42 protein-coding genes and 3 pseudogenes (1 of these 45 running past the window's edge) are annotated in these 57,671 nt (G+C 72.4%); 21 read left to right on the forward strand and 24 right to left on the reverse strand.

The features are described from left to right. The first annotated feature begins 422 nt into the window (after positions 1–422). A complete protein-coding gene (locus ACFV6X_RS21410; protein ID WP_385385733.1) occupies positions 423–872 on the forward strand; it encodes a PTS glucose transporter subunit IIA in 450 nt (149 codons plus the stop codon). A gap of 78 nt (positions 873–950) precedes the next feature. Beyond that, positions 951–2,621 (forward strand): phosphoenolpyruvate--protein phosphotransferase, encoded by a 1,671-nt coding sequence (gene ptsP, locus ACFV6X_RS21415; RefSeq protein WP_385385735.1) that lies wholly within the window; start codon positions 951–953, stop codon positions 2,619–2,621. A gap of 79 nt (positions 2,622–2,700) precedes the next feature. On the opposite strand, the gene ACFV6X_RS21420 is transcribed toward ptsP, so the two are convergent. Further along, positions 2,701–3,639: a hypothetical protein gene (locus ACFV6X_RS21420; RefSeq protein ID WP_385385737.1), complete on the reverse strand. Its 939-nt coding sequence runs from the start codon at positions 3,637–3,639 to the stop codon at positions 2,701–2,703. Positions 3,640–3,771: 132 nt separating this feature from the next. Further along, on the reverse strand, positions 3,772–5,739 hold the full coding sequence (locus tag ACFV6X_RS21425; RefSeq protein WP_385385739.1) for an acetoacetate--CoA ligase: 1,968 nt from the start codon (positions 5,737–5,739) through the stop codon (positions 3,772–3,774). Between the two features lie 212 nt (positions 5,740–5,951). On the opposite strand from ACFV6X_RS21425, the gene ACFV6X_RS21430 reads away from it, so the two are divergent. Further along, on the forward strand, positions 5,952–8,315 hold the full coding sequence (locus tag ACFV6X_RS21430; protein WP_385385741.1) for a TIM-barrel domain-containing protein: 2,364 nt from the start codon (positions 5,952–5,954) through the stop codon (positions 8,313–8,315). Position 8,316: 1 nt separating this feature from the next. On the opposite strand, the gene ACFV6X_RS21435 is transcribed toward ACFV6X_RS21430, so the two are convergent. Further along, positions 8,317–8,853: an NUDIX domain-containing protein gene (locus ACFV6X_RS21435; RefSeq protein ID WP_385385743.1), complete on the reverse strand. Its 537-nt coding sequence runs from the start codon at positions 8,851–8,853 to the stop codon at positions 8,317–8,319. A 180-nt stretch (positions 8,854–9,033) separates the two neighbouring features. On the opposite strand from ACFV6X_RS21435, the gene ACFV6X_RS21440 reads away from it, so the two are divergent. The 5 genes from ACFV6X_RS21440 (at position 9,034) to glpK (ending at position 14,708) form a co-directional block, all read left to right on the forward strand. Beyond that, positions 9,034–9,459 carry a Zn-ribbon domain-containing OB-fold protein gene (locus tag ACFV6X_RS21440; RefSeq protein ID WP_385385884.1) on the forward strand — a complete coding sequence of 142 codons (426 nt, stop codon included), beginning with the start codon at positions 9,034–9,036 and terminating at the stop codon, positions 9,457–9,459. Next, on the forward strand, positions 9,456–10,646 hold the full coding sequence (locus tag ACFV6X_RS21445; RefSeq protein ID WP_385385745.1) for a lipid-transfer protein: 1,191 nt from the start codon (positions 9,456–9,458) through the stop codon (positions 10,644–10,646). Before ACFV6X_RS21440 ends, ACFV6X_RS21445 begins: the two co-directional genes overlap by 4 nt. A gap of 230 nt (positions 10,647–10,876) precedes the next feature. Then, a complete protein-coding gene (locus tag ACFV6X_RS21450) occupies positions 10,877–12,529 on the forward strand; it encodes an EAL domain-containing protein (RefSeq protein ID WP_385385747.1) in 1,653 nt (550 codons plus the stop codon). Positions 12,530–12,932: 403 nt separating this feature from the next. After that, on the forward strand, positions 12,933–13,166 hold the full coding sequence (locus ACFV6X_RS21455) for a hypothetical protein (RefSeq protein ID WP_385385748.1): 234 nt from the start codon (positions 12,933–12,935) through the stop codon (positions 13,164–13,166). Positions 13,167–13,187: 21 nt separating this feature from the next. After that, positions 13,188–14,708, forward strand: a complete 1,521-nt coding sequence (gene glpK, locus ACFV6X_RS21460; protein ID WP_385385750.1) for a glycerol kinase GlpK — start codon at positions 13,188–13,190, stop codon at positions 14,706–14,708. 81 nt (positions 14,709–14,789) lie between these two features. Here the strand turns inward: glpK and ACFV6X_RS21465 are convergent, their stop codons facing one another. Genes ACFV6X_RS21465 through ACFV6X_RS21485 form a run of 5 tightly spaced genes read right to left on the reverse strand, consistent with a single transcriptional unit; the run spans position 14,790 to position 22,862 of the window. Beyond that, a complete protein-coding gene (locus tag ACFV6X_RS21465; protein WP_385385752.1) occupies positions 14,790–15,395 on the reverse strand; it encodes an ATP/GTP-binding protein in 606 nt (201 codons plus the stop codon). Further along, positions 15,376–19,020 (reverse strand): hydantoinase B/oxoprolinase family protein, encoded by a 3,645-nt coding sequence (locus tag ACFV6X_RS21470; RefSeq protein WP_385385754.1) that lies wholly within the window; start codon positions 19,018–19,020, stop codon positions 15,376–15,378. The genes ACFV6X_RS21465 and ACFV6X_RS21470 overlap by 20 nt, the downstream gene beginning before the upstream one ends. Positions 19,021–19,044: 24 nt before the next feature. Continuing rightward, positions 19,045–19,440 carry a DUF742 domain-containing protein gene (locus ACFV6X_RS21475; protein ID WP_385385756.1) on the reverse strand — a complete coding sequence of 132 codons (396 nt, stop codon included), beginning with the start codon at positions 19,438–19,440 and terminating at the stop codon, positions 19,045–19,047. Positions 19,441–19,449: 9 nt separating this feature from the next. Next, on the reverse strand, positions 19,450–19,887 hold the full coding sequence (locus ACFV6X_RS21480; protein WP_385385758.1) for a roadblock/LC7 domain-containing protein: 438 nt from the start codon (positions 19,885–19,887) through the stop codon (positions 19,450–19,452). Continuing rightward, the gene (locus tag ACFV6X_RS21485; RefSeq protein ID WP_385385760.1) at positions 19,884–22,862 is read right to left on the reverse strand and encodes a nitrate- and nitrite sensing domain-containing protein; all 2,979 of its coding nucleotides are present in this window, start codon (positions 22,860–22,862) and stop codon (positions 19,884–19,886) included. Before ACFV6X_RS21485 ends, ACFV6X_RS21480 begins: the two co-directional genes overlap by 4 nt. 418 nt (positions 22,863–23,280) lie before the next feature. Here ACFV6X_RS21485 and ACFV6X_RS21490 point away from each other — a divergent pair, with 418 nt between their 5' ends. Next, complete coding sequence (locus tag ACFV6X_RS21490; protein ID WP_385385886.1) at positions 23,281–23,901, forward strand: hypothetical protein; 621 nt, start codon at positions 23,281–23,283, stop codon at positions 23,899–23,901. 268 nt (positions 23,902–24,169) lie between these two features. Here ACFV6X_RS21490 and ACFV6X_RS21495 read toward each other — a convergent pair. Beyond that, positions 24,170–24,587 (reverse strand): annotated as a pseudogene (locus ACFV6X_RS21495) (FAD-dependent oxidoreductase); the annotation flags it as partial. 106 nt (positions 24,588–24,693) lie between these two features. Between ACFV6X_RS21495 and ACFV6X_RS21500 the strand changes: the two are divergent. Continuing rightward, a pseudogene (locus ACFV6X_RS21500) lies at positions 24,694–24,921 on the forward strand (transposase); the annotation flags it as partial. Between the two features lie 123 nt (positions 24,922–25,044). Here the strand turns inward: ACFV6X_RS21500 and ACFV6X_RS21505 are convergent. Next, positions 25,045–26,334 (reverse strand): MFS transporter, encoded by a 1,290-nt coding sequence (locus ACFV6X_RS21505; RefSeq protein WP_385385762.1) that lies wholly within the window; start codon positions 26,332–26,334, stop codon positions 25,045–25,047. A 210-nt stretch (positions 26,335–26,544) separates the two neighbouring features. Between ACFV6X_RS21505 and solA the strand changes: the two genes are divergently transcribed. Further along, entirely contained in the window at positions 26,545–27,699 is a 1,155-nt protein-coding gene (gene solA / locus ACFV6X_RS21510; protein WP_385385763.1) for an N-methyl-L-tryptophan oxidase, read from the forward strand. Positions 27,700–28,016: 317 nt separating this feature from the next. Here solA and ACFV6X_RS21515 read toward each other — a convergent pair whose 3' ends face one another. The 4 genes from ACFV6X_RS21515 to ACFV6X_RS21530 all read right to left on the reverse strand — a co-directional run bounded on the left by ACFV6X_RS21515 (position 28,017) and on the right by ACFV6X_RS21530 (position 36,199). Next, on the reverse strand, positions 28,017–32,888 hold the full coding sequence (locus ACFV6X_RS21515; protein WP_385385765.1) for a hypothetical protein: 4,872 nt from the start codon (positions 32,886–32,888) through the stop codon (positions 28,017–28,019). A 103-nt stretch (positions 32,889–32,991) separates the two neighbouring features. Further along, a complete protein-coding gene (locus ACFV6X_RS21520; RefSeq protein WP_385385767.1) occupies positions 32,992–33,864 on the reverse strand; it encodes a hypothetical protein in 873 nt (290 codons plus the stop codon). A 22-nt stretch (positions 33,865–33,886) separates the two neighbouring features. Further along, positions 33,887–35,413, reverse strand: a complete 1,527-nt coding sequence (locus tag ACFV6X_RS21525) for a hypothetical protein (RefSeq protein WP_385385769.1) — start codon at positions 35,411–35,413, stop codon at positions 33,887–33,889. Between the two features lie 90 nt (positions 35,414–35,503). Beyond that, positions 35,504–36,199, reverse strand: a complete 696-nt coding sequence (locus ACFV6X_RS21530) for a GntR family transcriptional regulator (RefSeq protein WP_385385771.1) — start codon at positions 36,197–36,199, stop codon at positions 35,504–35,506. Positions 36,200–36,377: 178 nt separating this feature from the next. Between ACFV6X_RS21530 and ACFV6X_RS21535 the strand changes: the two genes are divergently transcribed. Genes ACFV6X_RS21535 through ACFV6X_RS21555 form a run of 5 tightly spaced genes read left to right on the forward strand, consistent with a single transcriptional unit; the run spans position 36,378 to position 40,794 of the window. Next, entirely contained in the window at positions 36,378–37,697 is a 1,320-nt protein-coding gene (locus tag ACFV6X_RS21535; protein ID WP_385385773.1) for an MFS transporter, read from the forward strand. Continuing rightward, positions 37,694–38,515, forward strand: a complete 822-nt coding sequence (locus tag ACFV6X_RS21540; RefSeq protein WP_385385775.1) for a putative hydro-lyase — start codon at positions 37,694–37,696, stop codon at positions 38,513–38,515. The genes ACFV6X_RS21535 and ACFV6X_RS21540 overlap by 4 nt, the downstream gene beginning before the upstream one ends. A 16-nt stretch (positions 38,516–38,531) precedes the next feature. Then, positions 38,532–39,290, forward strand: a complete 759-nt coding sequence (locus ACFV6X_RS21545) for a LamB/YcsF family protein (protein WP_385385777.1) — start codon at positions 38,532–38,534, stop codon at positions 39,288–39,290. Next, on the forward strand, positions 39,287–39,928 hold the full coding sequence (locus ACFV6X_RS21550) for an allophanate hydrolase subunit 1 (protein ID WP_385385779.1): 642 nt from the start codon (positions 39,287–39,289) through the stop codon (positions 39,926–39,928). The genes ACFV6X_RS21545 and ACFV6X_RS21550 overlap by 4 nt, the downstream gene beginning before the upstream one ends. Then, positions 39,925–40,794, forward strand: coding sequence for a biotin-dependent carboxyltransferase family protein (locus ACFV6X_RS21555; protein ID WP_385385781.1), 870 nt, complete (start codon positions 39,925–39,927; stop codon positions 40,792–40,794). The genes ACFV6X_RS21550 and ACFV6X_RS21555 overlap by 4 nt, the downstream gene beginning before the upstream one ends. Positions 40,795–41,141: 347 nt before the next feature. Here ACFV6X_RS21555 and ACFV6X_RS21560 read toward each other — a convergent pair. The 5 genes and pseudogenes from ACFV6X_RS21560 to ACFV6X_RS21580 all read right to left on the reverse strand — a co-directional run. After that, positions 41,142–41,990: pseudogene (locus ACFV6X_RS21560) on the reverse strand (SGNH/GDSL hydrolase family protein); the annotation flags it as partial. Further along, on the reverse strand, positions 41,987–43,150 hold the full coding sequence (locus tag ACFV6X_RS21565) for a glycosyltransferase (protein ID WP_385385783.1): 1,164 nt from the start codon (positions 43,148–43,150) through the stop codon (positions 41,987–41,989). The pseudogene ACFV6X_RS21560 and the gene ACFV6X_RS21565, both read right to left, overlap by 4 nt. Beyond that, positions 43,147–44,274 (reverse strand): glycosyltransferase family 4 protein, encoded by a 1,128-nt coding sequence (locus ACFV6X_RS21570; protein WP_385385785.1) that lies wholly within the window; start codon positions 44,272–44,274, stop codon positions 43,147–43,149. Before ACFV6X_RS21570 ends, ACFV6X_RS21565 begins: the two co-directional genes overlap by 4 nt. Before the next feature lie 193 nt (positions 44,275–44,467). Continuing rightward, positions 44,468–45,880: a HEAT repeat domain-containing protein gene (locus ACFV6X_RS21575; protein WP_385385787.1), complete on the reverse strand. Its 1,413-nt coding sequence runs from the start codon at positions 45,878–45,880 to the stop codon at positions 44,468–44,470. 323 nt (positions 45,881–46,203) lie between these two features. After that, positions 46,204–46,596 (reverse strand): ankyrin repeat domain-containing protein, encoded by a 393-nt coding sequence (locus ACFV6X_RS21580; RefSeq protein WP_365458269.1) that lies wholly within the window; start codon positions 46,594–46,596, stop codon positions 46,204–46,206. 295 nt (positions 46,597–46,891) lie between these two features. Between ACFV6X_RS21580 and ACFV6X_RS21585 the strand changes: the two genes are divergently transcribed. Together ACFV6X_RS21585 and ACFV6X_RS21590 are read left to right on the forward strand one after the other, a co-directional pair. Beyond that, on the forward strand, positions 46,892–47,086 hold the full coding sequence (locus ACFV6X_RS21585) for a hypothetical protein (RefSeq protein WP_365458266.1): 195 nt from the start codon (positions 46,892–46,894) through the stop codon (positions 47,084–47,086). A 55-nt stretch (positions 47,087–47,141) separates the two neighbouring features. Then, positions 47,142–48,737, forward strand: coding sequence for a hypothetical protein (locus ACFV6X_RS21590; RefSeq protein ID WP_385385789.1), 1,596 nt, complete (start codon positions 47,142–47,144; stop codon positions 48,735–48,737). Between the two features lie 79 nt (positions 48,738–48,816). On the opposite strand, the gene ACFV6X_RS21595 is transcribed toward ACFV6X_RS21590, so the two are convergent. After that, positions 48,817–50,316, reverse strand: coding sequence for a PLP-dependent aminotransferase family protein (locus ACFV6X_RS21595; protein ID WP_385385791.1), 1,500 nt, complete (start codon positions 50,314–50,316; stop codon positions 48,817–48,819). Positions 50,317–50,531: 215 nt separating this feature from the next. Between ACFV6X_RS21595 and ACFV6X_RS21600 the strand changes: the two genes are divergently transcribed. The 3 genes from ACFV6X_RS21600 to ACFV6X_RS21610 all read left to right on the forward strand — a co-directional run bounded on the left by ACFV6X_RS21600 (position 50,532) and on the right by ACFV6X_RS21610 (position 53,339). Continuing rightward, on the forward strand, positions 50,532–51,299 hold the full coding sequence (locus ACFV6X_RS21600) for a glycerophosphodiester phosphodiesterase (RefSeq protein ID WP_385385793.1): 768 nt from the start codon (positions 50,532–50,534) through the stop codon (positions 51,297–51,299). A 52-nt stretch (positions 51,300–51,351) separates the two neighbouring features. Continuing rightward, complete coding sequence (locus ACFV6X_RS21605; RefSeq protein WP_385385795.1) at positions 51,352–52,698, forward strand: MFS transporter; 1,347 nt, start codon at positions 51,352–51,354, stop codon at positions 52,696–52,698. A gap of 266 nt (positions 52,699–52,964) precedes the next feature. Next, on the forward strand, positions 52,965–53,339 hold the full coding sequence (locus tag ACFV6X_RS21610) for an RNA polymerase-binding protein RbpA (protein ID WP_003977404.1): 375 nt from the start codon (positions 52,965–52,967) through the stop codon (positions 53,337–53,339). A gap of 609 nt (positions 53,340–53,948) precedes the next feature. Here ACFV6X_RS21610 and fxsA read toward each other — a convergent pair. From fxsA to ACFV6X_RS21630, 4 genes are all read right to left on the reverse strand, one after another. After that, positions 53,949–54,503, reverse strand: a complete 555-nt coding sequence (gene fxsA / locus ACFV6X_RS21615) for an FxsA family membrane protein (RefSeq protein WP_385385797.1) — start codon at positions 54,501–54,503, stop codon at positions 53,949–53,951. Between the two features lie 58 nt (positions 54,504–54,561). Next, a complete protein-coding gene (locus ACFV6X_RS21620; protein ID WP_385385799.1) occupies positions 54,562–55,368 on the reverse strand; it encodes a polyprenol monophosphomannose synthase in 807 nt (268 codons plus the stop codon). 545 nt (positions 55,369–55,913) lie between these two features. Continuing rightward, on the reverse strand, positions 55,914–57,518 hold the full coding sequence (locus tag ACFV6X_RS21625) for an amidohydrolase (protein WP_385385801.1): 1,605 nt from the start codon (positions 57,516–57,518) through the stop codon (positions 55,914–55,916). Between the two features lie 149 nt (positions 57,519–57,667). Further along, positions 57,668–57,671, reverse strand: the final stretch of a protein-coding gene (locus ACFV6X_RS21630) for an Lrp/AsnC family transcriptional regulator (protein WP_086703418.1). The gene runs 437 nt beyond the window's last position; only the last 4 of its 441 coding nucleotides appear in the window; its start codon lies beyond the right edge, outside the window; its stop codon occupies positions 57,668–57,670.

The following is a 57,671-nucleotide window of genomic DNA, read 5'->3' on the forward strand; positions in this document are numbered from 1 at the left end:
GCGTTGACTTTTGGCACGCTGTTGAGTTCTCAAGGAACGGACGCTTCCTTTGTACTCACCCGAGAATCTCTCTCGCGGCTTTCCTCCGGGCGCTTCCCTTCGGTGTTTCCAAACTCTATCAGGGTTTTTCCGTCTCTCTGACCACCGTTCTGCGGGCATGCAGAAGGAGACCCGAGTTAGGATCTGACAAGTTGGGTACCGCCGGGCGACGACGCTAGTTCGCATCGCTCAGCCTCAAGCAGGAGTACGACTGTACATGGGGCCGCGGAGCGCGTGCAAATCCATTACGCTGGTGGTCTAGACCTCTATTGGGAGGTCTCCGGCGAACCGGGACTTCCCATGACATACCCTGCTCAGCAGTGGGCCGTCCGGGACAGGCTGTGACGGCTCATATATGAATCTCCGCCCCCTGGGAGGCTCCCATGACCACCGTTACGTCCCCGCTCGCCGGACGCGTCGTCGGACTTGCCGCAGTACCGGATCCGGTCTTCTCCGGGGCCATGGTCGGCCCGGGTACGGCCATCGACCCCGTACGTGAGCCCTCCGAGGCCGTCTCGCCGGTGGACGGAGTCATCGTCTCCCTCCACCCGCACGCCTTCGTCGTCGTGGACGCTGAGGGACACGGCGTGCTCACCCACCTCGGCATCGACACCGTGCAGCTCAACGGTGAGGGCTTCGAGCTGCTCGTGAACAAGGGCGACACCGTGGCCCGTGGTCAGGGCGTCGTGCGCTGGGACCCGAGCGCGGTCGAGGCCGCCGGCAAGTCGCCGGTGTGCCCGATCGTGGCGCTGGAGGCCACGGCCGAGGCTCTCTCCGAACTCCGCGAGGACGGCGACGTCAAGTCGGGCGACGCTCTCTTCGTCTGGAAGTGACGTCAGCACCGTCGTATGACGGCATGTAGGACAACCACCGCGGCGGCGGGGTCCGCCGCACTATCGGAGACGGGTGAGATGGAGACAACGCTGCGAGGCGTCGGCGTGAGCCACGGGGTGGCGATCGGCGAGGTTCGGCACATGGGAACGGCGGTGCTCGAACCGCCCGCCAAGCAGATCCCGGCCGGGGAGGCGGAGCGCGAACAGGGGCGCGCCCGGCAGGCCGTGGAGGCGGTGGCGGCCGACCTGATGGCACGCGGCAATCTGGCAGGCGGCGAGGCACAGGCCGTACTCGAGGCGCAGGCCATGATGGCCCAGGACCCGGAGTTGATCGCGGACGTGGACCGGCGGATCGCCGTCGGCAGCACCGCGGAGCGCGCGGTGTATGACGCCTTCGCGGCGTACCGGGATCTGCTCGCCGGTGCCGGTGAGTACCTCGCCGGGCGTGTGGCGGACCTGGATGACGTGCGGAACCGCATCGTCGCCCGTCTGCTCGGGGTGCCGATGCCGGGTGTGCCGGACAGCGACGAACCGTATGTACTGGTCGCGCGTGACCTCGCGCCTGCGGACACGGCACTGCTGGACCCCACGCTCGTTCTCGGTTTCGTCACCGAGGAAGGCGGGCCGACCAGCCACAGCGCGATCCTGGCTCGGGCGCTCGGCGTGCCTGCCGTGGTGGCGCTGCCGGGCGCGGGTGAGCTGGCCGAGGGCACGATGATCGCCGTGGACGGCAGCACCGGCGAGATCTTCGTGACCCCGAGCGACGAGAAGAAGGACCGGCTGAGGGCTTCGGCCGCTGAGCGCAAGGCCGCGCTGGCGGCGTCGACCGGGCCCGGTGCCACCTCCGACGGTCACAAGGTGCCGCTACTCGCCAACATCGGCGGTCCCGCGGACATCGCGGCCGCGGTGGAGGCCGGCGCCGAGGGCGTCGGTCTGTTCCGCACCGAGTTCCTCTTCCTGGACGACAGCAAGCAGGCGCCGTCCGAGGAGAAGCAGATCGAGGCCTATCGACAGGTTCTCGAGGCGTTCCCCGAGGGCAGGGTCGTCGTGCGCGTGCTGGACGCCGGTGCCGACAAGCCGCTGGACTTCCTGACGCCGTCCGACGAGCCGAACCCGGCCCTGGGCGTGCGGGGCCTGCGGACGCTGCTCGATCACCCCGAGGTGCTGCGCACCCAGCTGACCGCGCTGGCGAAGGCGGCCGAGGGGCTGCCCGTCTACCTCGAGGTGATGGCCCCGATGGTGGCGGACCGCACGGACGCCAAGGCGTTCGCGGACGCGTGCCGGGAGGCCGGGCTGCGGGCCAAGTTCGGCGCGATGGTGGAGATTCCGTCGGCGGCGCTCCGGGCGCGCTCGATCCTGCAGGAGGTCGAGTTCCTGTCCCTGGGCACGAACGACCTGGCGCAGTACACGTTCGCCGCCGACCGTCAGGTGGGCGCGGTGTCCCGGCTTCAGGACCCGTGGCAGCCCGCGCTGCTGGACCTGGTGGCGCTGTCTGCCGAGTCGGCGAAGGCCGAGGGCAAGAGCTGTGGTGTCTGCGGTGAGGCCGCGTCCGATCCGCTGCTCGCGTGTGTGCTGACGGGTCTGGGTGTCACCTCCCTCTCCATGGGTGCGGCGTCGCTCCCCTATGTCCGGGCGACCCTGGCGAAGTACACGCTGGCGCAGTGCGAGCGGGCAGCGGCTGCCGCGCGTGCGGCCGACACCGCCGAGGAGGCGCGTAACGCGGCTCAGGCGGTGCTGTCCGGCGAGTAGGCGAACCGGGCGGACGACGGTGCTCCTGTGCGGGGCGCTCCACCTGCTGGTGGGGCGCCCCGTCCATGTCCGGGCTTCTTCAGTGGCGGTGCTCCCCGGCCTGCCCCTCCTCTCCTTCCTCGCCCTTCTCTCCGGTTTCTTCGCCCCTCGCGTCCTCGCCCAGGTCCGGCGGGACGCCGTAGTCGACCCCTGATTCCGGGGAGATCAGGTCGCCCGATTCCACGTCGGTGCAGTAGGCGTCGAAGACCTCGCCGGCGGTCAGGGGTTCGAGGCCGCCTGCGCGCAGGCGCCAGCCGTAGATGCGGTCCGCGGTGGCGGGAGCGGTGGTCCGCATGACCAGTCCCCCAGGGCTGCGGGTGGCGATGCCCAGAGCCAGGACCGTGGTGAATTCGAGGGCTTCGGCCTCGTCGAGTCGGGGGGTGCCGTCGCTGGCCCGGTCCGCGTGGAGGGCGGCGACCAGGGTTTCCGGGGTGCCGGAGACACTGCAGACGAGGTGCCGGTTGCCGGGCGGTGCCGTGTCGAGGATGCGGACGAGGAGTTTCGAGGCCCGGGCGAAGGCGGTGCGGCCGATGTCCTCGCCGCAGGTCGCGCAGGCGCCGACGCGGGCCAGGAGTGTCGAGGCGTACTCCCAGGTCGCCTGCCGTACCGCTTCGTCCACGAGGACCGGGACGAGGTCGGCGAGCTTCTGGCCCTCGTACGGAACGGTGGTGCCGCTGGCCGCCAGTTCCGCGGTGAAGCGTGTGCGGCTCGACGGCAGGTCGGGGTCGAGTCCTCCGCCTTCGCAGAAGTCCGCGTACTCCTGGGGGTCGAAGAGGGCGACGGTGGTGTGGCTGCCCTGGGCGGCGCGTGTTTTGAGCAGGGCTTCCACCTGCTGCAAGTAGGTTTCGTGGTCGTCGAACGTGAAGCTGCGATAGCGCCGCATGGCCCGGAAGTCGTACTCGTCGGTGAGCAGGCCGATCGTGCCGGCGACTTCGCGGTGCAGGACGCGTCGCATGGTCGTGTGGTCGGTGTGCGCCATTGTTTCCCCCTGTGCGCAGTCGATCAATGCTCACTCACAGTAACCGGCCGCACTGACAACGCGGGTCGGCCAGGTATGCGGCAGGGGGAAACCGCAGGTCACGCTGGTACTGCCGAGCAGCGGCCCTGGACGTCAGCCTCGCTTACGGGCGAGGTCCTCGTAGAAGTGGAGCAGGTCGAGGTTGTCGATGGAGCCGGGGTTGACCGCCTTTTCCAGCGGGGTGCCCTGCAGGAGGCGCTTGACCGGGACCTCGATGCGCTTTCCGGTGAGGGTGTGCGGGACTCCGGGCACCTCGATGACCTCGTCGGGAATGTGGCGCGGTGAGAGCTGCTCACGGATGGCCTGTTTGATGCGGTTCAGGAGGGCCTCGTCGAGGACGGCTCCGGGCGCCAGATGCACGAAGAGAGGCATCCAGTAGCCGCCGTCGGGCTGTTCGATACCGATGACGAGGGATTCCCTGATCTCGGGCAGGCGCTCCACTGCCTCGTAGATGTCGGCGGAGCCCATCCGCACGCCCTGCCGGTTGAGCGTGGAGTCGGAGCGGCCGTGGATGATCACGGAGTTCCGGGAGGTCACGGTGATCCAGTCGCCGTGGCGCCAGACGCCGGGGTAGGTGTCGAAGTAGCTGTCGTGGTAGCGGGTGCCGTCGGGGTCGTTCCAGAAGCGGATCGGCATGGACGGCATCGGGTTGGTGACCACGAGCTCGCCGACCTCGTCGGTCATGGGTTTGCCGCTCGGGTCCCAGGACTGCAGGTCGGTGCCGAGTCCGGGGGCCTGGAGTTCGCCGATGTACACGGGCAGGGTCGGGACGGCTCCCGCGAAACAGGAGCACACGTCCGTGCCGCCGCTGACGGAGGCGATCCACAGGTCGTCGCGCACCTCGTCGTGCAACCAGCGGAAGCCGTCGGGCGGGAGGGGCGAGCCGGTGGTGGCCAGGCACTGCACGCGTGAGAGGTCGTAGTCCCGGCCCGGATGGATGTCCGCCTTGCGGCAGGCCATGACGTACGCGGCGGAGGTGCCGTAGAGCGTGGCTCCGGTGCGTTCGGCGATGCGCCACTGGGCGCCGGTGTCGGGGTAGCCGGGGCTGCCGTCGTACAGGACGACCGTGGTGCCGGTCAGGAGGCCGGAGACGAGGAAGTTCCACATCATCCAGCCGGTCGAGGTGTACCAGAAGAAACGGTCCTCGGGGCCCAGGTCGCAGTGCAGGCCGAGCTGCTTGAGGTGTTCGACGAGGATGCCGCCCTGGGACTGGACGATGGCCTTGGGGAGGCCGGTCGTGCCGGAGGAGTACAGCACCCACAGGGGGTGGTCGAACGGCACCTGCGCGAACTCGGGCTCCGTCTCCACGCTCGTGAGGGCCGACCACTCCAGGGCGCCTTCGGGAGCTGCCGTGCCGAGGAGCGGGATGTGCACGACCGCGCGCAGGGTGGGCAGTTCGCGGCGCAGCTCGGCCACGGTGTCGCGGCGGTCGTGTTCCTTGCCGCCGTAGCGGTAGCCGTCGACGGTGAACAGGACGACGGGTTCCACTTGCTGGAACCGGTCGAGGACGCTGCGGGCGCCGAAGTCGGGGGCGCAGGAGGTCCAGACGCCGCCCACGGCGGCGGTCGCGAGGAAGGCGACGACGGCCTCGGGGATGTTGGGGAGGTAGCCGCTGACCCGGTCTCCGGGGCGTACGCCGAGGGCGCGCAGTTCCGCGGCCAGGGAGCCGACCTGGCGGCGGAGCGCGGACCAGGTGACCGGGCGTGGTTCCTGGGTCTCGTCGACGCACAGGAGGGCAGGTTCGTCCGGGCGGGTCGCGGCCGCTCGCAGGGCGTGTTCGGCGTAGTTCAGGGTCGCGCCGGGGAACCACTGTGCGCCGGGCATCGATCGGTCGGCCAGCACGCGCGTGCAGGGCGTCGAGAAGCGCACGTCGAACCATTCCGTGACGGCTTTCCAGAACGTTTCCAGCTCGTCGACGGACCAGCGGTGCAGCGCGGTGTAGCCGCCCTCGCTCGGGGCGCCGTGGTGCTCGGCCGCCCACGCCTGGAACTTGGTGATCTGCGCCTGGGCGATGCGTTCCGGATCGGGCTGCCAGAGCGGCTGAGGGTTCACGGTCGACATGGGCGGCTCCCGGACTGTGCGCGTCGTGTGCGTCGCCCGCGCACGTGCTGGGGTGTGCGCGTGACGCGGCTGACAGGGACGATGCCATGTGATCGACTTCTGCACCAGGGTGCCGCCCACATAGTCCGTGTCGTGAAGATGTGCTCCCGGCACGGGTGAACGGCAGTTGAACGACACACGCGAATACGCCGGTCAGTGGCAGGGTGAGCAGAATGGACGGTCGTGACCTGGTGCATTCGGTGAAGGCGGTCGGTTTCGTGGGGGCGGCTCAGGGGTTGCGTACCGTACGTGCGGCATGGCGCAGGCGCCGCGCGGACGCCGCCGGCCTGCCCGCGCGGGGTGCCGAGCGCGCGCGGGTGCCCGGGCAGGTGCAGGAGGCGACGCCCGGCCCTGGTGGCGGCGTTCTGCGATTCAGCCGCTCCGAGCTGCGGATCACCGTCGCGGTGAACGGGGCTGTCTTCTGGGGCTGGGACGGTGCGGCGCCCGAGCCGTCGTACGCGCTCGCCGGCCGCTGTCCGGAACCCGATCCCCGGGCGGTGCTGGAGCCGGACAAGGACGGCGGCTGGCGCGTCGTCGCGGAGCGGGTCACGGTCGCGGTGTCGCGGAACGGGGCCGTGGAGGTGCGCACCCCTGGTGGTGTGACGCTGCGCCGGGATCTGCCGCCGCGGTGGTGGGAGCCGGTCGGGGGCGGCCAGGCACGTTGGATGCAGCGTTCCGAGGTGTCCGCCGACGCGCGCTTCTTCGGGCTGGGCGGGCGTTCCTCGGGTCCCCGGCTGCGGGACGGCACCTACCGGTTGTGGAACACCGACCCGGGGCGCGCGTTCGCCCCTGGCGACGATCCGCTGTACATCACGATGCCGGTGCAGCTGGTGGTGGCCGACGCGGGCACGCATCTGGTGTTCCACGACAGTTCGTGGGACGGCACGGCGACGCTGCGGGAGGGCGAGGAGGGGGCCGGCTCCGGGCACGACCGGCCAGGGACGTGCGAGATGCGCGTGGACGGCGGTCCGCTGCGGTGCTGGGTGATCGTGGGCACCCCCGCGCGCGTGCTGCTCGCCTGGGCCTCGCTCACCGGCGCGCCCGCGCTGCCGCCGGCCTGGGCACTCGGCCACCATCACGCGCGGTGGGGTTTCGGCAGTGCGCGGGAGGTGCGGCGGATCGTCGCGGGATACCGGGAGCACGGGCTGCCGCTGGACGCGGTGCACCTGGACATCGACCACTACGACGCCCATCAGGTGTTCACCGTGGACCAGGAACGGTTCCCCGAGCTGCCGGCGCTCGCCGAGGAGCTGCGGCGGGAAGGGATCCGGCTGGTGTCGATCGTCGACCCGGCGGTGAAGGCCGAGCCGGGCAACGAGGTCTACGACAGCGGGACGGTCCATGACGTCTTCGTGCGGGACGCGTCGGACCAGCCGGTGCGGGGTGTGGTGTGGCCCGGGGAGGTGGTGTATCCGGACTTCACTCCCGCGCGCGTGCGCAAGTGGTGGGGCGGCCTGTACGAGGAGCGGCTGGCGCAGGGGTTCTCGGGGTTCTGGCACGACATGAACGAGCCGACGTCGTTCGCCGCGTTCGGGGAGCCGACGCTGCCACGTTCGGCGCGGCACGACCTGGAGGGGCAGGGCGGCGACCATCGCGAGGCGCACAACGTGTACGCCCTGTGCATGGCCAGGGCGGCCTACGAGGGGCTGCGGGAGCTGGTGCCGCAGGAGCGGCCGTTCTTGTTCTCACGGTCCGGCTGGGTCGGCGTGCAGCGCTACGGGGGCACCTGGTCCGGCGACGTCGCCACCGGCTGGCCGGGGCTGCGGGCGTCGCTGTCGCTGGTGATGGGGCTTGGGTTGTGCGGGGTGCCCTACTCGGGGCCGGACGTGGGTGGCTTCGACGGGAGTCCGTCGCCGGAGCTGTTTCTGCGCTGGTTCCAGCTCGGCGCGTACCTGCCGCTGTTCCGCACGCACGCGAGCCTGCGGGCAGGGCGCAGGGAGCCGTGGGAGTTCGGTACCGAGGTGCTGGAGCACGCGCGCGTGGCGCTGGTCGAACGCCGGCGGCTGCTGCCGTACTACCTGATGCTGGCGCATCTGGCCCGCCGCACCGGTGCGCCCTATGTGCGGCCGCTGTGGTGGAGTTCGCCCGAGGACCGGGCGCTGCGTGACTGTGAGGACGCCTTCCTGCTCGGCGACTGTCTCCTGGTGGCGCCCGTGCTCGACCCGGGCGCGGACCGGCGTGCGGTCCAGCTGCCTCGGGGCCGCTGGTACGACACGGCCACGGAGCAGGCCTACGAGGGCCCGGCGCAGGTTCTCGTCGACGCCTCGTTGTCGCGGATACCGGTGCTCGCGCGCGCGGGTGCCGTGATTCCCACGCGCGGGACGGACGGCGGGCTGGAGCTGGAGGTGTGGGCTCCCGCACGGGGGCGGACCGGGTCCGGGCTGGTGGTGCCGGATGCCGGGGACGGGTGGGAGGAACCCGGGATCGAGCGCTATCACGCGCGTTGGGAGGGCACGCGGGTGGTCGTCGAGCGCGAGGGGAGGGGCGGCGAGGAGCCGCCCCACCCGGTGCGGGTACGCGGGCTCGGCGAGCGCTGACTCAGATGTACCGGCCCTCGAACCAGGCCTTCACGGCGAGGGTGTGCAGCGGGAAGGCGAGTTCCTCGGGCCTGCGCAGGAGGTGCCAGCCCTCCGTCTCGTCCGTGGCGGTGGGCTCGGGCAGGCGGTCGGCGGGCCGTTCCGGCAGGGCGCCGAACAGCAGCAGATGACCGTCGGGAGCGCTCATCGCGTCGATGAGCCGGATGTCGCGGCTCGCCGCCTCGATGCCGGTCTCCTCCCTGAGTTCACGGACCAGTGCCTGCCGCCAGTCCTCACGGTCGTCGATGTAACCGCCGGGCAGGGCGATGCCCCCGCGCGCGGGGGCGACGGTTCGGGTGATGACGACCAGAGCGGCACCCTGGGTGTCGTACACCGGCTGAAGCGCGACCGCGACCGGCAGTGGATTGCGGTAGGCGACGGTGCCGCAGGCCGGGCAGGTGCGGGGCCAGCCGGAGACGCCCTCTCCGTAGGGCGATCCGCAGCTCGAACAATGAGAGTTCGGCGCGGAGTTGGGGGCGGAGTGCAGAGTTTCGGACACGCGCGGACTGTAGCCGATCTTGCCGATAGCGTCTCCTGGTGGGTCGCCGAATGGCACAGCAGCAGGACTTTCCCGGTCGGCCGGTCGCACCTTTAGCGCTTCTCCGGATCCGGTGGCACACTTCTGACGTCTCGTCAGTTCTCGGTGCTGGGAGGGATCTTGTCGCGTTCACGAACGCCCGTGGTCGATGGCTGGTTCACCGGAGACGGGGACGGCTTCCGCTTGCTGGGCACGCGCTGTTCGGCTTGCGCGGCGGTCTTCTTCCCTCGCGAGGACGTCCACTGCCGCAACCCTGGGTGCGACGGTGGTGATCTGGAGGAACTGCCACTGTCGCGGCGCGGGCGCATCTGGTCGTACACGGACAGCCGGTACCGGCCTCCGTCACCCTACGTGACCGATCCGGAACTGTCGTGGGAGCCGTACGCGTTGATCGCTGTGGAGCTGGAGTCCGAGCGGATGGTGGTGCTGGGGCAGGCGGCTCCCGGAGTCACCGTCGCCGACCTGGCGGTGGGCATGGAGGTGGAGGTCGTCCCCGGCGTGCTGCACGGGGGTGCGGAGACGACCTGGACGACGTGGCACTGGCGGCCGACGGGGAGGGCGGTATGACGGCGGACGTGGCCGTGCTGGGGGCCGGTATGCACCCATGGGGCAAATGGGGGCGGGGTTTCGTCGAGTACGGCGTGGCGGCCGCACGCGCGGCACTCACCGAAGCAGGGCTGGACTGGCGGCAGGTGGGCTCGATCGTCGGTGCGGACACCGTGCGCGGCGGCTACCCCGGGTATGTGGCCGGGGCGACCTTCGCCAAGGCCCTGGGCTGGCAGGGCGCGCGGGTCACCAGCGTGTACGCGGCGTGCGCGTCAGGGGCGCAGGCCATCAGCACCGCGCGGGCGCAGATCCTCTCGGGCCTCGCCGACGTGGTCCTCGTGGTGGGGGCGGACGCCGCACCAAAGGGCTTCTTCCGGCCGGCGGGAGGTGACCGGCCGGACGATCCGGACTGGCTGCGGTTCCGGGTGCTCGGGGCGACCAATCCGACGTACTTCGGGCTGTACGCGCGGCGGCGGATGGCTGTCCATGGCGACACCCTGGAGGACTTCGCCCAGGTCAAGGTGAAGAACGCGGCGTTCGGCGCGCGCAACGCGAACGCGCGCTACCGCAAGCGGGTCACCGCGCAGGAGGTCGCCGCCTCGCCGGTGGTCGCCGACCCACTGCGGCTGCTCGACATCTGCGCGACCTCGGACGGAGGGGCGGCTCTGGTGATGTCCAGCATGGAGTTCGCGCGCCGCCACGGTGCGGCGGAGCCGGTACGGATCCGGGCGGTTTCCACGGTGACACCGCGCTACCCCGGTACCGTCCTGGACCTGCCGGACATCGCGACGGACTCCGCGGTGGCGGTCACGCCCGCCGACGAGACGTTCCGGGCCTCGATAGCCCGCGCCGCCTACGAGGAGGCGGGCATCGGGCCCGGGGACCTTTCCCTCGCCGAGGTGTACGACCTGTCCACGGCGCTGGAGCTGCAGTGGTACGAGGACCTCGGGCTGTGTGGGGAGGGCGAGGGCGCCAAGCTGCTGCGGGACGGCGGGACGGCGCCGGGCGGGCGCATACCCGTGAACACGAGCGGTGGACTCGCGTCGTTCGGGGAGGCGGTTCCGGCGCAGGCGATCGCCCAGGTCTGTGAGGTGGCGTGGCAGTTGCGGGGGCAGGCCGGTGACCGGCAGGTGGCCGGGGCACGGGTGGGGATCGCCGCGAACCAGGGGTTGTTCGGGCACGGGTCGGCGGTGATCGCGGTGCGGTGAGGAGCGAAAGCGTTCCGCTGGTGTGCCACTGCCCCGACGTACGCGCACGGGAAAATCGCTTCACGTGGTGACGCCTCACGCAGTCTCGGAGCCACCGGCGTAGCAAAGATGATGCCTCGTCACACGGTTCTCATGGACTCCGTTGGCACGCTGTGTGATCACCCCGGAATCCTGCGTGAACGTCTCATGAACTGGGTCTCAGCGCTCACCGTGGGCGCCATCATGCTCCCGTGCGCTCCTGGTCGGAATCTCTCCGCTTCGCTTTCCAGCCGGTGGTCAACCTGTCCACCGGCGGGGTCGCGGCGCTGGAGGTCCTGGCCCGCCCGGAGGCCGGAGACATCCTGGCCGAGGCGCGTCGGGATCCCGAACTCGACGGTCAGCTGGCCGTCTTGGCGGTCCGCGCGGCGGTCGGCAAGGAGTCGCTGCTGCCGTTGCACGTCAATGTGTTCGCCGGGACGCTCGCGGACCTCGGTGGGCTCACCTCGCTGCATGCCGCCGTGTGCGGGGCGGGGCGCATGCCGTGGGAGGTGACTATCGACGTCTGCCCGCCGTATACGCACGTGCCCCAGCACGCGCTGCTGGAGGCGGTGACCGCGCTGCGGGAGCAGGGGTTCCGGATCAGCGCCGACGGCGTCGGGGACGGAGACGTGCCGCTGCGGCTCCTCACAGACCTCGGGCCCGACCTGGTGAAGCTCGACGCGTCGCTGCTCGCCCGGCCCGCCGCGGTGCGGGCGATGCGGACGCTCTGCGACGGGCTGAGGGCACTGCTGTGCGTCGAGGGCGTCGAGACCGAACGGCAGTTCGCGGCAGCATTGTCAGCCGGGGCGCAGCTGGCGCAGGGGGAGCTGTTCGCGCCCCCGGCGAGGCTGCCGGCGGCGGACGTATACGTTCCGCGCCGCTCCCCCGAGGTCGAGGCGCCGTCGCCGTCGGGTCCGCTGGCGCGGGAGTTCGTGCGGCCGGCCGCACTCCTGCCCGCCAACGCGTCCGCGGCTCAGGTGCGTGCGCTGCTGACCGGGTCACCGGAGGTGTCCGGGGTGCTGCTCGTGGACCGGAACGGGGTGCCGGTGCGGTCCATGCACCGGTCGCGCTTCCTGCTGTCCCTGTCGGGCCGCTACGGGCACGCCCTGTACGCCGACCGGCCCGCCGCCAAGCTGGGCGATCCGCCGCGCACGGTGGGCATCGACGCCACCGCTTGGGAGGTCTTGGAGGTCGTCGCGGACGGCGTACGCGACCGTACGTCCGACGATGTGGCCGCCGTCGACGCCTACGGTCGGTGCGTGGGCGTCGTGCGGCTGGCGGACCTCGTGCGGGCGCTGGCCGAGACGCGCGTCGAGGAGGCGGCCGGGCTCAATCCGCTGACGCGGCTGCCCGGGTCGGACGCGATCACCGGTGAGGTGGACCGGCGGATCGCGGACGGTCGGCCGTTCGCGCTGAGCTGGCTGGATGTCGACCATTTCAAGCAGGTGAATGACGGCGCCGGGTTCGCGGCGGGCGACGATCTGATCCGGTCGGTGGGACGGGCGCTGCTGGTCGCGGCCTCGGGGAGCACGCGCGTGGGGCACATCGGCGGGGACGACTTCCTGGTGCTCGCCGATCCGGAGGGGCTCGATCCGCTCGCCACCTCGGTCCTGGACGTGCCCTGGACGGCCGGTGGGCGGCCGGTGACGCTGTCCCTGGCCACAGTGCTGTGCCCGCCCGGGAGCGTGACGGACCACCGAGAGGCGGCGGCCTCGCTGGCGCCCCTGAAGAAGGCCGCGAAGGCGCTCAGAGGGGTGAGCTGGGTGCTCGGTCAGGTGGGTCTGCCCGGGCACGAGATCCTGCGTGGTGCGGACCCGACGCCGAGCGAGGCCGGGTGTGCCGTGGGGGAGCCCGGCAGAGCCTGAGAGAGCCACTGTGGGCCTGCGTGGGTGTGGCCAGGCCGTCTCGATGCCGTGTACGTGCGTTCCCAGCGCGTCCGGCGGCCGGGGGGCGTGGTCTCGCGCGCCGGAGCGGGGATGTGTCCGGAACGGGTGCCGTCGGCGACCTTGACGCCCCTCGAGCGCCGGTGAACACTTCGGGTTGGCAGCCGACATCGCCGTACATTCTCGGCACATTCCGGCACTGCGCCGTACGGGCTCGTGGGCCGAGGCCCACTCCCCTGGCCGGGTCGGTTGCGACGGCACACTCGTCACGGGCGCCGACGGGGCGCGGGCCCTGTCCGGCTCCGCCTGATCGGCACGGGAGCAACGCGAAGCACCCTGCACGGAGGATCGGGCCGAGTGCCCGTCCACGGGCCTAGGAGCCGCCATGCACAGCGGAGACGTCTTCGTCGGCGAGGTCGCCGGAACGGCGATCCTGATCCTCCTCGGCGCCGGCGCGAATCCGCTCGTCACTCTGGGCACCCACCCGAACACTCAGTCGATCGCCGTCCCGCCGATCCCGGACAGGGGCACCTCCGACCGGGGCCACGCGTGGATTCCGGTCGTTGGGCCACTCGTCGGAGTGACGCTCGCCGGCCTCATCCACGCCTCAGCTTTCTGAACCGAGCCCAAGGGGAAAGCCATGACGAACAACGCCGAGAAGTACGTGGCCGCGATCGACCAGGGCACGACATCAAGCCGCTGCATCATCTTCGACGCGAACGGCGCGATCGTCGCTGTGGATCAGCGTGAGCACCGGCAGATCTTCCCCAAACCGGGCTGGGTCGAGCACGACGCGACCGAGATCTGGTCGAAGGTGCAGGCGGTGGTCGCCGGGGCGATCGCCAAAGCCGGGCTACGGGCCGATCAGCTCAGTGCGCTCGGCATCACCAACCAGCGCGAGACCACGGTGCTCTGGGACCGCGCCACGGGAAAGCCCGTGCACAACGCCATCGTCTGGCAGGACACCCGCACCGCTGCACTCTGCAACCAACTGGGCGGCCCGGACGGCCAGGACCGGTTCCGCGAGCAGACAGGGCTGCCGCTGGCCAGCTATTTCTCCGGGCCCAAGGTGTCCTGGCTGCTGGACAACGTGCCCGGGCTCAGGACCCGCGCGGAGCAGGGTGAGATCGCCTTCGGCACGATCGACTCCTGGCTTATCTGGAACCTCACGGGCGGCACCGACGGCGGCCGCCACGTCACCGACGTCACCAACGCCGGGCGCACCATGCTGATGAACCTGGAGACCCTCCAATGGGACCCCTCCATCCTCTCGGCGATGAATGTGCCCGAGTCCGTGCTGCCCGAGATCAGGTCCTCGGCCGAGGTGTACGGGACGGCCGGGGGCCAGCTCGCGGGTGTACCGGTGGCGTCCGCGCTGGGCGACCAGCAGGCAGCCGTGTTCGGGCAGGCGTGCTACGACGTGGGGTCGGCGAAGAACACGTACGGCACGGGCAGCTTCCTGCTGCTGAACACCGGGAGCCGGCCGGTGCCGTCCAAGAACGGGCTGCTGACGACGATGGGCTACAAGATCGGCAGCGAGGCGCCGGTGTACTGCCTGGAGGGGTCCATCGCGATAACGGGCGCGCTCGTGCAGTGGTTCCGCGATCAGCTCGGCGTCATCCGTACCGCCGACGAGATCGAGACACTGGCGGCGAGTGTCGACGACAACGGCGGCGCGTACATAGTGCCGGCCTTCTCGGGCCTGTTCGCGCCGCACTGGCGCTCCGACGCGCGCGGGGTCGTCGCCGGGCTGACCCGCTACGTCACGAAGGCGCATCTCGCGCGTGCCGTACTGGAGGCGACGAGCTGGCAGACGCGTGAGGTCGTCGACGCCATGTACCAGGACTCGGGCGTGCACATCAGCACGCTGAAGGTGGACGGCGGCATGACGAAGAACAACCTCCTGATGCAGCACCAGGCGGACGTCCTCGACGTGCCCGTGATCCGCCCCAAGGTGTCCGAGACGACCGCCCTGGGTGCCGCCTACGCGGCCGGGCTCGCCACCGGCGTGTGGAACGACCTCGACGAGCTGAAGACGCACTGGCAGAAGGACGCGGAGTGGACGCCGGCCATGGAGGCCTCCGAGCGGGACCGGGAGTACCGCAAGTGGCGCAGGGCGGTGGAGAAGACCCTCGGCTGGGTGGAGGACGGCGACAGCTAGGCACACGCGCGCGTGCCGGCCTCACATCCATGTACTGCGGCCCGTACCCCAGTCGGCGGGGGTACGGGCCGTGCCCGTCCGTCAGGTCGTCACGGCCTGGCGGCGGTCCGCCGCCTGCGCCATGGCGTGCTGGACGACACCTATGAGGACCTCCTTGGCCGACTCCCGCTCACGCGCGTCGCACAGCAGCAGGGGTACGCCCGCGTCCAGGTCGAGGGCCTGGCGTACCTCCTCCGCGGGGTAACGGGCCGCGTCATCGAAGCAGTTGACGCCGACGACGAACGGTATGGAGCGCCGCTCGAAGTAGTCGACGGCGGCGAAGCAGTCCTCCAGACGGCGGGTGTCGGCGAGTACGACGGCGCCAAGGGCCCCTTCGGTGAGCTCGTCCCACATGTACCAGAACCGCTCCTGGCCGGGTGTACCGAAGAGGTACAGCACGAGATCCTCACGCAGCGTGATGCGGCCGAAGTCCATGGCCACCGTCGTGGTGTGCTTGCCTTCCACGCCACTGGTGTCGTCGACCGGGCGGCCGGCTTCGGTGAGCAGTTCCTCGGTGCGCAGCGGCCTGATCTCGCTGACCGCGCCGACGAGGGTCGTCTTGCCCACTCCGAAGCCGCCGGCCACCAGGATCTTGAGCGTGACGGGCTCGATCGGGGGCTTGCCGCGCTCAGATCGCCCGAAGATCATCGATCTCTTCTCCTGCTTGATGGGGGTCGGGGGGCGGTGGACCGTAGCCTCCGCCGCCAGGGGTTTCGATGGCGAGTACGTCGCCGGGGCCGACGTCCGTCGTGTCGCTTCCGCCAAGTGCGGTGATCGTTCCGTCCGCACGCTCGACTCGGTTGGCGCCCAGGGCCCCGGGCTCGCCTCCCGCCATGCCGTACGGGGGAACCCTGCGGTGCTGGGAGAGCGTGGAGACGGTCATCGGCTCTCGGAACCGGATGCGGCGGACCGCTCCGTCCCCGCCACGCCACCGCCCCGCGCCGCCGCTGCCCAGACGAACCGAGAACTCCTCCAACTCGACGGGCAGGCGCCACTCCAGGACTTCGGGGTCGGTGAGGCGGGAGTTGGTCATATGGGTCTGGACGACGCTCGCGCCGGGGAAGCCGTCGCCCGCGCCGGAGCCGGACGCGACGGTCTCGTAGTACTGGTGGCGTTCGTTGCCGAAGGTGACGTTGTTCATCGTTCCGGAGCCCTCCGCCTGCACACCGAGCGCGGCGTAGAGGGCGCCGGTGATGGCCTGGGAGGTCTCCACGTTGCCGGCGACCACCGCGGCGGGCGGCTCGGGCGAAAGCATCGAGCCGGACGGCACGATGATGTGGATCGGGCGCAGGCAGCCGTCGTTGAGGGGGATGTCGTCGGCGACCAGGGTGCGGAAAACGTACAGGACGGCCGCGTTGACCACCGAGTAGGGGGCGTTGAAGTTGCCGGCCAACTGTGGTGACGTGCCGGTGAAGTCGACCGTGGCGGAGCGGTTGTCACGGTCCACGCGCACGCGTACGCGAATGACGGCGCCCGAGTCGGTCTCGTAGGCGCACTCGCCGTCGTCGAGGGCGTCGATGACGCGGCGCACCGCTTCTTCGGCGTTGTCCTGGACGTGCCGCATGTACGCCTGCACGACGTCGAGGCCGAAGTCCTCAATCATGCGGGTGACTTCCTCGACGCCCTTCCGGTTGGCGGCGATCTGGGCGCGCAGGTCGGCCAGGTTGGTTCCGGGGTTGCGCGAGGGGTGGGTCGCCTCGCTGAGCAGGCGGCGGGTCTCCTCCTCGCGGAAGCGGCCGTTCTCGGCGAGCAGCCAGTTGTCGAAGAGGACGCCTTCCTCCTCGATGGTGCTGCTGTCCGCGGGCATGGAACCCGGCGCGATGCCGCCGATCTCCGCGTGATGACCGCGGGAGGCGACGTAGAAGAGGATCCGGTCACCCTCCGTGTCCGCCGTGCCGTCGGTGTCGAAGACCGGGGTGATCACAGTGACGTCGGGGAGGTGGGTGCCGCCGTGGTAGGGGTCGTTGACGGCGTACGTGTCCCCCGGCCGCATGCGGGTGTTCCGCCGCCGGATGACCTCTTGGACGCTGGTGCCCATCGAGCCCAGGTGGACGGGGATGTGCGGGGCGTTGGCCACCAGGTTTCCGTCCGGGTCGAACAGGGCGCAGGAGAAGTCCAGGCGTTCTTTGATGTTGACGGACTGGGCCGTGGATTCGAGCCTGGCGCCCATCTGCTCGGCGATGGACATGAAGAGGTTGTTGAAGACCTCGAGAAGGACCGGGTCGGCTTTCGTGTCCACTTCGGAACTCTGCGTGATCGCCGCGCGTTCCATGACCAGATGCCCGTCGTCGGTCGCAGCGGCCCGCCAGCCGTCGTCCACGACAGTCGTCGCACCGGCCTCGGTGATGATCGCGGGTCCGGTGACCGTGTCGCCCGGGGGCAGTTCCTCACGGCGGTGGAGGGGTACGTCGCGCCAGGTCCCGCCGCTGTGGAGGCGGACGGTGTGTGAGGCGGGGCTGCCCGTGGGGGCGGCCTGGTAGGGGGCTAGAGCGGAGAGATCGGGGGGGTCGGTGATGCCGGTGGCTTCCACGGAGAGGGCTTCGACGACGACCGGGCGGTCGAGGGTGAAGGAGTACGTGGCGCGATGACGTTCCTCGAAGGCGTGCTTCATGGTGCCGGGCTCGGTGAGCTCGACGGTGAGGGTCGTGTCGGTGCCGTCGTAGCGGAGCTGGGCGCGGCGGGTGACCTCGATGCGGTCCTCGGGGATGTCCTCGGCGAGGAGTTCGGCAAGGGCCGCGGCCTCCAGGTCGTCCGCCGTCTTGGTGACACCGGGCATGGAGGAGGCTTCCAGAGGTGCTTCGACGGACTGTTCCCGCATGGCGGTGGTGTCGGCGAGACCGATGCCGAGCGCGGAAAGGACACCGGCCATGGGCGGTACGAGGACGGTTCGGATGCCGAGCAGGTCGGCCACCCTGCACGCGTGCTGCCCGCCCGCACCGCCGAAGGTGGTCAGGGCGTAGCGGGTGACGTCGTGGCCCTTCTGGACGGAGATCCGCTTGACGGCGTTGGCGATGTTGGCGACGGCGATGTGCAGGTAACCCTCGGCGACCTGTTCGGGGGTGCGGTCGTCGCCGGTCCGCTCGCGGATCTCGTGCGCCAGGCCGTCGAAGCGCTCACGGACGAGGGACACGTCGAGGGGCTGGTCACCGTCGGGGCCGAACACCCGGGGGAAGTGGTCGGGAGGAATGCGGCCGAGCATGACGTTGGCGTCGGTGACGGTGAGGGGGCCGCCCGCGCGGTAGCAGGCGGGGCCCGGGTCCGCGCCCGCCGAGTCCGGCCCTACGCGGTAGCGGGAGCCGTCGAAGTGGAGGATCGAGCCGCCGCCGGCGGCGACGGTGTGGATGTCCAGCATGGGCGCACGCAGCCGGACACCGGCGATCTGTGTGGTGAAGACCCGTTCGTAGGCGCCGGCGAAGTGGGACACGTCGGTGGACGTGCCACCCATGTCGAAGCCGATGACACGGTCGAAGCCGGCCAGTCGCGACATGCGGGCCATGCCGACGATGCCGCCGGCCGGCCCGGACAGGATCGCGTCCTTGCCGCGGAACTGCCCGGCCTCGGCGAGCCCTCCGTTGGACTGCATGAACATCAGCCGCACGCCTTCCAGCTCGTCGGCGACATGCCGCACGTAGCGGCGCAGCACCGGCGACAGGTAGGCGTCGACGACGGCGGTGTCCCCGCGCGGGACGAGTTTCATCAGGGGGCTGACCTCGCTGGACAGCGAGATCTGCGGGAAGCCGATGCGCGCGGCCAGGTCCCCTACGGCCTGCTCGTGGGCGGGGTGCAGGTGGCTGTGCATGCAGACCACGGCGACGGCGCGGATGCCGTCGTCGTAGGCCTTGCGGAGCGGCCCGGCGAGGGCGTCCAGGTCGGGCGCGGTGCGGACGGTGCCGTCGGGGGCGATGCGCTCGTCGACCTCGACGACCCGCTCGTAGAGCAGCTCGGGGAGGTCGATGCGGCGGGCGAAGATCAGGGGGCGGTTCTGGTAGGCGATGCGCAGGGCGTCGCGGAAGCCGCGCGTGATGACGAGCAGGGTGCGTTCACCCTTGCGTTCCAGCAGCGCGTTGGTGGCGACCGTGGTGCCCATGCGCACCGCTTCGACGGGGTCCCCGGAGCCGGACAGGAGTTCGCGTACGCCCGCGACGGCCGCGTCGGAGTAGCGCGCCGGATTGTCGGACAGCAGCTTGTGGATCAGCAGCCGTCCGTCCGGGCGCCGCGCGACGACGTCGGTGAAGGTCCCGCCCCGGTCGACCCAGAACTGCCAGCCTGTCACGTCTCCACCTCGCTTCCGCGCTGCTCAGAGCGCCCGGAGGCCGTTGATCACGTCGCGCAGAATGCTCTCGTCCGGCAGCTCGGCCGGGGGGACGGGCCGAGTCACATGGACCAGTTCCGCGTCCGTCAGGTCCCCTACGAGTACCCGTACCACTCCGATGGGCAGATCGAGTTCCGATGCGAGTTCGGCGACCGACTGCGGGACCTCACGGCACAGCTCCACGATGTCCACGTGTTCCGGGGACAGGGTCGGGTCCGTCTCCGGGTCGTCCACGTGCGGCTCCGTCACGACCACCGCGATCAGGTCGAGGCGGTGCTGGGACGCATGGCTGGTGCGGCCCCGCGTCATGGCGTACGGACGGACGACCGGTCCTGCTTCGTCGTCGAACCAGTGGCTTCTTGCCTGACCGTCTGCGCTCATGCCATCCCACTACCCGCCGGAGGGCAGATCGGTGCGTGGAGCGGTGCCCAGATGCACGCCGACCCGCTTCACGAGAAGCGTCATCTCGTAGGCGACCAGGCCGACGTCCGAGTCGGCGTCGGACAGGACGGCGAGACAGCTGCCGTCGCCGGCGGCCGTGACGAACAGGAAGGCGTCGTCCAGTTCGACGACCGTCTGCCGGACGCTTCCCGCCTCGAAGTGCCGGCCGACGCCCTTGGCGAGGCTGTGGAAACCGGACGCGACGGCGGCCAGATGCTCGCCGTCCTCCCGGGTCAGGTCCTTGGAGACCCCCGTCGCAAGGCCGTCGCCGGAGAGCACGACGGCCTTGCGGATGCTCGCGACGCGGTCCACGAGATCGTCGAGAAGCCAGTTGAGCTCGCCGGACTTCCCGTTCGCAGTCTGGCCGGTCGCCTTCGGTGCGGTCATCGACCGTCCCCCTTTGTCGTTCCTTGTGGTGCTGTGCCCCGATGGGTGTCGTCCCCCGTGGCGTTCTCCTGGCGGCCGCGTTGCCAGCCGCGCTGGAGCGAGGCCATACGGCTGCGGACCTCGTCGGCGTCGCGTTCCACCGGCGCCGTTCGGTCCTCGGTACGGCGACCGGGATCCTGCCTCAGCTGCGGCGCCAGGCTGGCCTGGCGGACACGGCGGGGCAGGGCACCGGTGCCGGGCGTCTCAGGGCCGGGCCCTCCCGGGCGCGCGGGTGCGGTGGCGCCGTCCTGGCCGAGGTCCTGCGTCCGGGGCCCGGCGCCTTCGCCGAGGCGGCGAAGCGAAGGCTCGGTGCCCTCGGAAAAGCCCCTCACCTCGGCAGGGCTCCCTGTTTCGGCTGTTTCGGCGGAGCCTCTTGCTTCAGAGAGCTCCTTCACCTCAGAGAGCTCCTTCGCCTCCTCAGAGCCGCTGCCGAGGATCTTGCCCGGGCGCTCGGAGGGCTCGCCGGTGTCACGGCCGGTGGGCTCGTTCGGGCCGCTGAGCCCACCGGTGGGCTCAGCGTTCCGGCCGAAGGGTGAGCCGCCGCGGCGACGGGTCGGGAGGAGTGGGGTGCGGTCTTGTTCCGGGCGGCGCGGGCCGGGGCCGGTCGCGTTCTCCTCGTCCGTCTCCTGGCGCCCGGACCGCTGGTCGGTGACCGGTCGGCCGTGCGAGCTGACCAGCTTGGGTGTGCGGCGGCGAGGCAGCGGCACCGGGGGGTTGACATGATCCTCCGCCTCGGAGCGGGCAGGACCGCCGGAAACGTCGGACCCGGGAGTCGTGTCCCCGTCCGCGGGAGTGAGGCCGCGACGCGGGCGGAACAGCCCGCCGCGTTCGCTCTCCTCGCCGTCGAGTGCGTCCGGGAAGTCCTCGATGGCTTCGAGGTCGACCGGGCCCTCCAGCTCGACCGGCCCGTCCAGCAACGCCGGGGGCCGACCGGGCAGTTGTACCGGCACGTGGGAGTACGCGGTCCTGCGGCTCTCCTCGAGCTCGGCCTCCCGGGACGGGCGCGGGCGGTCGAGGCGGAAGCCGAGACCGTTGGTGTCGGGCACCTCGTCCGTCAGCAGCGAGTCGGGGATGAAGACGACGGCCGTCGTGCCGCCGTACGGAGAGGGCTGCAGCGAGACCCGGACGTTCTGGCGCTGGGCGAGCCGGCTGACCACGAAGAGGCCGAGCCGGTCCGTGTCGGACAGCTCGAACTCCGGGGTCTCGGCGAGCCGCAGGTTGGCGTCCAGCAGCGCCTCGGCCGCCATGCCGAGGCCGCGGTCGTGGATCTCCAGGGTGAAGCCGTTGGCCACGCGCTCGCCGAGGACCTGGACGGCCGTGTGCGGCGGGGAGAAGACCGTGGCGTTCTCCAGGAGTTCGGCCACGAGATGGGTGAGGTCGGCGACCGCCGGGCCGGTGACGGCGATCCGGGGCAGCCGGCGGACCTCGATGCGTTCGTAGTCCTCGACCTCGGCGACAGCGGCGCGCACGATGTCCATCAGCTGGATGGGCTTGCGCCACTGCCGGGAGGGCGCGGCGCCGGAGAGGATCACCAGGCCCTCGGCGTGCCGGCGCATCCGCGTGGTGAGGTGGTCGAGGCGGAAGAGGTCGGCGAGTTCCTCGGTGTCCTCGGTCCTGCGTTCCATCGCGTCGAGCAGGGTGAGCTGCTTGTGCAGGAGGACCTGGCTGCGGCGAGCGAGGTTCACGAAGACCTCGGACACGCCGGCGCGCAGTGCGGCCTGCTTGACGGCGGCTTCGACGGCGGCGCGCTGGAGGGTGTTGAGTGCCTGGCCGACCTCGCCGATCTCGTTCCTGTCGAATACCAGGCGCGGGACCTCGGTCTCCACGTCCACCTGCTCCCCCACGGACAGGCGGCGCATCACGCTGGGCAGTCGGACGCCGGAGGCCTCGTGGGCCTCCAGCCGGAGTTGGCGCAGGTCACGGATGAGGCCGCGGCCGATGCGGATGGAGACGCCGAGCGAGAGCAGTACGGCGATCAGGCCGAGGAAGCCGGCCACGACGGCCTTGACGATGATGCCGGTGGCGATCGGGCGGATGCGGTCCTGGTAGCGGTCCCCGGCCTCGTCGTCGAGGGTGCCGAGTTCGTCGAGCACGTTGCCGGCCGTGGTGTCCCACGTCTGCGCCGAGATCCCGCCGGCGTCACCAGAGGCGGAGGCCACGGCGGACTCCTCGGCCACCCGCAGTGGAGCGGTGGCGGCGTTCTTCCAGAAGCGCTCGTACCGTTCGCGTTCCGAACTGGGCAGCATCGGCAGGCTGGTGTCGTACAGGACGCCCCGCTGAGCCACGAGGTCGGAGACGTCACGGATCTCGGCGCGGGAGAGCTTGCCGACGACCAGGGCCGAGCCGAGGAGGGCGTCCTCACGGGAGAGGAGTTCGCGGGCACGGACCAGGTTGACGAGGGCGCGGTACTGGGTGTCCATCTCCACGTTGTCGACGACGTGGAGGTCGCCGAGGAGGACGAAGCACGGGTCGACCAGGCGGTTGTAGAGGTCCAGCGCCTGCGAGCGGTTGACCGTGCCGTCCTCCACGCTCTGGCGCAGGGATCCGATGCCGTCGAACGCGTCCAGGACGGCGGTCAGCCGCTCGCCCGAGGTCTCACCGAGGTCGTCGCGCAGCTCCGCACTTGCGGCGTTCCTGCGGACCTTGGCGACGGCCTCGTCGGTGGCGGCGCGGCTGCGTCTGAGCGCGGCGAGTCCGTCGGAGGCGCGAGGGTCGGCGAGATGGACCAGGGTCTGTCGGCGTTCCTGCTGAAGGACCCGGACGGTGTCCTCGGCCGGGTAGCCGATCTTCTCGACGACGGACGAAGCGCTGAACAGCCGTGCTGCCTCGCGCCCCGTGAGTACCGTGGCGAAGGCCCAGATCGCGCTCAGGGACAGCAACGGCACGAGAAGCAGCGCCACGATCTTCCGGCGGATGGACTTCCCGCGAAAGCGCATGGCCTCCCCCAGCTCGACCCCCACCGGCAGGGGTACACATGTGCGTCAACAAACGGCGCGAGCCTACTACCGACGCACCCGTAACTCGAAGACCGTTCCGGAAGGCGATCTTCCGTACGCCTGCCGGGCATGGGGAGTTGTCCGGTCATTGCGGGAGATTGCCGCCCCGAATCCGGCCGCACCTGTGAACCCGGATGTGGTCGGCAGGTCTGGGTGTTTGGCCGGAATTCTTCGTTCGCCGGGAATCTTCGGGGGGCACCGTTCGTCCTTCTGCACAGGGAATGGGGGCGGAATCGGCCACAGGAGCCGCATCCTGCACCCGGGCGGCGTAAAACAGCGCAAGCCGGGCAGCCACTCTGGGGAGCCGGGTCTTCGGACCGGGGCAAGAGGTCTGCTGGCGGTGGGGAGTGACACGGTGATGGGCACGGCGGAGCGGCAAGAGGCACCCGCGACGGGTGGAGTCGCGCAAGTGACGGCGCAGCGGGGCGCCGAGGCGCCGGATCACGACATTCGGGTGGGCGGACCGACGGGGACGGGCGGGGACTTCACGCCGGAGAAGAGCGAACGGAAGGCCGAGGCCGAAGGGCGGGCGGCGTACGGGGGCACCGACCGGTCCCCGGAATCGGACACGTCCCAGGAGCGGCCGTCCTACCGGCCGTTGTGGATCGAGGAGCCCGCGAAGCGACGTCGACTGCCGGATCCGGTACGGACGGCGGCGGTGCGGGCCGTGCTCATCATTTCCGTGACGCTGATACAGGCGATGGTGGCGTTCCTGTGCACCCTGGCAGGGTCCTGGCTCGCGTTCCCCATGGTGCTCAGCAGTATCGCCAGCACCGTGGCGGCCACGTGGAGTGTCCTGGACGTCTGGGTGACACGTCAGGTGTGGAACCAGCGCAACGGCGTGGTGTCGATGCCGAGCAGCACCGCACGGGCGCTGCGCCGCGAACGCCGCCGGGCCCGGCGGCAGGCACGGGCAGCCGAGCGGGCGCAGGAGCGGATACACGGGCGGGGTGGGGCTGGGCAGTTGTCGCACCCCTGAGGCGACGGGCCGGCAGTTCGGGCCATGCCGGTCGGCATGGCCAGGGCAGTTTGTTGGCGTCCCGGTGGGGTCGCTGGTCAAGAGCTACGGTCGGTTGGCGGTCCCGCTTCCCCGGGTCGGGTTGGCGGTCACGGTTGGCGGTCCCGCTTCCCCGGGTCGAATTGGGGGTCACGGTTGGCAGTCCCGCTTCCCGGGTCGGGTTGGCGGTCGCGGTTGGTAGTTCCCGTTACGATCACCGTTGCCGGGCGGCTTGGGCCCCTTGCCATCGCCAGCCGGTGTCGGGGCTGGCGCCGATGCCGACGATCACGACGTCGGCGGGGAGCGTGCGGCCGTCGGTGAGTGCGACGCCGGTGATGGCCCCCCGGGGGGCGCGGGCCGGTCGTGCCGGTGAGTGCGACCCGGTGGCCCGGGCCACTCGCCCGGGAATCGGTGGCCGCGCCGCGCAATCCAGCCTCGTCGGCAGCGGCGCTGGTCCCGCACAGCCCGGCCACGCCGGAATCGGTGCCTGTACCGCACAGCCCCGCCACGTCCGTGCCGTTGATCAGCTGCACCCCGCCCCGTCGGTGGAGCCCAGCGCACACGGTGGCCATCTCCGTGCCGAGTTGGGGCAGGAGCGGGAGCGGGGCGGCCTCGACGAGGGTGACGTCATGGCCGAGGGCGGCGCACGAGGACGCCGTCTCGGCTCCAGCACGGCAAGCGCATACCCCCACGCCCGAGCGGCACGGCCCTCATGCCGCGCTGCCCTCCTCCGGAGCGGGGTGGACCGGCGTCCACACCAAGGTCGGGCGTTGAAAGGGGCCCAGGACCGGACGGAGCCCTGTTGCCCGGGGTAGGACGGGCAGCAAGCACCATCTGATCACCGACGCCACTGGCATCCCGCTCCTCGCCACCCTGACCGGCGGCAACCACAACGACGTCACCCAGCTGATCCCTCTCTTGCAAGTCGTTCCCTCGGTACGAGGCAAGCGCGGCAGGCTCCGTCGCCGCCCGGACGCGGTGCTCGGCGACCGCGGCTACGACCTCTTCGGATCCGCTGGGAGATACACGACGCCATCCACGAGGCCTTCCTCATCCTCGGCTGAACTCTGATCTGTTGGCGGCGCCTGAAGTCGCTGCGGCAGCAGTTCCCGGTGACGGTGGAGATCAGCGGCGCTCCAGTCCCGTTCGGTCGTTTCGGAGCGGGCCGGAAGCCAGACCTGCGAGCCCTGTACCGACGAGCAGGACGGCACAGGCGACAACGATGACGGTGGCGCCCTTGAGGTCAACAAGGGCGCCCAGCACGTTGTTCATGAGCAACAGAGCCAAGCTCTGCACGAGTACGAGCACCGCTTGGATGCGCGACAAGTGGGTGTCGGGCGATGACGCGAGAACCAGCGGCGCGATGTGCGAGGAGAAGGTCCCGTTGCCGACGCCGATGATCAGGCCTGCGGCTACTGCTCCTGCCGCGCCGGGGGAGAGCCCGAGCGCAAGGACGCCCACGCCCGCCATGACCAACGCGCTCGCCGCCAGCAGACCGGGCCGCCCCAGCGGTCCGCGCTTCACGACCACCAGGGTGACCGCCACCATGCCCACTCCCTGCGCTGCGAGCACCAGGCCGGCGGCCCCCGCGCTCCACCCCTCCTCTCGTGCGAGCAAGGGGACCAACAGGGACAGCACGGGCAGCAGGAAACCAGCCGCTGCTCCAGTGAGCCACAGCCCCGGGCACAGCACCGGATGAGAGAAGGCCACCCTCACCCCGCTCAAGGCTTCCTTGAGAAGACCGGCCGTCCTCGGGGCCGGAGGCACTGCGTGCTGTGGGCGGATGACGGTCAGGACAACGAGGGTGAAGGCGAAGGTGACCGCGTTGACGACAGCAGCGCCTGCGAACCCGGCCAGGCCGACCAGCACGCCGGCCAGCGGACCGCCGCCCATGTTGATCACCTGGCCGCCGACCTGTCGCAGAGACAACGCACGAGGCAGCTGCGCCTTGGCCACCAGCCGACGGGGCATGGACCCTGAGGCCGGAAGATAGAACGCGTCGACGACACCGACCGCAACGCCTGTTGCTATGAGCAACAAGGGCGGGGCTCCCAGGGAGTGGGCGACGGCCGCAAGAACCAGCGAGAAGACCAGCATCGCTGCATCGCCGGTGATCAGCACACGGCGCGCGCTGACGCGGTCGCTGACCGCTCCTCCGACGAGGAGGAGCAGAACGCGGGGCAGCGTGATCGCGCTCAGCGTCAGCCCCGCGATGCTCCCGCCGTACTCGCTGGCTGCCCAGCCGAGAGCGAAGTAGAAGACCGCGTTGCCCACGAGCGACACCAGGATGCCGACGAGCCACAGCACGTAGGCCCGAGGCAGCCGATCCCGCGCCTGCCCCACGTCGCACACCTCCGGGGCCGGGACACCACCGGCTTTCCCAGCCTCCTCGGCGGCCTCATCGCTGGCCGGCATCGGGCACCCCCCGATTGACCCGACTGATGACAGTGATCACGGAGCCGACAGTGCCACACGGCACTGACAGGGCCCGGTCGTCGTGGTGCCCGCCTCGGGATGACTACTTTGGGACGCTGGCGCCTTACTCGCCCTGGTCAAGCCACCAGGTCCATTTCGTCAGGATTCTCAGACCCGAAGATGACCCGCTGCCGCCGACAGGAGAGCCGCATGTCCCACGCATACGACGTGATCGTCATCGGACTGGGCGGTATGGGCAGCGCCGCCGCTCATCACCTCTCGGCGCGCGGCGCGCGCGTCCTCGGTCTGGAGAAGTTCGGCCCCGTGCACAACCGGGGCTCCAGCCACGGCGGTTCACGGATCACCCGGCAGTCGTACTTCGAGGATCCGGCGTACGTCCCGCTGCTGCTGCGCGCCTACGAGCTGTACGGCGAGCTGGAGCGGGCCAGCGGGCGTCAGATCGCGATCCTCGGCGGCGGCGTGATGGTCGGCAGGCCAGAGACGCGGACCTTTGCCGGTTCCCTCCGGTCGGCCGAGCAGTGGGGCCTGGCGCACGAGGTGCTGGACGCGGCCGAGATCCGCCGCCGGTTCCCGACCCTGACGCCCCAGGACGACGAAGTCGCCCTGTACGAGCGGAAGGCGGGCCTTCTGCGGCCCGAGAACACCGTCGCCGCGCATCTTCAGCTGGCCGGGCGTCAGGGCGCCGCACTGCAGTTCGACGAGCCGGTGACGCGCTGGGAGCCGTACCGGGACGGGGTCCGGGTGCACACCGCCGAGAACACGTACACGGCGGGGCAGCTGGTGATGTGCCCGGGTGCGTGGGCGCCACGACTGCTCGCCGACGTCGGGGTGCCGTTCACGATCGAGCGGCAGGTCATGTACTGGTTCGAGCCGAAGCAGGGCGTCGAGCCCTTCCTGCCGGAGACCCACCCGATCTACATCTGGGAGGACGCCGCCGGCGTCCAGGTCTACGGTTTCCCGGCCATCGACGGGCCCGGCCTCGGCGCCAAGGTCGCCTTCTTCCGCAAGGGTCAGGTCACCACGCCGGAGACCATCGACCGGACCGTGCACGAGGACGAGGTCCAGGCCATGGCGGACCACATGTCCGGCTGCGTCCCGGACCTGCCGGGCACCTTCCTCAAGGCCGCCACCTGCATGTACTCGACCACTCCCGACGAGCACTTCGTTATCGCCCGCCATCCGGCGCACCCCGAGTCGGTCACCGTGGCCTGCGGTTTCTCCGGGCACGGCTTCAAGTTCGTCCCGGTGGTCGGGGAGATCCTCGCCGATCTGGCCCTGACCGGCACGACCGCGCACCCCATCGCCCTGTTCGACCCGGCCCGCCTCGCCGCCGCACCCGACTGATCGGCGGCACGTCCCGCTGATCAGCGCCCCTTCCCGCCCGAAAAGCCCTCGTGACGACGACCCGACCCCTCTCCCGCCCAGCCTCATGGCCACCTGCCGGGCCACTAATGCAGCGACCTTGAAACCTTCCAGCAGGAGCAGGAGCACCCGTTCGAGTGGATGTGATTCTGCGCCGTCCGCGGCGCCGACCTGGCCGCCCCCGGCGCCTCCTTCGAGGGGACGGTGCGGGGCGCGGCCGTCGAACGGCTCGGCGACGCGGCCGACAGCATCTACCACCCGTCCCGCACGAGAAGTGCGCCGCTGATCAAGTCGGCCTGCTAGACGGGTTTCTTGAACATGCGCGTCGCCGTGATCTCGCTGTGCACCGTCTCGCCGGACCGGGGCTGTGGTGGCAGCCCCGGCCTGAGGTGTTCCTCGACGCTGATGTACTTCAGGCCCGCCCGCAGGTCGGCGTCGTTGCGCAGCCGGATGACCAGTGGGAACTCGGCCAGCGCCGTCGTGTCGAACAGGCCGGTCGTGTACAGGAGCTGGACGCCCAGCGCGTCCGACACGGCCCGCTGCAGCTCCAGCAGGTAGGTGGCGTTGGCGCGGCCGATCGGGTTGTCGAGGAAGAGGGTGCCGGCGTGCCGGTGCCTGGCCCGGCCCCGGTCGTTGGAGCGCAGTGCGGCCATGGTGCAGTACAGGGCGATGGCCGCGGTGAGCAGCTGGCCGCCGGAGAACACGTCGCCCATCTGTCCGACGGGGACGCGCTCGGCACGCAGCACGGCGTCCGGTTTGAGGATCTCGACGGCGACGCCCTTGGGCCGAAGGGCGGCGGCCACCCCCCGCAGCAGCAGGGACATACCGTCGCGGCGCAGGTCGGAGTTCTTCTTGACGGCGGCCCGGGTCGCCTCGTCGATGACCTCGCCGAGCCTCTCGGCGAGGGTGGCTTGGTCGGGTTCCTCGAAGCGGATCCGCAGGAACTCCTGCCCGGACCACTCGCCGAGCCCCTCGGGCAGCCGCGACAGCCGCTGGGCGGCGCGCAGCGTGGCCAGCGCCGACTCGACCAGCCCGCGCAGCCGGTCCACGATCGAGTCCCGGTTGCGTTCCAGCTGCTCCAGCTCGTCGGTGAGAACCCGCAGCCGGGGGGCGAAGGCGTCGGCCCACTTCTGCGCGTGCTCGGGCAGCGCGGACGCGGGCAGTTCGCGGATCTGCTGGCGGGCGGGTGTGCGTACCTGCTCGTAGCGGGTGGAGTTGGCGTGCCGTACGAGGATGTCGCTCGCCTCGCGCACGGCGGCCTCCGCGGCGGACAGGTCGGCGGCGCAGCCGCGCAGCGACCGGCGGGCCTCGGCGGCGGACTGCCGGGCGTCCTCCAGGCCGCCCGGGTACGGCTCCGACGCGTCCTGCTCCTCGTCACCTGGATGCTCGCGCAGAAGGTCCCGCAGCAGCGCGGCGATCTCGTCGAAGCCGCCCGCCGCGTCCTCGGCGGCGCGGTGTGCGTCGAGCAGCTCGGCGTGCGCCTCGCGGGCCTGGGTCAGCGCCTCGGTGCGCGACGCGAGTTCGGCGCTCGCCGTACGCAGCAGCGCCTGCGCGTGCTCGGCGTCGCGCGGCTGGAGCTCCTCGGACAGCTCGGTGTGTGCCTCGCCCTCCTCGGGCGCGTGCCGCTCGGCCTCGCCGCGCAGCCGGCCGAGCTGCTCGCTCGCGCTGGACATCCGTGTCTCCAGGAGCTGGACCAGCTCCTCCGCACGCGCGACGGCGGCCTGCCGGGAGGGCCCGTCGGACCCGTCGGGGGACTGGAGGAGCTGCGCCGCGCGCGTGCGGACCTTGTTGCTGAGCCGGTCCAGATCCGCGCGCGCCGCGCTCTCGTCGCTCTCCGCCCGCGCCTGCTCGGCCCGTAGGTCGGCGCCGACGCCGACCTTCTCGTACACCTGGGACGCCGCGCGGTACGCCTCACGCAAGGCGGGCAGCGCGGCCTTCGGCGCGTCCGACTCGTCCTCGGGTACGTCGTCGGGGGCGCCGGCGATCTCGGAGCGCTCGGCGCGCAGCGCACGCGCGGTGCGGCGGGTGTCGTCGGCGGCCCGCTGGGCGGCGCGCCGGTCCTCGTCGGCGGCGCGGGCCCGCTCCAGGCAGGTCTGCGCCCGGACCTCGGACTCCGTGGCCTCGTCGGCGAGTTCGCGCACCTTGACCTGCCAGCCGGCCCGTTCGCGCAGCCGGAAGGCGAGCCCGGCGAGGGCGTCGGCGGAGCGCCGGGCCCTCTGCGCGGCCTCCTGCCGCTCCTCGCGCACCTGCGCGGCCTCGGCGGCGGCCTCCTCGGTCTCGGCCCGCGTGGTGCGCGCCTCGGTCAGCTCCGCCTCGGTCTCCTCGGCGAACGCGCGCGCCTCCCGCGCGGCCTGCCCCAGCTCCACCAGCCGCCCGGCCGGGCAGCCCGTCCGCCAGGACGCGAGCCGCGCGGCCAGCTCGCGGTCCTTGCCGAGCCGGGTCGCGAGCGTGCGGATCTCCTCGTCGCGCTCGGTCGTCCGCGCGCGCAGGGCCTGCCGCTCCTCGTCGGCGGCGTGCTCGTCGTGCATGGCGGGGTTCGGCGGCACGAGGAAGACGTCGCCGTCGCTCGCGGTGTCCGGGGCCGGGGTGGGGGCGAGCAGGGCGGCCGCCGTGCCGACCGCCACCGCGGACCGGGGCAGCAGCGCGGCGTCGCCGAGCGCGTCCCGGGCCCGGGCGTGCGAGGCCGGGTCGGTGATGATCACGCCGTCCACCAGCTCGGGCCGGGCGGCCAGCACGCGCGCGTGGTCGGCGGGGTCGACGGCCTGCGCGAGGTAACGCCAGCCGGGCAGGGCCGGGATGCCGTATTCGCCGAGGAACTCGACGGTCGCCAGCACGTCCGGGCCGGGCGGCAGCAGGCCTCCGTCGCCGAGCGCGCCCAGGATGCGGGAGTCGTCGGCGGCGGCGGTCCGCAGCTCGAACAGCTGGCGCTCGGCCGAGGAGACGGCGGCGTCGAGCAGCTCGCGCAACTCGTCGGCGAAACGGTCGAGTTCCTCGGGAGTGAGAGCGCCTGCGGCGACAGGGCGGGGGGTTCTGGGGGTGCCGGGACGTGAGGGGAGCGACGCGGACACCGCGTCCGTGCCGGGGCGCAACTCACGGGGCCTGGATGCCGGGTCCGTGCCCGCCGCTCGCCCGTCCGTGCCGTCGGCCCCGTCGGCGTCCGCCGCCCTGGTGCCGCCACGCCCGGTGAGACCGTGGCCGTGGCCCGGCTCCGGCCGGGCGGCGGACGCGGCGTCCCCGGAGCGGGTGCGCCCGGCCCCGGTGCCGTTCGTGGCGCCGGCGCCCGCGCGCGGTGCGGGCACGCCGCCGGACGGCGCCGCGCCGGAGGCGACCGGCAGGCTGAGCAGTTCCGCCAGCCGTTCCTCCGCCGCCAGTGCCTCGGCGGTCCGCCGCTCGCCGTCGTACGCCCGCTCCGCGGCGGTCGCCGCGTCCGCCGCGCGGGCGGCCGTCAGCTCGGCCCGGGACTCGGCCGACGCCGCCTCGCGCGCGTGCTCGCTCGCCCGGCGGGACGCCTCACGGGCGGTGTCCCAGGCGGCCACCGCCGACTTCTCCGCGTCGCTGGCGGCGAGGGCGGCCCGGGCCGGATCGGCGTCGGGCGCACTGTCGTCGAGCCAGCCCGCGCGCACTGCCTCGGCGGTCTCCTGCTCGACCTCGGTGAGGCGCTGCCGGAGGTGGCCGACCTCGCTGCGGGCGCGCTGGGCCTCGGTGGCGGCGGCGGTGGAGTCCCGGTAGGCGCAGTCGCTGACCTCCTGGAGCGCGGCGGACCGCTCCTCCTCCTCGTTCGCCAGCGCCTCGGCGCTCTCCGCCGCCGTGTGCAGGGCCCGCACGAGGTCCACGGCGGCCCTGGTCCGCGCGGCGAGCGCGGGAGCCGCGTCCCGCTCGGCCTCCTGGATCGCGGCGGCCACGCGCGCGACCCGGTCGGCGGCGGCGCGATGGCGCAGCACGGCCTCGGCGGCCTGCCAGGCCGAGTGCAGGGTGCGCGCGTCGGCGAGCTCACGCTTCTGGGCGGCAGCCGACTTCTCGGCGGCGGCGAGCGCCAGGGAGGCGTGTCGGTAGGCGAGTTCGGCGGCGATCAGTGCGCTGCGCTCGCGCGCCGACTCGGCGTGGGTCACGGCGTAGGCGGCGGCCGTGACCCGTTGGGCGAGGTCGGCGCCCCTGACCCGCTCCTGTGCGCCGCGCGCGGACAGCCGCCGGGCCAGCGTGCGCGTCCGCCGCTCGGCCCCGGCGTGGATGTCCCGCGCGCGTGCGCGTGCCTCGGCGGCCTCCACGATCCGCCCGAGCAGATCGACCGACCCGGCGGTGAAGTCCCGCTCGGCGATCAGCTCGGCCCGCCGCCCCAGCTTGTTCCCGAAGCCGCTGACCAGGTCGGCGAGACCGTCGGTGTCCTGGGTGTCGGTGACCGCGCGCAGCAGCAGGTCGGTGAAGTCGGAGTCCTTCTTCACCGCGAAGAGCCCGGCCGCCTCGCCCTCGTCGGCGTTCATCTCTCGCTGGTAGCGGAAGAGTTCGGGGTCGAGGCCCAGGTCGCCGAGGTGTTCGGTCCAGCGTTCGTGGATCTCCTCCCAGTGCACTTCGAGGTGCGGATACGCCTTGCCCGCTTCGGTGAGCGCGTCGCGGAACCCCTTCATGGTGCGCCGCCGCCCCTGCGCCCCCGACTGGCCCTCCACTGACGGCCGTACGGCGGTGGCCTCGGCGACGGGCAGGTTGTCCAGGGTGAGCCCCGGTCCGGGCCGGAAGGAGTACCAGGCCTCGGCGAACTTCCGCGGGTCGTTGGAAACCTGCCGCCCGCGCCACTCGCTCACCTTGCCGACGACGACGCACTCGCCGGTCAGCACGTGCTGCCACTCCAGCGCGACATGCCCGCAGTCGTCGGCGAGCAGGAACTTTCGCAGCACACCTGAGCTGGCGCCGCCCAGGGTGTTCCGGTGGCCCGGCAGCATCACCGAGAAGATCAGCTTGAGCAGTACGGACTTGCCGCCGCCGTTCTCCAGGAAGAGCACGCCGGCGGGGGCGGGTCGGCGCGGCGGGCCGACCGGCTCCTCCTCGAAGAACTCCGCCTGCGTCGGCGCGGGGTCGGGCACGGTCTCGCCCACACCGCGCAGGTCAAGCACGGTGTCGGCGTAGCGCGCACCGGCGGGCCCGATGGAGTAGAGGCGGACCCGGGACAGCTCGTACATGGCGGACTCTCGTAAGTCTTCGGCAGATCGGTGAAGTGCGGTTCTACGGGCGGATCGACGTGCGGATCGGGAAGTTCGGGGGCGCGGCCGGGAGGCCGAGGAGTCAGGCCGAGTGGAAGGGCAGCCCGGCATCGGCCACCAGTTCCAGATCGTCGCCCTCCTCGGGGGGCAGCAGCGTCGGGGTGCCGTCGGTCACCGGGACGACGCCCAGCTCCAGCAACTCGGCCATGGCCGCGCTGCCGGCCATGTCACGCACCTGGAGCTGGTAGCGGGCGGTCGTGCGGTAGGTGCCGCCGTTGTCGTCGCCGGTGCGCTGCAGGAAACCGGAGTCGGTGAGGAAGGCCACGGCCTTGCCGACGATGCCGGTCGTGGAGCCCGCGAGGCGCCGCGCGTCCTTGGTGGCACCGGTGGCGCTGCGTCTGACCCAGATCCGCCAGGCGGCCTCCAGCCCGGGCGCGTCGGTCGCGGGATCGGTGTTCTCCCCCTGCTCGGCGGCCCGCTCCTCCAGCCGCCGGCAGGCCTGGCGCACGAAGGCGTCGACGCCGTTGACCGTCACACGGCCGATGTACCCGTCGTCGGCGAGGTCCTCGGGGCGCGGGAACGCCATGGCGGCGACCGCGAGATGCGCGAGCCCGTGCAGGAAGCGGTCGCCGGAGTCGGCGGCCGTACGCCGCGCGTAGTCGCCCATCCGCACCGCGAACACCGAGTCCTCGGCCGCGGTCACGGCCATCCCCGCGCGCGGGGACACCTCCAGCACGACGAGGCCCAGCCCGGCGGCCACGGCGTCCGCGAGCCGCGCGAACGCGGGGTGCTCGCGGTAGCGCCGCAGCAGGTCGACGTACTCCTGGTCGCGGGCGGGCGGCAGCTTCGGCTGCAACCCGAACGCGACGAGCCGCGCCGCGTCGGCGGCGTCGGCGGGGGTGACGGCGGCGCTCGCCGGCGCCCCGGCGCCCTCCGGCTCGACGTGCTCGCTCACGACTGCGACTCCTCAGTGGTCTTCACGCGGCCTCCGTACGGTCCGCTGTCATCCCCGCCGCGTCCAGCAGGGCCGTGCCGACGATCAGGTCGGCCCCGCCGAACTCGGGGTCGTCCAGCTCCGTCCCGTCGTCCACGGAGAACAGCAGCTTCTCCTCCCCCTGCCGGTACGCCGTCCCGACCGGCGGGCTGGCCGCGTGGACCGCCATCAGCGCCACCAGGTACGGCAGGTCGGGGTCCGTCCGGCGGGCCTGGGCCAACAGCCCGGAGAGACGTCTCGGGGCGTCCGGCGGCAGATCCAGCAGCGCGTTCGCCGCGGCCAGTTGCTCCTCGCTGAAGCGGCTGTCGTCCGGTGTGGCGATCAGATCGGGCTCCGGCATCTCCGCTCCGAGGTGCTCGCGCTCCACGGGCGGAGTCAGCAGTATGTCGACCAGGTCCCCGACCCGGACGGACACCGGCGTGCGCAGTCCGGTCCCCTTGGCGAAGAAGGCGTTCGTGACGCGGACGGCCTGCTCCAGCGGCAGCGGCAGCACCGGCGCGACCAGGTGGCCGTACAGGTCGATGCCCGCCGTGGACATCGGGGTCGCGAAGGCCTGCCGGTCCTGCTCGGCGCGGAACAGTGGCCCGGCCTCCAACAGTCGCGACTGCAACTGGGTGTGCCGCCGGATGCAGTCCTTGACGATGTCGACCAGCTCGGCGGCCCGCCGCTTGTGCTCCGGGTCCTCCGACTCGTCGCGCGCCTTGCGGATGTTGGTGAGGATGGCGTTCTCGTGCCGGTAGCGGTCGGCGACGTGGTCGAGGGCCTCGGCGATCATGTCGGGGACCGTGCTGAGCCAGTCCACCGCCCGGACGTTGCGCCGGGTGGCCTCCAGGGCGCGGCGGAGCGTCTCCGAGTACTGCACGGTGCGGTAGCGCGCCTGTTCGGCCGCCAGCTGGGCGTCGGCCAGCCGGCCTCGGTTGATCAGCACCTCCAGCTTGACCTCGGCCGCGATCTGCGCGCTGGTGACATCGGTGTCCAGGGCACCGACGAGGACGTTCACCGCCTCGTCGGTGGTGCGGAGGTAGACACTGCCGCCGGGCCCGGGCACCTCTTCGATCAGCTTGAAGTCGTAGTCCCGCCGGACATAGGCCCCATCCGGCGCGAAGGTGCCGTAAACAGCGCGGAATCCACGGTCCACGCTGCCGACGTTGATGAGGTTCTCCAGGACCCAGCGGGCCACCCGCTCGTGCTCGGCGGACGGCCGGCGCGGGGCCTGCGCGGCGATGCGCGGGACCAACCGGGCCACCACCTGGTCGTGGTCGGCGCCGGTGTCGAAGTCCATGTTCAGCGTGACGAGGTCGATGGCGGCGAGCGCCACCTCCGCCATGCCGTACACCGAGTACTCACCCGCGAGGTTGGCCTTGCGCGCGTCGAGGTCGTGCAGCGGCGCGGTGCAGGCGAGCGCGCGCAGCCGCCGCGCCAGTCCCTCGTCGGCGGCCGGGCCCGGGGCTGGGCGCGGCCCCGCGCTGAACTGGGGCGGAACACTGTCCGTCGATGCAGGCGAAGTCACGGTGCACAGATTAGGTCCTCGGTGTGACAACGACCCAAACGACGCAGATGCCTCCCCACGTCACGCCGGCCGCCGGGCCCGGGGGACGCCCTACGTGTCGTCGCCCACCCGCCGACGGTAGACCTCCACCACCCGCTTCAGCGAGTCGTCGAGGTACACCTCCAGCAGGCGCTCCGCCTCGCGCCTGTCGCCCGCCTGAAGGGCCTGCAGAATCTGGCGGTTGCGGGTGAGGTAGGGCTCGTGCAGCCGTCGCGGGTCGTCCACGACGTGGAAGGCGAGGCGCAGTTCGGCGAAGACGCTGCGCATCAGCTCGTCGGTGCGTTCGCCGCCGGCGAGGGCGACCAGTTCGCGATGGAAGTGGATGTTGGCCGTACCCAGGCCTTTCCAGTCATGCTCGACCGACGCCCGCTGCCCTTCCGTCACGGCGGACGCGAGGCCGTCGAGCGCGTAGGGCGGCTCGCCGAGCCCCCGGACGACGGCGCACTCGACCAGGCGCCGGGTGCGGTAGATGTCCTCGACGTCCTCCACGGCCAGGACCCGGACGAAGACGCCCCGGTTCAGCTCGTGGACCAGCAGACGTTCGTGGGTGAGCAGCCGGAACGCCTCGCGCAGGGTGTTGCGGGAGACGCCGAGCGCCCCGCCGATGCTGTCCTCGGACAGCCGGGTGCCGGGCGGGAAGTAGCCCTCGGCGATCCGGCTCCTGAGGATGTCCGAGACGCGCTCGGCGGTGCTGGTGCGCCCCAGGAGGGCCCGGTCGTCGGCCAGTCCCGTCAGCTGCTCTGCCATGCCCGGAATTCAACCGCAGATACCAGAACGAAACAACATGAGTATTGAGGGATCGTTGAACGATCCCCTACCTTGCTACGAACGGTGCCGCCCCACCCCCACGGCGGCGGCGCCGCCACGCTTCCGCACGGCACGGCTCGGTCCGCAGCACCCTCCGTCCCCCCTCTGCGAGGTGCCCATGAGCACGACCCCTCCACCACAGGCCCTGCCCACCGACGCGCACCCGGGAAAGGGTGAACAGCACGACGCCGACGGCGCGTTCGGCTGGCTGCGCGCCCTCGGCCCGCGCGGCCGACGCGCCTTCGCCGGCGCGTTCGGCGGCTATGCGCTGGACTCGTACGACTACTTCACTCTCCCGTTGAGCATGGTCGCGCTGGCCGCCTACTTCGGCCTGGACAGCGGCCAGACAGGCTTGTTCACCACCGTCACGCTCGTCGTGTCCGCGATCGGCGGCGCCCTCGCGGGCGTGCTGGCGGACCGCATCGGCCGGGTCAAGGCACTGATGATCACGGTCGTCACGTACGCCGTCTTCACGGTGGCCTGCGGCTTCGCGCCCAACTACGAGACCTTGCTGGTCTTCCGGGCGCTGCAGGGCCTGGGCTTCGGCGGCGAGTGGGCGGTCGGCGCGATCCTGGTCGCCGAGTACGCCGGTGCCAAGCACCGGGGCCGCACCCTCGGCGTGATCCAGAGCTCCTGGGCCGTCGGCTGGGCGCTGGCCGCGATCGTCTACACGCTGGTCTTCTCGTTCCTCGACGAGGGCCTGGCGTGGCGCGTGATGTTCTGGACCGGCGCGCTGCCGGCCCTGCTGGTCATCTGGATGCGGCGACGTGTGCAGGACGCCCCCGAGGCGGCCGCCGCACGGCGGAAGAACCCCCAGAAGAGATCGTTCGCGGCCATCTTCGGGCGAGGCACGGCCGACTCGCCGGGCCTGCTGCGGACGACGCTCTTCGCGGTGCTGCTCTCGACCGGCGTCCAGGGCGGCTACTACACGCTGGCGACCTGGGTGCCGACGTACCTGAAGTCGGAGCGCGGCCTGTCCGTCGTCGGCACCGGCGGCTATCTGACCTTCCTGATCTCCGGCGCCTTCGTCGGCTATCTCACGGGCGGTTACCTCACCGACAAGCTGGGCCGGCGGCGCAACATCTGGCTGTTCGCCCTGCTGTCGGCGGTCTGCATCCTGGCGTACGCGAACATCCCCGGCGGCGCCGACACCCTCGTGCTGGTGCTGGGTTTCCCGCTCGGGTTCTGCATGTCGGCCATCTTCAGCGGCTTCGGCTCGTTCCTGAGCGAGCTGTACCCGACCGCCGTGCGCGGTACGGGGCAGGGCTTCACGTACAACACCGGCCGTGCGGTCGGCGCGGTCTTTCCCACCACCGTCGGTTTCCTGGCGGACAGTTGGGGCGTGGGCGGCGCGCTGGTCTTCGGCGCGATCGGCTACGGACTCGCGGCGCTGGCGCTGCTGGGGCTGCCCGAGACGCGCGGGAAGGAGCTGGTGTGAACCGCACCGACGACCTTCCCCTGACCCTCGTCGACGAGCACGCGCACGCGTGGACCCCGCAGGAGGCCCGGACCCGGTTCCGCGCGGGACTGACCGGCCCCACGGCCGGGGTCGCGGCGGGCCACACCCAGGCCAACCTGATCGCGGTGCCCGCCGACTGGGCCTACGACATGCTGCTGTTCTGCCAGCGCAACCCGAAGCCCTGCCCGGTGCTGGACGTCACGGACGCCGGTTCCTGGACGACCGAGCTCGCGGCCGGGGCGGATCTGCGCACCGACCTGCCGCGCTACCGGGTGTGGCGGGACGGCGAGTTGGTGGACGAGCCGACGGACGTGCTCGGGCACTGGCGGGACGATCTGGTGTCGTTCCTGATCGGGTGCAGCTTCACCTTCGAATGGGCGCTGTCGGGTGCGGGCGTCCCGCTGCGCCATGTCGAGCAGGGACGGAACGTGCCGATGTACGTGACCAGTCGTCAGTGCCGTCCGGCGGGGCGGCTGCACGGGCCCATGGTGGTGACCATGCGGCCGGTCCCGCCCACCCGGCTGGCGGCGGCGATCCGGGAGAGCAGCCTGCTCCCGGCGGTGCACGGCGGCCCCGTGCACTGCGGCGACCCGTCGGCGCTCGGGATCGGCGCCCTCAGCCAGCCCGACTTCGGCGAACCGGTGACCGCCGATCCGGACGACATCCCGGTGTTCTGGGCCTGCGGGGTCACCCCGCAGGCGGCGGTGATGGCCTCCCGGCCGCCGTTCGCCCTCACCCACGCACCGGGCCAGATGTTCCTCACCGACGCCCGCGACGAGCAGTACCGCGTGGCCTGAACAGCCAAGGGGACCCATGACCGCGATCGATCTGAACGCCGACCTCGGCGAGGGCTTCGGCCGCTGGCGGCTGACCGACGACGAGCAGTTGCTGTCCGTCGTCACCAGCGCCAACGTGGCCTGCGGCTTCCACGCCGGGGACGCGGCCACCATGCGGCGGGTGTGCGAGCTGGCCGCCGCGCGCGGGGTGACGATCGGCGCGCAGGTCTCCTACCGCGACCTGGCAGGGTTCGGGCGGCGCGCGATGGACGTGCCGCCCGCCGAGCTGGCGGCCGAGGTGGCCTACCAGATCGGCGCCCTGGAGGTCTTCGCGCGCGCGGCCGGCGCCCGTGTGGCCTACGTCAAGCCGCACGGCGCCCTGTACAACCGCGTGGTGCGCGACGAGGAGCAGGCCGCTGCGGTCGTCGAGGGCGTGCTCCTTGCCGACGGCTCGCTGCCGGTGCTGGGACTGCCCGGCTCCCGGCTGCTGGAGGCGGCCGCAAAGGCCGGACTGCCGCCGGTCCTGGAGGCGTTCGCGGACCGCGCGTACACCGACGAGGGCACCCTCGTGCCGCGCGGCCGGGAGGGCGCCGTCGTGACCGATCCCGAGGCCGTCGTGGCACGGTCGGTGGACCTCGCCCACTCCGGGACGGTGGTCTCCCACTCCGGGGCCCGCATCGCCGTACGCGCGCGTTCCCTGTGCCTGCACGGGGACACGCCCGGCGCGGTGGAGCTGGCCCGGCGGGTGCGCCGGCGGCTCGAAGAGGCCGGTGTCCGGGTGGAGGCCTTCGCATGAGGGTGCTGCCGGTCGGGGACGACGCCTTGCTCATCGAGGTCTCCTCCGGCGAGCAGGCGCAGGCGCTGCACGCGGAGCTGCTGCGCCGCCGCGCCGAGGGGTCGCTGACGGTCCGCGAGATCGTGCCCGCGGCCCGTACCGTCCTTCTCGACGGCCTGCCCGACGTCGCCCGGCTGGCCTCCGAGTTGACCGCCGCCGACGTGCCGCCCGCTCCCCCGCGCGCGGGGGAGGTCGTCGAACTCCCGGTGCGCTACGACGGCCCCGACCTGACGGACGTCGCCGCCCTGTGGGGCGTGAGCGAGCGGGAGGTGGCGCGCCTCCACGCCGGGACGGAGTTCCGGGTCGCCTTCTGCGGGTTCGCGCCCGGCTTCGGCTACCTCACCGGTCTGCCGCCGCGCTACGACGTCCCGCGCCGCGCCACACCGCGCACCGCCGTCCCGGCGGGTTCGGTGGCACTGGCCGGGCCGTACACGGGCGTCTACCCGCACGCCTCGCCGGGCGGCTGGCAGCTGATCGGCAGCACGGACGCGGTGCTGTGGGACCACGCCCGCACACCGGCCGCTCTGCTGTCCCCGGGCACGCGCGTGCGCTTCGTTCCCGTGGCCGCCGCACTCCGGGACCCGGTGGGGCCCTCATGACGGACCGTGCGCTCGCCGTCGTACGGGCCGGGGCGCTGACCACCGTGCAGGACCTGGGCCGTCCCGGGCACGCCCACCTCGGCGTGCCGCGCTCCGGGGCGCTCGACCTGCCCGCGGCGGCCCTCGCCAACCGGCTGACCGGCAATCCGCCCGAGGCGGCCCTTTTGGAGACCACGCTCAACGGCTGCGCGGTGCGGCCGCGTTCCCCGGTCACCGTGGCGGTCACGGGCGCGCCCTGCCGGGTCACCGTGGACGGGCGCCCGGTCGCCTGGGGCGCGCCGGTGCGGGTGCCCGCGGGCGCCGTCCTGGACGTCGGCGCGGCGACGCGCGGGGTACGCGGCTATGTGGCCGTCTCCGGGGGCGTCACCGTCGAGCCGGTGCTCGGCAGCCGCTCCACGGACCTGCTGTCGGGGCTCGGCCCGCCGCCGCTCACGAACGGCGCGGTGCTCCCCCTGGGGCGGGTCACCGGCCCCCACGCGCGCGCGGACGGCGCCCCGCAGCCCGCGCCGCCGGCGGAGCTGGTCCTGCGGGTGACGCTCGGGCCCCGCGACGACTGGTTCACGCGGGAGGCCGTACGGATGTTCACCTCGCGCCCGTACCGCGTGTCCGTCGCCGGAAACCGGATCGGGCTGCGCACCGAGGGGCCCGCCCTGGAGCGGGCCCGCCCCGGCGAACTGCCCAGCGAGGGCATGGTCCTGGGAGCGGTCCAGGTCCCGCCCGACGGCCGGCCGGTCGTCTTCCTCGCCGACCACCCGACCACCGGCGGCTACCCGGTCATCGCGGTCGTCCGCACGGCCGACCTCCCGGCGGCCGCGCAGGCGGCGCCGGGCACACCGGTGCGCTTCGTGGCGGTACGCCGTCTCTGACACACCGGGGGACCCCGTGCGGGCCCTCGGCCCTACGCCGCCTCCGTCGCCGTCTGCGGCTCAGCGACCGAACGCTGATCCGGCGCCGGCCGTTGCTCCGTGACCGGCCGTTGCTCCGTGATCGACCGCTGACCGGGCACCGACCGCTGCCCCGGCGCCGTCCGCTGATCCGCCACCGAGCACTGCTCCACGACCGATCGCTGACCCGGCACAACCCCCGGCTCGACCACGACCCGTTGGTCCGGCATCGGGCGATGCTCGGCCATCGGCCGCTGGTCCGGCGCCGACCGCTGACCCGGCATCGAAAGCCCCTCGGGCAGAAGCAGCTTCCCCGGCTCGGGCCGCTGCGCGGGCCCGGTCCTCGGCTCCGGCAGCGACAGCGCCGCCAGCGCCGTCGACACCGCGGTCGCGGACCGCAGGTCCAGCCGGGCGCTGGTACCGTGCGCGCGGTGCCGCATCTCGACGGCTGCGAGACGCAGCAGTTGGGGCAGCAGGTCGTTGCACCGCCGCAGCACCCACGCCGTGCCCGCGGTGGCGAGCCACAGCAGGCTCGCCGACCTGGTCGGCGGCGGGAACTCGGGATCGGCTGCCGGCGCGGTGCCCGTGGCGATCCCGGCGTCCGCGAGCAGCCCGTGGAACCGGACGGCCAGTTGCCGGTGTCCGCGCTCCCCCGGGTGCAGCCGGTCCGAGGACCACATGGCCCGGTCGTCGACCCAGTCCCCCGCGGCCGCGTGCACATGCATCGCCCCGTAGCGCTCGGAGAGCGCGTGGACCACGATGTTCACGGCCCGCTGCCGCCGGGCCAGCGGGCTGGCCAGCACCCCCGGCAGCCCCAGCATCGAACCCGGGTCCGGCAGGCAGGCGGTGAGCAGGGCCGTGCCCTGCCGGGTGAAGGCCGCGTACACCTTGTCGAGGCGTTCGGTGATGTGGTGGATGTCGAACGTGCGGCGCAGCGTGTCGTTCACACCGACGAGCACGGACGCGACGTCCGGCTGCAGGGCCAGCGCCGCGGGCAACTGGGTCTCCAGCACGTCGCGGGTCTGCGCCCCGCTGACCGCGAGGTTGGTGAATTCGGCGGGCGGCTCGGTCAGGCCGCCGGCGAGCAGCGCGGCCCAGCCGCGCCACCCATTCCCCACAGGGTCGCCCACCCCCTCGGTCAGCGAGTCCCCGAGGGCGACGTAACGGACGGATCTCATGCCGCGCCCTCCGCACGGGCGAAGGGTCGCTCGGGCACCGCCGCGTCGTGCACGGCGAGGAAGGCGTCCACCGCCGTACCCCAGCCGAAGCACTCCGCACGCGCGCGTGCAACCTCCCGTCGCTCACGCTCGGGGCGGTCGAGCAGCATCTCCACGGCGTCCGCGAAGGCGTCGCCATTGTCCGCCGCGGTGGCCCCGGCGGGTCCGATCACCTCGGGCAGCGCGGAGGACGCGCTCGCCACGACCGGCGTGCCGCAGGCCATGGCCTCCAGCGCGGCGAGCCCGAACGTTTCGGCCGGCCCGGGGGCCAGGCACACGTCGGCGGTGGCCTGGAGCGCGCCGAGCAGGCTGCGGTCGGCGACGTGCCCGAGGAAGGTCACCGGCAGGTCGCGCTCCTGCGCCCGCTTCTCCAGGTTCGCGCGCAGCGGCCCGTTGCCGGCCACCACGAGCACCGCCCGCACCCCGCGCTGGCGCAGCGACTCCAGGGCGTCCAGGGCGGTTCCCGGCCGTTTCTCGACGGACAGCCGGGAGCACATCACCAGGAGCTTCTCGTCCGCCCGCGCGTGGGTGTCGCGCAGCGCGGCGTCGCGCATGGTGGGGCGCCGGTTCATCAGGTCGACGCCCAGGGGCGCACGTACGACGTTACGGGCGCCGATCCGGATGAATTCCCGCTCGGCGAACTCGGTGGTGCACACGACCTTCGAGTAGGTGTGGGCCGTGCGCACGTTGAGCGCGTCGGCGGCGCGCCGGGAGAGGTTCTCCGACAGGCCCCAGGTGCGCAGGACGCCGTCCGCGGTCTCGTGGGAGACCATCACGGCGGGCACCCGGGCGCGCCGCGCCCACCTGCCCGTCCACCTGAGGGTCGTCCGGTCGGAGACCTCCAGGCGGTCCGGGCCGAGTTGCTCCAGGAGGGCGGCGACGCGGCGCTTGTCGACGAGGACGCGGTAGCCGCCGGTGCCGGGGAGCACCGGTCCGGGCAGGGTGATCACCCGGCCCTGCTCGGTGTCCCGGTCGCTGTACTTCTCGCCCGGCACGATGAGGACGGGGTCGTGGCCCGCGAGCTTGAAGCCCTTGCCCAGCTCCCGCAGCGCGGTGCGCAGGCCGCCGGAGGCGGGGGCCACGAAGTTCGCCAGCCGGACGATGCGCAGGGATGTGTTCATGCCGCCACCGCCGGCTTGCGCGCGTCGAGGACGGCTTCGTAGTGCGCGATCAACTGGTCACCGATGGCGGCCCAGGTGCGGCCCTCGACGGTCGCGCGGGCGGTCGTACCGAAGGCCGCGCGCAGCGCCGGGTCGGCGGCCAGGGCGGCCACGGCGTCCCGGACGGCGTCCGCGTCGCGCGGCGGCACCAGGAGTCCGGTGCGGCCGTGGTCGACCAGGTCCATGGGCCCGCCGGCGGCGGGCGCGACCACGGGCACACCGCTGGCCATGGCCTCCTGCACGGTCTGGCAGAAGGTCTCGAAGGGGCCGGTGTGGGCGAAGACGTCCAGCGAGGCGAAGATCCGGGCGAGTTCGTCGCCGGTGCGGCGGCCCAGGAAGACCGCGCCGGGCAGCGCCTCGGCCAGGCCGGGCCGGCTCGGCCCGTCGCCGACGACGACGACGCGCACGCCGGGCAGCCCGCAGACACCGGAGAGCAGCTCGACGTGCTTCTCGGGCGCGAGCCGCCCGACGTAGCCGACGATCAGCTCGCCGTTCGGAGCGAGTTCGCGGCGCAGTGCCTCGTCCCGCAGGTCGGGGCGGAAGCGCACGGTGTCGACACCGCGCTGCCACAGGTGCACCCGGGGCACGCCGTGGGCCTCCAGATCACCCTGGGAGGCGCTGGAGGGGGCGAGGGTGCGGTCGGCGGCGGCGTGCACGGAACGGATGCGCCGCCAGGCGGCCGCCTCACCGGCGCCCATGTAGGTGCGGGCGTATCCGGCCAGGTCGGTCTGGTAGACGGCGACGGCGGGGAGGCCGAGCCGGGCCGCGGCGGCCATGCCGCGGACGCCGAGGACGAAGGGGCTGGCCAGGTGCACGATGTCGGGCTGGTGGGAGATCAGCGCGGCGGCCAGGCGCCGGCTTGGCAGGGCGACCCGGACCTGGGGGTAGCCGGGGAGCGGTAGGGACGGGATGTGGACGACGGGGCACGGTGCCAGAGCGTCTGCCTTGTTCCCGGGCGGGGGGGCCGGGGCGACGACGATGGGAGCGTGACCGCGATCGACGAGGTGTCGGGCGGTCTGGAGCGCGCAGTGGGCCACGCCGTTCACATCGGGGGGAAAGGATTCGGTCACGATGACGACACGCATAGGGCTGTTGTCGCCACGCTGGACGTGGCCGCGTCAACGTCGATCTTTCCGGACGGGGAACGATCCATGAGCGTTGCGCTGCGCACCCAAGCGCGTCAGCCCGCGGCCACACACCGCTGACCTCCGGGTCGACTGCCGTTCACCCGGCGGGTACGACGGCCCCCTGTCACCCGGCGCGGGGGATGGGCGGCGCTCACATGGCTTCGGGGCCGATCCGGCTGCGTACCGCGGTCTGGACCTCCGCCTCCTCGGCGGGGTCGGAGGCGAGCCGGCGCAGTTGCTCGACGACGCGGGTGTCTCCGGTCTCGGCGTGCCGGGCGGCGAGCTCCCGGGTGGTCTCCTCACAGTCCCAGAGGCACTCGACGCCGAAACCCGAGGGGAAGGAGGGGTCCGTGGCGGCGAGGGCACGGGCGGCCCTGCCGCGCAGATGGGACGAGCCGGTCTCGCGGTAGACGTGGCGCAAAACAGGTGCGGCGCAGCCGATGCCGAGCCGTCCGGCGCCGTCCACGAGGGTCCACAGGGTCGGCGCGTCGGGGCCTTCGCCCCGCACGGCCTCCCGGATCGCGCCGAGGACCAGGTCGCTGTCCTTCGCGCCGCCCCGGCAGGCGAGCACGCGGCCGGCGGCGGCGCCCAGCGGATCGGGGCGGCGGGCCCAGCCGCGGGCCCGGTCGACGGCGGCCACACCGCGCATCCGTTCGAAGGCCTCGACGGCGGCCTCTACGACCGGTGCCGTGCCGGTGACCACGGCCGCCTCGACCAGGTCGAGGACGTCGGGATCGTCGCTGTCGGCGAGATAGCGCAGCGCGGTGCAGCGGGCACCATCGCCGCCGTCCTGGGCGGCCCGGACGATCTCGGCCCGGTCCTCGGGGCCGGCGACGGCCGAGAGACAGCGGGCGGCGGGGACATGCAGCGCGACTCCGCGTTCGATGCCCTGCTGGGCCCACTCGAACACGGCCTGCACGCTCCACCCCGGACGGGGCCCGGTCGGTCGCATCTGCCGCTGCCAGCGGTCGAAGCAGCCGGTTTCCCGGGCGGCGCGCACGCGCGTCCCGATCGACGCGCGCGGGTCCTCGGCCCACAGTCGCCAGGGCCGCGGCTCGAAGGCGTCCCGCACGGCGGCGGCCAGCTCGGCCTCGCCCTCGGCGTCGGCCGGGAAGCGGGCCAGCACGGGCACGGCCAGGGCGCGCAGCCCGGCGTCGTCGTCGCGCAGGGCGAGTTCGTCCAGGGCCCAGGCCCAGTTGGAGCCCTGGGCGGCGTACCTGCGCAGCAGGACGAGCGCGTCGCGCCTGCCGTAGGAGGCCAGGTGGCCGAGGACGGCGAGGGCGAGCCCGGTGCGGGACTCGTCGTCGTCGACGATGTCCTCGGGGTCGAAGAGGTGCGCCTCGATCGCGTCCAGCTCGCCGTTCAGGTCGAGGTAGAGGCGGGCGTAGTACAGGGAGCGGTTCTCCACCTGCCAGTCGTGGCGGGGATCGCGCAGCACACAGTGGTTCAGGGCCGCGAGTGCCTCGGGGCGGGGGGCGGTGAGCGCGTGCAGTGTGCCGTCGCCGCGGCCCCGCTGGAGCAGGCCGAGCAGCGTACCGCTGGGCGCTATGACCGGATCGAACATGGGAAACAGCCTCACATCAAGCGTCGACGCAACCGGGGAACGTGCTCTACCTGGCCGCGTGACAACACGTCGGGGCGCCCGCCGTCTTCTGCTTGCTGTAGACCATCTTCCTCTGCCTCTCGTCGGTGGCCCATGCGGGCCGCATCACGGCCCGCGCGGTGCGGCAACACCTGCCCGGCCATCGCGTCCGTGAATCACGACGTCATGATGACCCGGCACTTCTCGATGCCGCGACCGATATTTCCGGCGGCCAGGTACCGCCTCCCCCGTTTTCCGTGTCCTGCCCGGCCGGCGGGCCTGTTCCGCGTGGCCGGGGTGGTGTCTCAGCGTGCGCCGAACAGTTCCAGCAGCTCCGCCTTGCCGAACATCCGGGCGGTGTCGACGGCCGACGGGGTGCCCGCGGCCGGATCGGCGCCGCCCTTCAGCAAAACCTTGATCACTTCCTGCTCACCCTTGAAGACCGCCCCGGCGAGGGGCGTCTGCCCCCGGTCGTTGACGCGGTCCGCCTCGGCGCCGCGGGCCAGCAGCTCCCGCACCGTGGTGGCGTGGCCGTGGTAGGCGGCGAGCATCACGAGGGAGTCGCCGCGGTCGTTGGTGAGGTTGACCGGAACGCCCGCGTCGACGTACGCCACGAGTGCCTCGGTCTGCCCCTGCCGGGCCAGATCGAAGATCTTGGTCGCGAGCTCCACGACCTCGGGGTCGGGGGCTTCGGTCATCGGCCGGACCACCTCTCACTACGTACGCGTACGAACCACAGCTGACCGCACCGCTGGGCCCTCCGGGTGAATCGCCAGCGTACTGGGTGCACGGGGACATGACGGGCCATGCCCGAGGCAAAGATCACCGATGCACCCGCCGGGCGCAAGCTCCGGGCGCCCCAGAGGCGGCGCAGCTCCGCCGTACGGACGATATCAACCGGATTTCACCCAGTTGCACCTTTTATCGTATAGATACATCCTGTGAACAGGGAAGTACTCATGGTGACTGTCCCCCTCGACACCAGGAGACCTCATGATTCTGTCCATCTCAGGCGTCGTCCTGCTCGGCATCCTCGTCTTCATCTTCTTCCGCAGAGACGGACTCAAGGCGTCCCATGCCTGCATCGCGGCCCTGTTCGGCTTCTACCTCGCGAGCACGGCCATCGCGCCGAGCATCAAGGCGGGCGGCGAGAGCCTGGCGGGTCTCCTGGGCGGCATCAAGTTCTGACACCCCGGCCGTCCGGCCCCACCGTCCCGTCCGCACGCACCTCCAGGAGACAGCAGTGGCACGGCGCCCACTTCCCCGCATTCTGAGCAACGGCGGCGCGCAGCTGGCCCGGAGCCGGGAGCTGGCCCGGACGGCGGCCGACAGCGCCACCGATGTCCTCCATCCGCTGATCACCATCGCCCGGGGTCTGCGCCGGCTGGCGGCGGCCGGACGGCGCAAGTGGGCGGAGACGCCCAAGGACAAGCGCGGCCATCTGCTCTTCCTGGTGGCCTCGGTGATCCTCGCCGTGGCGCTCGCGCCGTACGGTCCGCTGCTCGCCGCCATCGCCCTGATGGCGGCGGCAGCCTGGCAAGGGCGCGACCGCAGGCCCCCGGCCCCCGAGGGGCCCGACGAGACTCAGACGCAACGCCTGCAGTCCCTGTACGAGGCACTGGTCCCCTGCTTCTCCGTGGCCGAGGACCCCGCACCCCTGTACGCCCACGGCGGGGAGTGGGAGAAGGTCTTCCCGGAGTACGAGTTCGACGGCGCCGGCCGGATCGCGCATCTGGAGGTGCGGTACCCGGCGTACTTCCCGGACAGCGAGACTCAGGCACGCGCGCGTGTCGAGCATCTGCTGACGGCCAAGGCGGGCCGCGATCGCGAGTACCACTTCATGTGGGACGAGGAGGGCAGCCAGCTCACGGTCACGGTCCTCGCGCCACTGCCCGGCGACATCGCCGCCCAGCGCTTCGTGACGGCACCCGGGGAGACGGTCCTCGGTTTCACCGACGCGAGCGAGGTTCAGCGCACGCTGCCGCTGGTCCGCGGCGAGGAGCAGCGCGACGTGCCGCCCGTGGTGTGGCGCACGGGCATCCGGTCCACCGAGCCCCACCTGCTGGTCACCGGCCAGCCGGGCAGCGGCACCTCGACCCTGCTGCGCTCGGTGGCACTCCAGGCCCTGCGGTACGGCGATGTCCTCGTCGTCGACGGCGGCGGCACCGGCGAATACGCGTGCCTGATCGGGCGGGACGGTGTCCTCGCCGTCGAGTGCGCGCTGGCCGGGGCGCTGGCGAGCCTGGAGTGGGCCGCGACCGAGACGGAGCGGCGGCTGATCACCGTCAACCGCGCGCGTCAGGCGGGTCACCCGGCGCCGGAAGACACCAAGCGGCCGCTGTGGATCCTGCTGGACCGTCCGGCGGCGCTCGCCCACGTCGCCGCCGCGGACGGCCACAAGGACCCGCAGTCACTGCTCCAGGTACCGCTCCGGCACGGCCGCGCCGCGAACGTGACGGTGGTGGTCGCCGAACAGCTCGACAGCCTGGACACCCTGAGCGACCCGGTACGGCAGCACACCCGCGCGCGGGTGGTCCTCGGCCCCGCCACCCGGGAACAGCTCACGACCATCCTGGGCGCGCCCCCGCACACCACCCCGGTCGCGCATGTCCCTGCCGGCCGCGGCTACGCCCGCCTGGGTACGGGCCCGGTCCTGCGCCTCCAGGTCCCGGCGACCCCCGACCCGTACGACGACGCCACCAGCGACGCCCATCGCCAGGCGGTACTGGACCTGCTCCCGCCCCGCACGACTCCGGCGGACGCGGCCCCGGAACGGGTCCCGACGGCACCGGAACCCGAGCCTGTCCCGATGCGGGCAGCGGTGGCGGAGAGCTCCTGACCCCAGCCGGACCAGGCCGCCGCGGCCCGCCACTCCCAGGCGTCCGCGGCGGCCTGGGCATCAAAGACCTGTCCCGCTCCTACGCCACGAACATCCGCGGCGCCTCCGCCCCCACCGTCCCGCCGCTCCTCACCAGGCGAGCCGCCGCGGCCAGGCGTACCGCCGCCTCCTCGGCCACCGCGCCTCCGACGGTGAACGGCAGCCGCACATACCCCTCGAAGGCGCCGTCGACACCGAAGCGGGGGCCGGACGGCACCCGTACCCCGACCCGCTCCCCCGCCTCCGCGAGGCGCGAGCCCGACAGCCCTCCGGTGCGCACCCACAGCGTGAGCCCGCCCTGCGGGACCTCGAACTCCCAGTCGGGCAGCTCCCGGCGTACCGCCGCGACCAGGGCGTCGCGGTTGTCCCGCGCCTGCTCGCGCCGCAGCTCCACGGCCTGCTCCCAGCCGCCGGTGCCGAACAGCCAGTGCACGGCGAGCTGCTCCAGCACCGGCGTGCCCAGATCGGCGTACGCGCGCGCCGCGACCAGGCTGCGGATGACGTCGGGGGCGGCCCGCACCCAGCCGATGCGCATCCCGGCCCAGAAGGCCTTGCTGGCGGAGCCGACGGTGATGACGGTCGACCCGGCCGGGTCGAAGGCGCACACCGCGCGTGGCATCTCCACGTCGGGGTCCACCCACAGCTCGTTCATCGTCTCGTCGGCGACGATCACGGTCCCCGCCGAGCGGGCCGCCTCGACGAGTTGCCGGCGCTGGTCCTCGTCGGCCAGCGCGCCGGTCGGATTGTGGAAGTCGGCGACGACGTAGGCGATGCGCGGCGCGGCGTCCCGCAGCACCTGCCGCCAGCGGTCCACGTCCCACCCGGTGAGCCCCTCGGCCATCGCCACGGGCACCAGCCGGGCGCCCGCCTCCCGCATCAACTGCAGGATGTTGGCGTACGACGGCGACTCGACGGCGATGCGCTCACCACGGCCGGCGAAGAGATGGCAGATGGCGTCGATGGCACCCATCGCGCCGGTGGTCACCATGATCTGTTCTGGCATGGTGGGGATCCCGCGCGCGGTGTAGCGCTCGGCCAGCATCGAGCGCAGCGCGGGCAGCCCGGCCGGATAGTCCCCGTGCGTGTGCGCGTACGGCTGGAGCTCCCCCAGGGCGCCCTGGACGGCACGGGTGAGCCAGGGTTCGGGCGCGGGCAGTGCCGCGCAGCCGAGGTCGATCATCGAGCCGAGCGCCTCGGGCGGCAGCGGCTCGAGACCGCGCGCGGGGAGCGGGTTCCCGGCCGGTACGGCGGTCCAACTGCCCGCGCCGCGCCGGGACTCCAGGAACCCCTCGGCGCGCAGTGCCTCGTAGGCGGCGGCGACCGTCGTACGACTGACGGACAGGGCGAGCGCGAGCTCCCGTTCGGCGGGCAGCCGCGCGGCGACCGGTACCCGCCCCTCCAGCACCAGCAGCCGTACTCCGTCGGCGAGCGCGCGATAGGCGGGCGGCCGGCGTGAGCCCGGGCCCGCAGGACGGTCCTGCTGCGACTGGAGCTGGCGGGCCAGCTGTGCCGCACCCACCGCTGAGGTCCACTGCCCCATGACGATCAGTCCACCTTCCCCGAATTGGCCCCTGGTTGTGTCCCTCCCCATGCCACAGGGTGCCACGCGTCGGGCCACTGGAACCAACAGGGGTCCGCCCCCACGGTCCCGTGCCGACGTACCGCCCCGTGCGCCGACGTGTTCGCCGCCCCCTCGGCATCCGGCGGCAGTACCGGCTTTGCCACCGGTCAACCCCGGCGCGCCATACTGCGTCCGTGAGCACGCGCATACGCCATCCCTATCTCGATCACCCCGGCCCGATCGCCTTCGCCCACCGGGGCGGTGCCGCGGACGGCCTGGAGAACACAACGCTGCAGTTCCGGCGCGCGGTGGAGATGGGCTACCGGTACATCGAGACCGACGTCCACGTCACGCGGGACGGGCGGGTCGTCGCCTTCCACGACGCGACGCTGGACCGGGTGACCGACGGGGCGGGCCGGATCGCCGACCTGCCCTGGGACGAAGTACGGCAGGCGCGGGTGGCGGGCAGCGAGCCGGTGCCGCTCTTCGAGGACCTGCTGGAGACCTTCCCCGAGGTCCGCTGGAACGTCGACCTCAAGGCCGAGTCGGCCCTCCATCCCTTCCTGGACCTGGTCGGCCGCACCGACGCCTGGGACCGGATCTGTGTCGGCTCGTTCTCCGAGGCCCGCGTGGTGCGCGCCCAGCGCCTGGCAGGGCCGCGCCTGGCGACCTCGTACGGCACGCGCGGGGTGCTCAACCTGCGGCTGCGCTCCTGGGGCGTCCCGGCCGCGCTGCGCCGTTCCGCGGTCGCCGCCCAGGTGCCCGAGACGCAGTCCGGCATCCAGGTGGTGGACCAGCGGTTCGTCCGCGCCGCCCATGCGCACGGGTTGCAGGTGCATGTCTGGACGATCAACGAGGCGGAGCGGATGCACCGGCTCCTGGACCTCGGTGTCGATGGCATCATGACCGATCACATCGACACGTTGCGCAAGGTCATGGAGGACCGGGGCGGCTGGGCCTGACGCCCCGGACCGCGTCCCGCGCACGGCACTTCACGGGGAAGCGAGGGCACGGGTGAGCACCGACACCGTGCGGACACCGGCGGCGGACGACGCGGCCGGACGGCGGCGCGAGCAGCACGGCTGGTACTTCTACGACTGGGCGTGCTCCGTCTACTCGACGAGCGTGCTCACCGTGTTCCTGGGCCCCTATCTGACGTCGGTGGCCGAGTCGGCCGCGGACGCGGAGGGCTTCGTCCATCCGCTGGGCATCCCGGTGCGCGCCGGTTCCTTCTTCGCCTACTCGGTGTCCCTGTCGGTGATCGTGGCCGTGCTGGTGATGCCCCTGGTGGGCGCCGCCGCCGACCGCACCGGCCGCAAGAAGCCCCTCCTGGGCGCGGCCGCCTACCTCGGGGCCGCGGCCACGGCGGGCATGTTCCTGCTGGACGGCGACCGGTACCTGCTCGGCGGCGCGCTGCTGATCATCGCGAACGCCGCTCAGTCGGTGGCGATGATGCTCTACAACTCCTATCTGCCGCAGATCGCCCCGCCGGAGGAGCGTGACGCGGTCTCCTCGCGCGGGTGGGCCTTCGGCTACGCGGCGGGCGCGCTGGTCCTGGTCGTCAACCTGGTCCTCTACCTCGCCCACGACAGTTTCGGGCTCTCGGAGAGCATGGCCGTGCGCATCTGCCTGGCCTCTGCAGGTCTGTGGTGGGGAGCGTTCGCACTGATCCCGCTACGGCGGCTGCGCGACCGCCGCTCCCCCTCGCGCGAGTCGGCGGTCACCGGCTGGCGGCAACTCGTGGCGACGGTCCGCGACATGCGCCGCCACCCGCTCACGCTGTCCTTTCTGCTGGCGTATCTCGTCTACAACGACGGCATCCAGACGGTGATCACCCAGGCGTCGGTCTACGGCTCGAAGGAACTGGGCCTCGGTCAGTCGACGCTCATCGGCGCGGTCCTGCTCGTCCAGGTACTCGCGGTGTTCGGCGCCCTGGGACTGGGCCGCCTCGCCCGGCGGTACGGGTCCAAGCGCACCGTCCTCGGCTCGCTGATCGCCTGGACGGTCATCCTGGCCGCAGGGTACTTCCTGCCCGCCGGGGCACCTGTGTGGTTCTTCGTCCTGGCAGCGGGGATCGGGCTCGTCCTCGGCGGCAGTCAGGCTTTGTCGCGCTCGCTCTTCTCCCATCTGGTCCCGCCGGGCAAGGAGGCCGAGTACTTCTCGGCCTACGAGCTGAGCGACCGCGGGATGAGCTGGCTGGGCCCGCTGCTGTTCGGTCTCACCTATCAGCTGACCGGGAGCTACCGGGACGCGATCATCTCGCTGGTGGCGTTCTTCGTGCTGGGCTTCGTGCTGCTGGCGAGAGTGCCGGTGCGGCGTGCCGTCGCGGATGCGGGGAACCCGGTCCCCGAACGGATTTAGCACTGACAGCGAAAGGGCTGTAGTGTACGCGTTTGGCCTGCCAGGCGTACCGTTACTGCGCGTCAAAGATGCCGAAACGCTGGGTGACATCTGCTGTCAGATGTGACAAACCGGGCGCTGGTGGGTACAACATGGGCGGCTACGACGGCGACGCATGACCCGGAACGGGCTTCCGAACGGGAATCTTTACCGCCGACCGGACGTTGACCGGATGACGACGACAGCGACACCTGTCCTGTGGGCGACAAGCCCGGGAGGCACGATTCATGAGTGAGCGAGCTCTTCGCGGCACGCGCCTCGTGGTGACCAGCTACGAGACGGACCGCGGCATCGACCTGGCCCCGCGCCAGGCCGTGGAGTACGCATGCGAGAAGGGGCACCGGTTCGAGATGCCCTTCTCGGTCGAGGCGGAGATCCCGCCGGAGTGGGAGTGCAAGGTCTGTGGGGCCCAGGCACTCCTCGTGGATGGCGACGGCCCGGAGGAGAAGAAGGCCAAGCCGGCGCGTACGCATTGGGACATGCTGATGGAGCGGCGCACACGTGAGGAGCTGGAAGAGGTCCTCGAAGAGCGTCTCGCCGTTCTGCGCTCCGGCGCCATGAACATCGCGGTGCACCCCCGAGACAGCCGCAAGTCCGCGTAGTTCCCACGCGGCTTCGGCGGGGTTTCACACAGCACCCCAATTGACCGCGGGCGCCGTACGTGAGTGTGCGTACGGCGCCCGCGGTCGTTTTCTGCTGCTCGCGTGCGCCTACGGCCGTCTGTCGCGGGTGCCCGCAGTCTTTGGTGTGCCTGCGGTCCCAGCGGGGCTCCGCCAAGTCGGGTGGTCGGCGGGACACGGGCGGCTCTGCCTGGCCTCAGCCGGGCCCGCCCTGATCGCCCGCCAAGGGCCGACCGGATCCGCCGGTCGGCCGGACCGACCGGTCGTGCCGGTCCCGGCGGTCGGCCGCACGCACCGGTCGTCCCCGTCCCGGCGGTCTGCCGCACTCACCGGTCGTGCTGGCCCCGGCGGTCGGCTGGACGCACCGATCGCACCCGTCCCGGCGGTCTGCCGCACGCACCGATCGCACCCGTCCCGGCGGTCGCCCACACGCAGCGGTCGTGCCTGTCCCGGCGGTCACCCGCACGCACCGGTCGTCCCCGTCCCGGCGGTCGGCCGGGGCCAACGGTCGTGCCGGTCTCGTCGGTAGGACCGACGTCGGGCAGTCCCCGGCTCCAGGGCGCTCGGCCGGCCGAACGCGCCCGGCCGGCCTCAGCGGTTCAGCGGCGGGCGCGGCTCCTGGGGAGCGTCGCCCGGCTCGTCCCTGATGACCTCACCCTGCACGACCTTGCCGTCCGGGCGGTGAATCCGGGCCTGCTGAAAGGCGTCGCCCAAGCTACCGGGGTCGGCGCCCCGGAGCTTGCGGTCCACCGTGCGCTCCGCGTAGCGGCCGACGGCCTTCTGGACCGGTGGAAGCAGCAGGAGCAGACCGGCCGCGTCCGAGACCAGGCCGGGCAGCATCAGGAGCAGGGCGCCGAGCATCATCAGGCCGCTGCCACCGCCGCTGGACGGCGGTACGCCACGCTGCAGCGCCTCGTTCAGGTTCTGGAAGGCACGCCGCCCCGCCCGCTTGATGACCACCGCGCCGAGCATGAATCCGGCGACCAGCAGCAGGAACACCGTGAACCCGCCCGCCGCGCCCGCGATCACGGTCAGCAGCCAGATCTCCAGCACCAGCCACGCGGCGACGCCCAGCGGCAGGAGCGTACGCAGCCGCGAGCGCCGGGGCCGTGCGGAGTAAGGAGGGTTCGATGCGCCAGTCGTCATGCCCCCCAGTGTGCCTGGCACCCGCTCAGCACGGGATAAACGCCTGCCGGCGAGCGCCCTACGACGGCGATGACCCCGGCCCGCCCTTGCCCATCAGCTTGGTGACCCGCTCGCCCACGCCCCACGTCGTGACCCGCCACAGGGCCTCGACCAGGATGTCGCGGCTCATCTTGGAGTCCCCGAGTTCGCGTTCGACGAAAGTGATCGGGACCTCGACGACGTGGTAGCCGGCCTTGATGGCGCGGCGGGCGAGGTCGACCTGGAAGCAGTAGCCCTGGGAGGCAACCTCTTCGAGACCGAGGCCCTCCAGCGTCTCCCGGCGGAAGGCGCGGTAGCCGCCGGTCACGTCCCGGATCGGGACGTCCAGCAGCACGCGCGAGTACAGACTGCCGCCGCGGGAGATGAACTCGCGCGACTTGGGCCAGTTCACGACCCGGCCGCCGGGCACCCAGCGGGAGCCGAGCACCAGGTCGGCCCCCTTCAGCGCGGTGAGCAGCCGGGGGAGCTCCTCGGGCTGGTGGGAGCCGTCGGCGTCCATCTCGATCAGGACGCCGAAGTCGTGCTCCATGCCCCAGCGGAAGCCCGCGAGGTAGGCGGCGCCGAGCCCCTCCTTGCCCTTGCGATGCAGCACGTGGACCTGCTCGTCACCGGCGGCCAGCTCGTCGGCGATCTTGCCGGTGCCGTCGGGGCTGTTGTCGTCGGCCACGAGCACGTGGGCCTCGGGAACCGCCTCCCGCACCCGGCTGACGACGGTCTTGATGTTCTCCGCCTCGTTGTAGGTCGGAATGATCACCAAGGCCGCGCCGAGCGGGCCGAAGCGCCTCCCCTGGGCCTCTGCCGCGCGGTTCCCCTCGCCGTCGTTCACTGCTGCCCCTTCAAGTCAGTCCGCAGAGCTCCACCATAGTGGCCGCCGCCTGCACCGACGCGAGAGGACGTTCCCAAGGTGGTGTCGAATCCGAGCGAGTGGGGTAAGGATGGCCGTTTGGCCCTCTATGCGGGCCGATACCAGCGGATGGGAGCCCGGCGCCCTTCGGGCCGACCTGGGACCCGCTGGCTGCGGATCGACCTGAAGCCGTTGTCTACTGAGCGCCCGGGCCCCATCCGGGTCACACCGTGCCGACCTGGCCGGAACGTTCCCCCGCCGTGGCGCGGTCGCTGTGCCTGGCTCCCAGTGACGGTGCCCCGGTGCGGTACACCGTCCCTGACCCAGCGGCGCCGCGACGAGTGCGCGAACGATGCCCGGTCGGGCGTCCCGTGGTGGACTCGGCCGAACCTACCCGCCCCGGGCCGCCGCCTGTCAATAGCCGTACGACCTGCGGGTCTTCTCACTGACCACAGGTCGGCCCGGTGGATACGCAGGTCGTTGGACACCGGTCGTGGCGCCGATCCCTGTCGCGCCACCCCGGGAGATCACTCGCTCGGCCGCACGAACACGGTCCGGCCGCCCACCACGGTGCGCAGGCAGACGGGCAGGTCGGAGCCGGGGGTCAGGTCGGGCAGCCCGGGGGTGCCGGAGCGCGGGTCGGTCGACCAGCGTGCGACCCGGTCGTCGGGCGTCTGCACGACGAGCTCGCCGGTGCGCCAAACGGCGTAGTCCGCGGGAGCGCCCGGCACCAGGACGCCCGCGTCGTCGCGTCCGACGGCCCGCCAGCCGCCCCGGGTGTGCGCCGTGAAGGCCGCGCGCACCGAGACCCGGTGCGCGGGCGTGCGGTGGAAGGCGGCGGCACGGACGGTGCCCCACGGGTCGAGGGGCGTGACCGGGCTGTCGGAGCCGAACGCGAGCGGCACGCCGGCGCGCAGCAGCGCCGCGAAGGGGTTGAGCAGGCCGGCGCGTTCCCCGCCGAGGCGCTGGGCGTACATGCCGTCCGTGCCGCCCCACAGCGCGTCGAAGGCGGGCTGGACGGAGGCGGTGAGGCCGAGTTCGGCGAAGGCTGCGATGGTGTCGGGGGTGAGCATCTCGGCGTGTTCGACGCGGTGCCGGGCGGCGCGGACACGGGCGAGGCCGAGCTTCTCGGCGGCGGCGCGTACGCCCTCGACGACGGTGGTGACGGCGGCGTCGCCGATGGCGTGGAAGCCCGCCTGGAGGCCCCCTTCGGTGCAGGCGACCACGTGCGAGGCGACGGCGTCGGCGTCCAAGTAGGCGGCGCCGAGGTGGTCCGCGTCGGCGTAGGGCTCGTGCAGACAGGCGGTGTGCGAGCCGAGGGAGCCGTCCACGAACAGGTCCCCGGCCGCGCCGACCGCGCCCAGCTCGCGCGCCTTGTCGACGTCGCGCTCGGCCCAGTAGCCGACGACACGCGGGCCCGCCTCCTCGGCGGCGAGTCGCAGCAGGGCGGTGAAGTCGTCCTCGGAGGAGATGTCCGGCCCGGCGCACTCGTGGACCGAGCCGATACCCAGGGATGCCGCGTGCGCGAGGGCGGCGCGCTGGGCCTCGGTGCGCTGGGCGGGCGTCACGGCCGCGAACGCGGCGGCGCGCACGGAGTGGTGGGCGTCGCGGGTGAGGGGGGCGTCGTCCTGGCGCTCCAGACCGGGCACGAGGTCGAGCAGGGCCGTGCTGACGACCGCCGAGTGGACGTCGATGCGGCTCAGGTAGAGGGGGCGGTTGCCGGTGGCCGCGTCGAGTTCGGCCCGCGTCGGAGGGCGGCCGCCGGGCCAGCGTGCGGCGTCCCAGCCGTGGCCGAGCAGGACGCGGTCGTGGGGGCGTGCGCCGGCGAAGTCCCGTACGCGGGCCAGCGCCTCGTCGACGGAGCCGGCGCCGGACAGGTCGAGACCGGTCAGGGCCAGGCCGGTGGAGGTGGTGTGCACGTGGGCGTCGGTGAACGCCGGGGTGACCAGGGCCCCGTCCAGGTCGACCACCTCGTCCACGCCGTCCGCGAAGGCGTCGGCGGCGCCCTCGGAGCCGACCCAGGCGACCTGGCCGCGCTCGACGACCATCGCGGTCGCGAACGGATCGGCGGGACTGTGGACCTCTCCGCGACGGAGCAGAACGGTCTTGGCCGGGGCGGTGCTTTCACTCATGACAGACAGTCTCGCGCCTCATGCGAGCCCCGCTGCACGCAGGTGCCCCGGATCCGACGACAGGGGTGGCCGCAGGGACCCGCGACCAGGGCGCCCCGCAGTCGGCGGGACCCTGGGACGGCTTCAGCCCCGGTGCCGCGTCAGGTGCCTCAG

The organism is Streptomyces sp. NPDC059861, assembly GCF_042731435.1.
Classification (GTDB): domain Bacteria; phylum Actinomycetota; class Actinomycetes; order Streptomycetales; family Streptomycetaceae; genus Streptomyces.

Bases quoted from the DNA above. Each gene is read 5' to 3' on its own strand.
- ACFV6X_RS21410 (WP_385385733.1), top strand. From the start codon at position 423: ATGACCACCGTTACGTCCCCGCTCGCCGGACGCGTCGTCGGACTTGCC.
- ptsP (WP_385385735.1), top strand. From the start codon at position 951: ATGGAGACAACGCTGCGAGGCGTCGGCGTGAGCCACGGGGTGGCGATC.
- ACFV6X_RS21420 (WP_385385737.1), bottom strand. From the start codon at position 3,639: ATGGCGCACACCGACCACACGACCATGCGACGCGTCCTGCACCGCGAA.
- ACFV6X_RS21425 (WP_385385739.1), bottom strand. From the start codon at position 5,739: ATGTCGACCGTGAACCCTCAGCCGCTCTGGCAGCCCGATCCGGAACGC.
- ACFV6X_RS21430 (WP_385385741.1), top strand. From the start codon at position 5,952: ATGGACGGTCGTGACCTGGTGCATTCGGTGAAGGCGGTCGGTTTCGTG.
- ACFV6X_RS21445 (WP_385385745.1), top strand. From the start codon at position 9,456: ATGACGGCGGACGTGGCCGTGCTGGGGGCCGGTATGCACCCATGGGGC.
- ACFV6X_RS21455 (WP_385385748.1), top strand. From the start codon at position 12,933: ATGCACAGCGGAGACGTCTTCGTCGGCGAGGTCGCCGGAACGGCGATC.
- glpK (WP_385385750.1), top strand. From the start codon at position 13,188: ATGACGAACAACGCCGAGAAGTACGTGGCCGCGATCGACCAGGGCACG.
- ACFV6X_RS21465 (WP_385385752.1), bottom strand. From the start codon at position 15,395: ATGATCTTCGGGCGATCTGAGCGCGGCAAGCCCCCGATCGAGCCCGTC.
- ACFV6X_RS21475 (WP_385385756.1), bottom strand. From the start codon at position 19,440: ATGAGCGCAGACGGTCAGGCAAGAAGCCACTGGTTCGACGACGAAGCA.
- ACFV6X_RS21480 (WP_385385758.1), bottom strand. From the start codon at position 19,887: ATGACCGCACCGAAGGCGACCGGCCAGACTGCGAACGGGAAGTCCGGC.
- ACFV6X_RS21485 (WP_385385760.1), bottom strand. From the start codon at position 22,862: ATGCGCTTTCGCGGGAAGTCCATCCGCCGGAAGATCGTGGCGCTGCTT.
- ACFV6X_RS21490 (WP_385385886.1), top strand. From the start codon at position 23,281: ATGGGCACGGCGGAGCGGCAAGAGGCACCCGCGACGGGTGGAGTCGCG.
- ACFV6X_RS21505 (WP_385385762.1), bottom strand. From the start codon at position 26,334: ATGCCGGCCAGCGATGAGGCCGCCGAGGAGGCTGGGAAAGCCGGTGGT.
- solA (WP_385385763.1), top strand. From the start codon at position 26,545: ATGTCCCACGCATACGACGTGATCGTCATCGGACTGGGCGGTATGGGC.
- ACFV6X_RS21515 (WP_385385765.1), bottom strand. From the start codon at position 32,888: ATGTACGAGCTGTCCCGGGTCCGCCTCTACTCCATCGGGCCCGCCGGT.
- ACFV6X_RS21530 (WP_385385771.1), bottom strand. From the start codon at position 36,199: ATGGCAGAGCAGCTGACGGGACTGGCCGACGACCGGGCCCTCCTGGGG.
- ACFV6X_RS21535 (WP_385385773.1), top strand. From the start codon at position 36,378: ATGAGCACGACCCCTCCACCACAGGCCCTGCCCACCGACGCGCACCCG.
- ACFV6X_RS21545 (WP_385385777.1), top strand. From the start codon at position 38,532: ATGACCGCGATCGATCTGAACGCCGACCTCGGCGAGGGCTTCGGCCGC.
- ACFV6X_RS21550 (WP_385385779.1), top strand. From the start codon at position 39,287: ATGAGGGTGCTGCCGGTCGGGGACGACGCCTTGCTCATCGAGGTCTCC.
- ACFV6X_RS21555 (WP_385385781.1), top strand. From the start codon at position 39,925: ATGACGGACCGTGCGCTCGCCGTCGTACGGGCCGGGGCGCTGACCACC.
- ACFV6X_RS21565 (WP_385385783.1), bottom strand. From the start codon at position 43,150: ATGAACACATCCCTGCGCATCGTCCGGCTGGCGAACTTCGTGGCCCCC.
- ACFV6X_RS21570 (WP_385385785.1), bottom strand. From the start codon at position 44,274: ATGCGTGTCGTCATCGTGACCGAATCCTTTCCCCCCGATGTGAACGGC.
- ACFV6X_RS21575 (WP_385385787.1), bottom strand. From the start codon at position 45,880: ATGTTCGATCCGGTCATAGCGCCCAGCGGTACGCTGCTCGGCCTGCTC.
- ACFV6X_RS21580 (WP_365458269.1), bottom strand. From the start codon at position 46,596: ATGACCGAAGCCCCCGACCCCGAGGTCGTGGAGCTCGCGACCAAGATC.
- ACFV6X_RS21585 (WP_365458266.1), top strand. From the start codon at position 46,892: ATGATTCTGTCCATCTCAGGCGTCGTCCTGCTCGGCATCCTCGTCTTC.
- ACFV6X_RS21595 (WP_385385791.1), bottom strand. From the start codon at position 50,316: ATGGGGCAGTGGACCTCAGCGGTGGGTGCGGCACAGCTGGCCCGCCAG.
- ACFV6X_RS21610 (WP_003977404.1), top strand. From the start codon at position 52,965: ATGAGTGAGCGAGCTCTTCGCGGCACGCGCCTCGTGGTGACCAGCTAC.
- fxsA (WP_385385797.1), bottom strand. From the start codon at position 54,503: ATGACGACTGGCGCATCGAACCCTCCTTACTCCGCACGGCCCCGGCGC.
- ACFV6X_RS21625 (WP_385385801.1), bottom strand. From the start codon at position 57,518: ATGAGTGAAAGCACCGCCCCGGCCAAGACCGTTCTGCTCCGTCGCGGA.